Source organism: Vibrio qingdaonensis (assembly GCF_026191675.1).
Taxonomy (GTDB): Bacteria; Pseudomonadota; Gammaproteobacteria; order Enterobacterales; family Vibrionaceae; genus Vibrio; species Vibrio qingdaonensis.
In genome coordinates this window covers 1-57,671 of the sequence record NZ_JAKRRY010000001.1, presented here as the reverse complement: position 1 = coordinate 57,671, position 57,671 = coordinate 1, and the positions used below count along the sequence as shown (strand labels likewise).

Genomic DNA, 57,671 nt, shown 5'->3' with positions numbered 1-57,671 from the left:
CGCGTATGTTGCTGAATGTTTCCCTAAATGCTTTACTGTAGAAGGTGAAGCGAAACCGCTTAAAATTGGTATATTTCAAGATCTTGCTGAACGCTTGAAAGATGATGAGAAAGTAAGTAAAACTCAGCTACGTGCAGCGTTAAGACAATACACTTCTTCTTGGCGTTACCTGCACGGTGTTAAACCGGGCGCAGTACGAGTAGATTTAGATGGTAATGCTTGCGGAGAACTTGAAGCTGAACATGTAGAGCATGCTCAAGCGACACTAGCTGAAAGCAAAGCAAAAGTAGCGAATCGCCGCAAAGAGCAAGCTCAAAAAGCGCGTGAAGAAGCGAAAGCGAAACAGCCTAAAGCTAAAAAGCCGCAAGCTCGTAAACCACAAAGTAGTGCAAGCAAAAACGCAAAAGTAAGCAAGCCTGTTGAAACGCGTGCTTTGAACAACGATGAATTGATCGTAGGCAAAGACGTTAACGTAAACATGGGTAAAGGAAACATGGCTGCGACCATTGTTGAAATCAATAAGGAAGATGTGCGTGTTCAGCTAGTCAATGGCCTACAAATGGTTGTTAAAGCGGAGCATTTGCGCGCTTAAAGGAGAAACTCCTACGCATGAAGTGCCGTTCAAAAGTATCTTTGATTGCTGCTAGCCTTTGGCTAGCAGCATCTTCAGCTCACGCTTTAGAAGCTAAATATCAGAAAACTGATATTCCGACATTAGCTCCAGAAGCACAACATGAAACCGCGAGTAAACGAGTAACGTCTCGTTTTACACGATCTCACTATAAGCATTTCACTCTAGATGATGAGTTTTCCAAAGCGATGTTCAATCGTTATTTGGAAATGCTCGACTACAACCGTAATATTTTTACTCAGTCGGATATTGATGGCTTTAAGGCTTGGTCGACAGTGCTCGATGATCAATTGAAAGCGGGTAATAACCAGGTTGCGTTTGATGTCTATAACCTCTCAATGCAAAAGCGATATGATCGTTTTGTATACGCATTATCGTTACTCGATTCTGAGATGAAGTTTGATGTCGATGAAGGTATAGAGCTTGATCGTTCGGAAGCCAATTGGGCTAAAGACGAAGCTGAACTTAATGAGTTGTGGCGTAAACGCGTTAAATATGACGCGCTGAACCTGAAACTTGCAGGTAAAGACTGGGACGAGATAAAGGAAACGTTAGGCAAGCGTTACAACAACGCGATCAAGCGAATCACTCAATCTCATAACGAAGATGCTTTTCAGATTTACATGAACGCGTTTGCGCGTGAAGTTGATCCGCATACCAGTTATTTGTCGCCACGTTCTGCTGAGCAATTCCAGTCAGAGATGAATTTATCTCTTGAAGGGATTGGTGCGGTACTTCAAATGACCGATGATTACACCATTATTCGTTCTCTAGTTGCGGGTGGCCCTGCGTCAAAAAGTAAGCAATTAGGCGAAGGCGATAAAATCATTGGTGTTGGTCAAGACGGCAAAGAAATTGTTGATGTAATTGGATGGCGACTCGATGACGTCGTACAACTTATAAAAGGACCAAAAGGGACCAAAGTTAAGTTGCAAATTTTATCTGATAGTAAAGATGCCAAAGCGCAAGTGGTTGAAATTACAAGAGATAAAATTAGGTTAGAGGACCGGGCCGTTAAGTCTGAAATCTTTGAGAAGGATGGTAAGAAAATTGGTGTTCTCGAAGTTCCTAGCTATTACGTAGGACTTTCTAAAGATACCGACAAACTTATTACCGAACTTAAAGAGAAAGGCGTTGACGGTATTATTGTCGATTTGCGTAATAACGGTGGTGGTGCGTTAACAGAAGCAACCGCAATGACCGGATTGTTTATTGACAGTGGTCCAGCGGTACAAGTTCGTGACAGCTATGGTCGTGTTAACGTTAATAACGATACCGACGGAAAAGTGAGTTACGAAGGTCCGTTAACCATACTGGTAAATCGATATAGCGCCTCGGCATCTGAGATCTTTGCTGCTGCATTGCAAGATTATGGTCGTGCCATAGTTTTAGGTGAGAATTCATTTGGTAAGGGCACGGTACAACAGCACCGTTCACTAAATCACATCTATGACTTATTTGATAAAGAACTGGGTTACGTGCAATACACGATTCAGAAGTTTTATCGAATTAATGGCGGTAGTACGCAAAATAAAGGGGTAGTACCTGACATTGCGTTCCCAACACCAATCGATCCTGCGGAAACCGGGGAGAGCGTAGAAGACAACGCCCTACCTTGGGATAGCATTGACCCTGCAAAATATCAAGTGTTACAGCGTAACGATGAGATGATTGCAGCATTAACCAAGAAGCATGAAGCACGAATTGGCTCTGACATGGAGTTTGGATTTATCGCTGAAGACATTGCTAAGTACAACGCTGAAAAAGACGACAAAACATTGTCGTTAAATGAAGCAACAAGGCAAGCTGAAAGTGATAATCATGACGTGCGACGACTTGACCGTATCAATGCTCGTCAAAAAGCGGCGGGAGAAGATCTTTTTGCTACGCTAGATGACGTACCAAAAGATTACGAAGTGCCTGATGCGTATCTCGACGAATCTGTTGCCATTATGGTCGATATGATTAAGCAGTAGAAACAAAGTTGAATTTTAAAAGCGAGCGTGAGCTCGCTTTTTTTTGTCTAAAATTTGTGTTCTCAAAGCTGATACTAATAAAGGAAATTTGTGATTTAGATCAAAAAATTTAGCATTCTCGTAGTGAGCGCCTAAGCTTAAGTAAACAGCAAAGGGGAAGCATATGAGATGGATTACCGTGATTTTATGTGTGGTATCGTTTGGCGTATTATCTGATACACGTAAAGACAATAATGATTTGACCCAGTTTGATCAGCCTTTTTTACTGGGTGACTGGTATTTGATAAACCCGACTCCCGAAGAATCGCCTGATGCGTTTTTGGCGATTAAACTTTCCCTCGACTCGAACTACTCGTTCAATATCGATATTCAAAAACAAGACTACAGTATTGAACATTGGGAAGGTTTGTTTACCGCTAATGAAGATACCATAATTTTGGGACTCAACAGTGACGAACCGCAGGTCTATAATTACAGCGGTAATCACCATATGTTAAATCTAAATGGAGTGGTGTTTACTAAAGCGCTTCCCAATGCGCTTGCGGGAATTTGGTCATCGACTACAGTGACAGGTGATGACAAGCATGCCAATGACATCGCCAGAATGGATTTAGTGTTGCAACCCGATTTCGTTTTTACATTTCGCGTAAGTTCAAACGAAGGAAATGAAGCGATTCATAGTGGGGTGTATTACACAGAAGACGATCACATTGTTCTGCTTTATCCAGATGGTGAGCACGATGCCACTTACACTTTGAATCAAGATGAATTGACGCTAGAAGTCGAAGATGGGGATATGTTTGCGGTACTTAACCGGATCAGGTAATGCTAACTTATGCTCACAAAAAAAACGCCAATATTAATTGGCGTTTTTTGCGTTAAGGATCTGCAATCGGTTGATACATGGGGTTATAATTGTTTGGTATTTACAGCGACAATGCTAATTATAACAAATAAGGACTAAAGGATGACTGAGTCAGCACCTAAAGCCAAATACCGTAGCGATTATCAATCGCCTTCTCATTTTATCTCAGATGTAAACTTAACTTTCGATCTTCATGAACGTGACACTCACGTGACGGCCATCTCTACTGTTAAGCAAAATACCGACTCAACGACTTTACTTTTAGATGGTGAAGGTATTGAACTGGTTGCCGTGCATATCGACGGTCAAGTGTGGTCTGATTATAAGCAGTTAAAATCAGGTCTTGAGTTATCAAACTTACCTGCTGAGTTTGAGCTCAAAATTGAAAACAAGATTTCGCCAATTACCAATAGCGCACTTGAAGGCTTGTACTTATCTGACGGTGCGTACTGTACACAATGTGAAGCCGAAGGTTTTAGACGCATTACTTATTTTCTAGACCGGCCTGACGTACTCGCTACCTACACGACGAAAGTCATTGCCGATAAAGTGGCGTTCCCACACCTACTTAGTAATGGTAACAAAGTTGAAGAAGGTGAGGTGGATACGCAAAGACATTATGTCATTTGGCAAGATCCCCATCCTAAACCATGTTACCTATTTGCTTTAGTCGCTGGCGACTTTGATGTGCTGCGTGACCAGTATACAACACGATCTGGTCGTAAAGTGGCATTAGAAATTTTCGTTGATAAGGGCAATCTAGACCGAGCAAATCATGCCATGGTGTCATTGATTAATTCGATGAAGTGGGATGAAGAACGTTTTGGATTAGAATACGATCTCGATATTTATATGATTGTTGCCGTCGACTTTTTCAATATGGGGGCGATGGAGAATAAAGGCTTAAATGTTTTCAACTCCAAGTTCGTTCTAGCCAATGAAAAGACGGCGACAGACACTGACTATTTAGGGATTGAGGCGGTTATCGGTCATGAGTATTTTCATAACTGGACCGGTAACCGAGTCACTTGTCGAGACTGGTTCCAACTCAGTTTAAAAGAAGGGCTAACGGTATTTCGTGACCAGGAGTTTTCTTCAGACCTTGGCTCTCGTGCCGTCAACCGCATTAACAATGTTCGAATCATTCGTGGCCCTCAGTTTGCGGAAGACGCAAGCCCAATGTCTCATCCTATTCGCCCAGAAAAAGTTATTGAGATGAATAACTTTTATACTTTAACGGTATATGAGAAGGGTAGTGAAGTGATCCGAATGATGCATACTTTGCTAGGTGAGGGCAAATTCCAAGCGGGAATGAAGCTTTACTTTGATCGCCATGATGGAACTGCTGCTACGTGTGAAGATTTTGTCTGTGCCATGGAAGATGCATCTGGAATTGATCTTACGCAATTCCGTCGTTGGTATAGTCAATCAGGAACGCCAACGGTCAGTGTGAAAGCGAACTATGACGAAAACACGAAAACGTACGCGTTAACGCTTACTCAACGAACTAAACCGACACAAGATCAACAGGAAAAACAAGCACTACACATTCCATTTGACGTAGAACTGTATGATAGTGAAGGAAATGTTTTAGAGTTACAGTGTAACGGTGGTGCGGTCGGGAATGTCTTAAGTTTCACTCAACAAGAGCAAACATTCGTCTTTGAAAATGTTGATACCGAACCAACGCCATCAATGCTGAGAGAGTTTTCAGCACCAGTAAAACTGGAGTTTGACTACTCAGATGAACAGCTCGCATTTTTAATGATTCATGCTCGAAATGAATTTGCCAAATGGGATGCTGGGCAAATGTTGCTGGCAAAGTATGTTAAATCAAACGTTGAAGCAGTATTAAACCAACAAGCGATTACATTGCCCGAGCTTGTTATTGATGCGTTTAGAGGGGTGATCTTAAACGATCAGCTTGATCCTGCGTTTATTGCTGAAGTGCTTTCTTTGCCAAGCTTTAATGAGGTTGCAGGTTGGTATGATATTGTCTCAGTTGATGCGGTTTGTGATGTGCTTAAAGGCGTAAAACACATTATTGCCACTGAACTAAAAGATGAGTTATCAGCGACGTACCATTCTCTGGGTCAGCAAGATTATAGCGTTAACCATAGTGCGATAGCGAAACGAGCGCTACGGAACCTTTGCTTACAATACTTGGCGACAATGGAAGAATATGCATCTCTAGTGTCTAATCAGTTTGATGTTGCAAATAATATGACGGATACGATTGCCGCGATGGTTGCTGCTAATAGTAGTTCTTTGCCTATTCGACAAAACCTTATGGATCGCTATAGTGATGATTGGAGCCACGATGGCTTGGTTATGGATAAATGGTTTGCGTTACAGGGATCAAATCCAAGTGACAATGCACTTGAAAATGTTAAAGCGTGTATGTCACATACAGCGTTTAGCTTGAGTAACCCAAACCGAGTGAGAAGCTTGATAGGTTCATTTCTTAATATGAATCCGCGCCGTTTTCATGATAAGTCGGGCAGTGGTTACCAGTTTGCTGGTGAAATTCTGCGAAGTCTTAATGAATCGAACCCGCAAGTTGCATCACGATTGATCGATCCTCTACTCAAATTCAAGAAATACGATGCCAAGCGCCAAGCGCTGATCATTGTTGAGTTAGAAAAATTGAAAGCGATGGATAATCTCGCCAATGATCTGTATGAGAAAGTGACGAAGGCGTTAGACGCTTAGGTTGTAATACTTAAATCTTAATAAATAGGTCTTAAATATCTAAATCATTGAAATTTAAGACCTTGAATTATAGCCACTTGACCACAGCGGATACGCAAAAATTAGGTAAACCATCACTACTGTATATTTAAACAGTAGTGATGGTTTTTATCAGATAACAGCGTGTATTTGTCTAATGTTGGTGCATGTTTATACGGTTTACGTAGTAGAGAGTAGTGAAGGGTAGTCATTCACTTTTAATCGCGACAAATCGACGAATTAACAATGACTGTGTTTATATACAGTGTTTTTGGTAGGGCAAGTTTTCACATGACTCATTATCATTTTTCCGTGAATATTCGTTATCAGGCATTTATAGAGCATTACACTGGGCATGCTGCGAACATTTTGGTCGTTACAGAAAGTGGACTAAAGCTACAATTACCCGCGGCTCGTTTCCGGCCATATTTAACACAAATAGGTATAAAAGGTCGCTTCAGATTGACAACTGACCACAACAATAAATTTCTACGGTTAGATTCACTGTAATTTGTCGCTTTGCTAGCAAGATAAATAAGTACATTAGTCACACTATCAAACTTTTCTCTCCAACTTATTCCAAATTTCATTAACTCTTTATCAATAAAGCTTTTACAATAAAAGCAGCCTTATCCCCCAATAAAAATAGAAAGTGGAGCGTTACTATGACCACGCGCGAACCCGTTGTCCCGGTTCTTCTGGAGAAAGTTTACAAATTGATTGAGTCGAAGCTTGAGGGCTCGGCTCAGCCATTAGTAACCAAACTCGCCAAACATATCTTTAGCAATGTGTCCCCAGACGACTTGCTACAACGAAATGAATCTGATTTGTATGGTGCCGTTATCAGCCTATGGCACCATCTTAACGAAAAGAAACACGACGAAATCTCAGTCAGAGTCTTTAATCCTGCGGTGAGTAAGCATGGTTGGCAGTCGACACACACTATTGTAGAGATTGCGGTGCCAGATTCACCATTTCTTGTTGACTCCGTCAAGATGGCATTAAATCGACTAGATTTAACTTGTCATATTACGTTGCATGGTCCGACTCAGTTTGAACGAGATGAGAAAGGCCAAATCACTTCAGTTAATGAGAAGAAAGGGCATCTACAGTCTATTTTCCACATTGAAGTTGATCGCTTAAGCGATAAGCAAGAAATGACAGCATTAAAAGAAGAGTTAGTCACTATATTCGAAGATACGAGTTTAGTGGTTAACGGCTGGGAGCCAATGTCGAAGAAGCTTAAGGCGATCACTAAAGATCTTCTTAAAAATAAAGCGATGTTGCCTACAGAAGATGATCGTTTTGATGAAACTATGGCGTTTCTGCAGTGGCTTGGTGATCACAATTTCACCTTTATGGGCTATAAAGAGTTTGATTTAGTTCAGCTAGACGGTGATTCGATACTTAAACCGACCGAAGAAAAAGGTTTAGGACTGTTTTCAAGTGAACAACGTGTTCGTGCGGTTAAAATTTCTGACTTCTCAGATTCAGCCAGGTTAGAAGCGAAAAAGCCTTTCTTGTTGATTCTCACTAAAGGAAACAAAGCAAGCCGCATACACCGTCCAGCGTATACCGATTACATAGGTATTAAAAAGTTCGATAAACATGGCAAAGTCATTGGTGAGCATCGCTTCACTGGCCTATATACCTCAGCAGTCTATAACCAAAGCGTGTCAACGATTCCACTTATCCGTGAGAAGATGGAACGTATTCTGGCTTTAAGTGGCTATCGTAATGGATCGTACTCTTATAAGGCATTAAGAAATATTCTTGAAAACTACCCGCGAGACGAATTGCTTCAGGCGAAAGAAGAAGAATTGCTTGAAACAGGGATGGGTGTTGTACAAATGCAAGATCGTGATTTGATCCGTTTGTTTGTGCGTAGAGATCCATTTGGTCGCTTCTTTAGTTGCATGGTGTATGTGAGTAAAGATCGCTATAACACTCAACTTCGCAAGGATACGCAACGGATCTTAAAAAGCTACTTTGGCTGCGAGCAAGAAGTCGAATTCACCACCTATTTTTCTGAAAGTCCGTTAGCTCGAACGCACTATATAGTAAGGGTTGATAACAACAACATGGATGTCGATGTAAAAGCGATCGAACAAAACTTAATGGAAGTATCTGCCTCTTGGGATGATCGTTTATCAGAAGCGATTGTCGCTAACTTTGGTGAAAGTAAGGGACTACCGCTATCGAAAGTCTATTCACGTGCATTCCCTCGCTCGTATAAGGAAGACATGATGCCAACGTCTGCTGTTGCAGATATAGAGCGTCTAGAAGCGTTAAGTGAGAGTAATAAGTTAGGGATGTTGTTCTATCGCCCACAAGAAGCGGCGGCGGATTCTAAAGAAGTTAAATTGAAGCTTTATCATCGTGATGAGCCGATTCATCTTTCCGATGTTATGCCTATGCTAGAGAATCTTGGGCTTCGTGTTATTGGTGAATCACCTTATGAGGTGATTAAGAGCGATGGCGGCAGCTATTGGATTCTTGACTTTGCCATGCTTCATAAGAGTGAGACAGTAGTCGATCTTCGCGAAGCTCGTGACCGTTTCCAGCAAGCATTCGCTTCTATTTGGGCGGGTGACTTAGAAAGTGATGGCTTTAACCGTTTAGTCTTGGGTTCTGGACTAACAGGTCGAGAAGTTTCGATTCTGCGTGCCTATGCGCGTTATATGAGACAGGTAGGTTTTCCGTTTAGCCAACACTACATTGAAGATACGCTGAATCACTACCCAGAAATTGCAAGGGACTTAGTCGAGCTTTTCTCTCAACGATTTATGCCGTCGTTGAAAGGCAGTAAGAAAGGTCAACAGCGAATCATCGCTAAAATCGACGTGCAATTGGATAAGGTTGAAAGCCTGGATGATGACCGTATCATTCGTCGTTATGTAGAGATGATTTCTGCGACATTAAGAACCAACTATTATCAAAAAGATGAGCAAGGTCTTCATAAACCTTGGTTGTCTCTAAAACTACAGCCTTCAAAGATTCCAGATATTCCGGCACCAGTGCCCGCATTTGAAATATTCGTTTATGCCTCTGATATTGAAGGCGTGCACCTACGTGGCGGTAAAGTTGCCCGTGGTGGTTTACGCTGGTCAGACAGGCAGGAAGATTTTAGAACCGAGATCTTGGGCTTGGTTAAAGCGCAACAAGTTAAAAATACGGTGATTGTTCCAGTGGGCGCTAAAGGCGGTTTTGTTTGCAAGCGTCAACATCAACTCACATCTCGTGATGAAATCTTTGCTGAAGGGCAACGCTGTTATAAGCAGTTTATTCGCGCGTTGCTTGATGTTTCCGATAACATCATTGAAGGCGAGGTGGCTCCGCCTAAGAGTGTGGTACGTCACGATGAAGATGATCCATACTTGGTTGTTGCCGCGGATAAAGGCACGGCGACATTCTCTGATTTAGCGAATTCTGTCTCTGCCGAATATAACTTCTGGTTAGGCGATGCGTTTGCGTCGGGTGGCTCAAATGGCTACGACCACAAAGCGATGGGTATTACGGCAAAAGGTGGCTGGGAATCGGTTAAGCGTCATTTCCGTGAAATGGGCATCGATTGTCAAAGCGAAGACTTCACTGCTATCGGTGTAGGTGACATGGCTGGAGATGTATTTGGTAACGGTATGCTGTTATCGAAACATATTCGTATGCAAGCTGCGTTTAACCATATGCATATCTTCATTGATCCGAATCCAGATTCTGCAGCAAGTTGGATCGAGCGCAAGCGCCTGTTTGATCTGCCTCGTTCAAGTTGGGAAGATTACGATCCTAAATTGATCTCGGCGGGTGGTGGGATATTCCCTAGAAAAGCAAAATCGATCACGTTGACGCCAGAAATCCAAAAGATGATTGGCACCAAGAAGAGCTCTGTGACACCAAATGATCTCATTAAGATGCTGCTGTCTATGCAAGTGGATCTTTTGTGGAATGGTGGTATCGGCACGTACGTCAAGTCATCTTCAGAAACGCATACCGATGTTGGCGACCGTGCTAATGACGTATTACGTATTAATGGCAGTGATTTACGAGCAAAAGTGGTTGGCGAAGGCGGAAACCTTGGTATGACACAACTAGGTCGTGTGGAGTACGCATTAGCTGGTGGCCGTGTTAATACCGATTTTGTAGATAATGTCGGTGGAGTAGATTGTTCAGATAATGAAGTGAACATTAAAATCTTCCTGAATAGCTTAGTGTCAAGTGGCGATCTAACGATCAAACAGCGTAATGAAACACTTGAAGCGATGGAAGACGAAGTAGGTGAGATTGTTCTCGATGATGCTTATTGCCAAGCGGAATCTATCTCCGTGACAGAATACCAAGGTGTTCCATTGATGAAAGAGCAGATTCGCTTTATTCATACATTGGAGAAAGCCGGTTATCTAGATCGAGGGCTTGAATATATTCCTGCTGATGACGATTTACTGGAAAGAGAAAAGCAGGGTATCGGTATGACTCGCCCTGAACTTTCAGTATTAGTTGCGTACGGCAAGATGGTATTGAAAGAGCAGCTGGTGGTGGATGAAATTGCGAGTGATCCTTATCATAATCAACAGCTTACTCAGTATTTCCCATCACTGTTACGCCGTAACTACATCGATAGTATGCCGAATCATCCGCTCAAAGCAGAGATTATCGCTACTGGTCTAGCCAACCAAATGGTGAATGAAATGGGCTGCAATTTTGTGACTCGTTTGCAAGAAGAAACGGGAGCGACCGTTGTTGATATTGCGAATGCGTACGCCGCATCAAGAGAAATTTATGGTTTTGCGTTTACGTTTGAGCAAATACGTAAACTGGATAATGTTGCGACTTCTGAGGCGCAATACGAATTGCTCTTTATCGTGAGGCGTACGTTACGTCGCTTGGCGAGATGGATTTTACGTAATCGCCCTGGAAAACAGTCGGTTGAGCAATTAGTCGCACGTTATCGAGATAACGTCATTAAGATTGAACAGAAACTTGAATCATGTCTCGTCGATGAAGAAGTTGCAGAGCACAATGTTCAGGCTCAAGGTTGGATAGAAAGCGGAGTTGATAAAGATCTCGCGAACTATGTCTCAAGGTTATCGAGTCTATTATCTGCGGTGGATATCTCAGAGATAGCGGCAGAAGCCAACTATGATGTCGAACAAGCCTCGAAGTTGTATTTCCACCTCGGAGACCGTTTATCGTTGCATTGGTTCCTTAACCAAATTAATGGTCAGGCGGTAGACAATAACTGGCAAGCGCTCGCAAGAGCCGCATTTAGAGAAGACCTAGATTGGCAACAGCGTCAATTGACGGCGCAAGTTTTGAGATGTGGCTGTGGTGGGGAGGGTCAAGACGTGATCCTGTCACTTGATAACTGGATGGAGACAAACGAGGTTAGCTTGCAACGTTGGGACAATATTCTTAATGAGTTTAAAGTGGGTAGCGTTCATGAGTTTGCCAAGTTCTCTGTTGCGTTACGAGAGTTGAGTTTACTTAACCTTAATTGTGCCACAAGCCTCTAGATACAAATAGACGTGCTACTTTGTGTTTAAGCGCCCAAATAGGGCGCTTTTTTTATGCCGGCGTTCATTTCGTGACGTGGTCACCTAATAATTGCTTACTTATTCCGCTATACACTTGCTTTTGGTAAATAAAAGCGATTTCTCAATTGCAAGTTCAAACGTTTGCGTCAATAATACCTCCCCGTTTACACGGGTTATCTATCGGAGGCACAATGCTTTACCGTCTTGCCAGAACTGGCTTTTTTCAACTTGATGCCGAAAAGGCTCATGATCTCGCTATTCAAAATTTTAAGCGCTTTACCGGCACTCCTCTTGATTTAGCTTATCGTCAACATCTCCCAAATCGACCTGTCGAATGTATGGGCTTAACGTTTAAGAATCCAGTTGGCCTTGCTGCTGGCTTGGATAAGAACGGTGAGTGTATTGAAGCATTTGGTGCGATGGGGTTTGGTTTTGTCGAAGTAGGGACGGTAACACCTCGTCCACAATCTGGTAATGATAAACCGCGACTGTTCCGTCTTGTAGAAGCGGAAGGCATTATTAACCGAATGGGTTTCAACAATTTAGGTGTTGATAACTTAGTCGAGAACGTTAAGAAGGCAAAGTATGACGGCATTATCGGCATTAATATTGGTAAGAACAAAGACACGCCAATAGAAAAAGGTGCAGAAGACTACGTTATTTGTATGGAAAAAGTGTATGAGCACGCGGGTTACATCGCAGTGAACATCTCTTCGCCTAATACTCCAGGGCTACGTTCCCTACAATATGGCGAAGCACTTGATGATCTTCTTTGTGAATTAAAAGCGAAGCAAGCTGAGCTGGCTGAGAAGCACAGCAAGTACGTACCGCTGGCGTTAAAAATTGCCCCGGATCTTAGCGATGATGAATTGCAGCAAATCTGTGACTCATTGATTAAGAATAAGATTGATGGTGTTATTGCAACGAACACCACACTAGATCGCTCTATTGTTGAAGGTATGAAGCATGCGAATGAGGCTGGTGGCTTAAGTGGTCGTCCAGTTCAATCTCGTAGTACCGAAGTGGTTCGTTTGTTAGCTAAGTATCTTGACGGTCAATTGCCGATCATCGGTGTTGGTGGTATTGACTCTTATGTTTCCGCAAAAGAAAAGTTAATGGCTGGCGCTGAATTGGTTCAAGTATATTCTGGTTTTATTTACCATGGACCAAAGCTTGTCAAAGAGATCGTAAAAAACCTGTAGGGTAAATACTGACGATATCGTTTAGATATCCATCAATATGTTCATATATTGATAGTTCTGTCCAAGTTGCAACCATTGAGAGGGGAAATAGTTTTCCCCTTTTTTTTTGTTCAATCGTTTGTAGAATTAGAGTCAACTGACCAAAAAGGTAATTAAGCGTTTTACCTAACAGTCTGATTATTCTTTAATTATAAGAGACGGAACGATGCTTAAACCCAGCGATACATGGATCTGGTATATGGATGAGAATGAAAATTCTCTGATGCTGGATTTGGGAGATGAGATGGTTTTTAAAACCAATCTTTCCCGTAAACTCTTAGTTGAGTGCGCGATGGGTCAGAATAACTTCACAGTTGATGACGCGTCCGCGTTTCAAATCTATAAAGACCAAATTACGACCCTAGATCTCTCAGAGCCGCGACAAGCAGAGCTAGCGCTATACTGCGTTGCTGCTAAGCGCTTCCATAAGCCAGTACAGCCTAAGAGTTGGTTCTTTGACCATCAAGATGTTTCCTTTCAACCTGAAGAAGGTGAATTGGTCAGATTAACCAACCAATACTCTTCTGGTTTCTTTATTGTATTGGAAGTAGGGGAAAGCGCGAGTTTATGCGCCTTAGTTGATTTGGACCCCTTTAGTCTGACGTCAAATAAGGATGTTCAGTTCGGGCAAAGCATTAAGGTGATGCATGATAGAATGGCTTCGGCTCATTCCTACATGACGTCACTACAACCAATCGCACTGGTTGGTTAGACGGCGTAATAACGCCATAAGAGAAAGCAGTGGTGCTTGTCTCAAGAACATGACAGTGTTCAAGCGATAAAAGTCGGCCTACGGGTCGATTTTTTTTTGCCTACTTTTCCTCAGTATCAGCGTAATCTACATTATTCCCACTCGCTTTCTCCTATCTCTTAGAGCGTTGCTCTTACAAGATTTTGACTATCCACAAAAATTAACCAGAAATTTACGAGAAAAAATGAGCAAATATTGACCGAGGAAATGCCATTTTGCCACCATAAATTCCTCATTTTTGCACATATGTAAGTAACTTTCAGTCGTAAATTGTTCTTGGTATAGTCCAGATCCACGGTGAATAAGTAGTCACTATCGTTGGGTGGTATGTAATTAGGTTTAATTTAAGTTCCATGTATCACGTTCTGTTAAACGCATGGTGTTAGTTTTCAGTTGACTAAAGCTTGCGCAAATAAACGAGAATCCTAATGGAAGCGACTTGTTTGGTTAGTGGGATGGCACATTATCAGGTATAATTGGCACCATTTTTCCGCAGTCAGACATACACTATGAATCAATATCTTGCCGTTACTTCAAATGGGCTAGAAAACCTACTCGCTCGTGAACTTGAACAACTTGGGATTGAAAACGTTAATCCTGTTCAAGCTGGAGTGAAATTTAAAGCGACCAATGAGCAGATCTATCGTGTTTGCCTGTGGAGCCGATATGCTTCCCGCTTCGTCAAAGTCCTTGCAGAATTTACCTGCCAAGATGACATGGATTTGTACTTGTCTGCGTCTGCTGTGAATTGGGTTAATCATTTCCATAGTTCGAAGAAATTTATTGTCGACTTTAACGGTACTAACCAAGAAATTCGTAATAGCCAATATGGTGCGATGAAGGTGAAGGATGCGGTAGTGGACTGCTTTAATAAAAGAAGCCTTCCGCGCCCTAACATCAGCAAAGAAAGTCCTGATATTCGTGTCCACGTACGTCTGCATAAAGACAAAGCTATTCTCGGCCTTGATATGGTAGGGTCTGGATTACATCAGCGTGGTTACCGTACTGAAGCGGGTCGCGCACCTTTACGTGAAACCTTGGCCTCAGCAATCGTTGCTCGAAGTGGTTGGACCCAAGGTGATAACATGCTTGACCCTATGTGTGGTTCAGGTACGTTGCTTATTGAAGCGGCGATGTTAGCGGCGAATATGGCACCGAGTGTAAAGAGAAAAAGCTGGTGCTTTGAATCGCACGAAGACTTCGAACCAGAACTGTGGGCTGAGATAAAATCAGAAGCCAGTGTACAAGGTCGACGCGGTGTCAAAAAGACTGACAGCAGGTTTTGGGGCTTCGATAATGACCCTCGAGTACTACAGACAGCAAAAGATAACGCCCGTCGAGCCGGTGTCGATAGTTTGATTACGTTTGAGCTAGGCGACGCGAGCAAATTGACCAAGCCTGAGGGTTTCGGAGAAGGCGTTGTTATTTGTAACCCACCTTATGGTGAGCGTCTTGGTACTGAGCCTGGTCTGATCGCCCTTTACACTGAATTCGGTAACCAACTAAAAATCGAGTTTGGTGGAAGTAAAGCGTCTATCTTCTCTAGCTCGGATGACTTGTTAAGCTGCTTACGCATGCGTGCTGATAAGCAGTTTAAGCTAAATAACGGTGCGTTACCGTGTCACCAAAAGAACTACTCAATTTCGGGGCGTTCAGCGGAGCAGCTTGCAGAAAAGCGTACCGACCAAGTTGTCGCGCCTGACTTTACTAACCGATTGAAAAAGAACTTGGCCAAAATCGCCAAATGGGCCAAACGTGAAGAACTAGATTGCTATCGTATCTATGATGCGGATCTTCCGGAGTACAACGTGGCTATTGATGTCTATCAAGACCACCTTGTTATTCAAGAGTACGCCGCGCCAAAAGATATCCCTGAAGAAAAGACTAAGCGTCGTTTGACGGACATTATTCGTGCAAGCATTAATGTGACAGGTATTGAAACCAACAACGTTGTGATTAAAGTACGAGAGAAGAAGAAGGGTTCTTCACAATATAACAAGTTGGCGGCGAAATCTGATCGCATGGAAGTGAATGAATACGGTGTGAAATTAATCGTTAATCTTCATGACTATTTAGATACGGGTTTGTTCTTAGATCATAAAATCACTCGTCGTAAGCTTGGTCAAATGGCAGCGGGCAAGGATTTCCTAAACTTGTTTGCGTACACGGGCTCTGCTTCTGTTCACGCAGCAGTAGGTGGTGCGAAGTCCACAACGACAGTCGATATGTCTAATACCTACCTTGAGTGGGCAAAAGAGAACATGCAATTGAATAAACAGGTGGGGAATCAACATCAGTTTATCCAAGCCGATTGTCTACAGTGGCTAGAAAATGCCAATAGCGATTATGATTTAATTTTCATCGATCCACCGACATTCTCGAATTCAAAACGAATGGCGCAATCATTTGATGTACAGCGTGACCACGTTATGTTGATGGAAAACTTAAAGCGTTTGCTTAGAACGGATGGCACTATAGTCTTTTCCAACAACAAGCGTTTGTTCAAGATGGATCACGATGCATTGGCAGAAATCGGCTTAGAGGCGAAGAACATCTCAGATAAGACGTTGCCACTTGATTTCTCGCGTAACAAACACATTCATAACTGCTGGCTTATTACTCACCAGAATTAAGAGAAATAATGACAAAGGAATTGATCTTATACAGCACGGAAGGGTGCCATCTTTGTGAGATGGCATCCGAATTACTTCATCGCGTCGGGCTTTCTCAACAATTCGATATTATTGATATAGCATTTAACGATGAGCTCTTTAGCCGTTACGGGGTCACTATCCCAGTGATCTCAACGGGTTCTTCAGAACTCAATTGGCCCTTCGATATTCATCAATTAACACAATGGTTGAACCTTAATGGCATTACTTACCATTCATAATGGACAACTAGCATTCGGGGACCACCCGTTGCTAGACAAATCAGATTTTGCACTTCAAGAAAATGAACGTGTATGTTTAGTTGGCCGTAATGGTGCCGGTAAGTCGACGTTGATGAAAGTCATCGCTGGCGAAATCGTTATGGATGACGGAAAACTTCAAATCACTCAAGATGTCGTTGTTTCGCGTTTGGAGCAAGATCCACCGCGTAACCAAGAAGGAACAGTTGAAGATTATGTGGCTGAAGGGCTCGCAGAAGTGGGTCAGCAACTGAAAGCGTACCATGCATTATTGGATCTTGTCGCTCATGATCCAAGTGAAAAGAACATTAATAAGCTCGCGAAGATTCAAGACACGCTAGATGTATTAGGGGCGTGGCGTTTTGAAGACCGCATCAAAAATATTCTCGCGGCGCTAAAGCTCGATGGTGCAACATTGCTAACAGATTTATCTGGTGGGTGGCAGCGTAAAGCCGCACTTGCACGTGCATTGGTTTGTGACCCAGATGTATTACTTCTTGATGAACCGACCAACCACTTAGATGTTGCGACGATTGAGTGGCTTGAAACTTTTTTGAAAGATTTTCGTGGCTCTATCATCTTCATTTCTCACGACCGAGCGTTTATTAGCTCTATGGCGACGCGCATTGTCGATTTAGATCGCGGTCAGTTGGTCTCTTATCCTGGACGCTATGATCAGTACTTAATTGAGAAAGAAGAAGCACTGCGTGTAGAGGAAATGCAAAATGCTGAGTTTGACAAGAAGCTCGCGCAAGAAGAAGTGTGGATTCGTCAGGGGATAAAGGCGCGTCGTACACGTAATGAAGGTCGAGTCCGAGCTCTGAAGAAACTTCGCGAAGAAAGAAGCGACCGACGTGAAGTACAGGGCAAGGTGAACCTGAAAGTCGACGATGGTGTTCGTTCAGGTAAGATTGTCTTCGAAGCCGAAAATCTCAGCTATGATATCGAAGGTAAGACAATCGTTAAGGACTTCTCGTTTAATATCATGAGAGGTGACCGTATCGCGTTGATTGGCCCCAATGGCTGCGGTAAGAGTACATTAATTAAGTTGTTGCTTGATAAGCTGCAACCATCTTCAGGTAAATTGAAGTGTGGCACTAAACTGGAAGTGGCGTACTTCGACCAATACCGAGAATTGCTTGATCCAGAAAAAACAGTAATCGACAACTTAGCCGATGGTAAGCAAGAAGTAACGGTAGGTGGTCGTGAACGACATGCCCTGAGCTACTTGCAAGATTTCTTGTTTGCCCCTAAGCGTGCTCGCACTCCGGTAAAAGCCTTATCTGGTGGTGAGAAAAACCGTTTGTTATTAGCGCGTATTTTCTTAAAACCCAATAACCTGTTGATTCTGGATGAGCCAACTAACGATCTTGATATCGAAACGTTAGAGTTACTCGAAGATTTACTTGGTAACTACCAAGGTACGTTGCTTCTAGTGAGTCACGATCGTCAATTTGTTGATAATACTGTGACCACGAGCTGGATTTTTGAAGGTGAAGGGGTTATTGAAGAGTTTGTTGGCGGTTATCATGATGCGCAACAGCAGCGTTTACAGGTTAAAAATGCCAGACGTGAGTTAGAACCCGTAAAGACGGTCGAAAAAGCAGCGGTTGAACCTAAAAAGAGTACGAGTGCTGTGAACTCTAAACCGAAAAAGCTGTCGTATAAACTGCAAAGAGAGCTTGAAGCGCTGCCAGCGCTGCTCGAGCAGTTAGAAGAAGAGTTAGGTTCATTACAAGAAGTTGTGAATAGCGCCGAATTTTTCTCAAAACCCGTTGATGAGACTCAACCAATATTAGATAAACTCTCTGCTAAAGAGCAAGAGTTGGACGTTGCTTTCGAGCGATGGGAAGAGCTAGAAGCAATGCAACAGGAAAGTTAGCCTAAATGAGTTGTACAAAATTTAAAATTTCAATGGTGGCCGCAAGCGTTTTCGCTGCGACCACTGCTAATGCTGCTTTGTATCAGATTGTCGAGATAGACCCGACAGCGAGTGTTAGCAGTACGGGTATTTATGACGCGAAGTACACAGAGTTCTATGGCTCTGCGGTTCAAAAGACATCTCGAGATCTTACTGCGATGTCAATGGGGTGCTTTACCGAAAGTGACACATGCCCAGATTACATGCTTTACGGTGACTCTAGGAACGGTTCAGAAGGCTTCTCTTATCGTGATGAAGTACCGTTCAATATGGACGTCAGTTTTTATTACACAGATTGGGGACGAAATCGCGATTACTGTCGTTCTGAGTTAGGATATCAAACCTGTGATCCTGCGTGGACTGATAAAATGTGGCATAGCTTTAGTTCAATTGGCGGACTAAGGCGTGAGCGTGATGCATTTGTTGCTAGCGAATATAAATCAAATGCTCAACCGTTTAAAGGTGACACAGCAACCTCTGCTGCTATGTTAGATGTGAAACCAACATCTGCTGCATACACACCGGGCACTAATGCAACATTGGAAGATAACTCTGCAAATATTGTTGTTAACCAACCAGATGAAACAAAAGTAATTGGAACGACAAGCTCAGGTTACTACAAGCTTGACAGTGGTAATCTTGCTACCATTTATCGTCAGCGTGGTTATGTGTTTGATACGGTCTCTAAAGATACGACTATGCTTTTACCGTTAGCAAATAATTATGATAACTCTCAAGAAAAGCTGATCACAGAACAAATGGGTCGTACCATGGCATGGGACTCGTTTACTGATAGCTCTGGTACCTACTATGTGGGTAGCGCCGCAGTAGGTCCATTTGATTACAATGACGATAATAAAAATTGGGGTGGCGACCTAAATAATTGCTTGTCAGGTAATGACCCTGCGGCAAAGCGTGAATGTCAGAACTTTGCTTTCGCGTCAAAAGCGGCGGTTTGGAAAGTAGATGGTACGGCAATTACGGCTTCAGTTTGGACAGAGACAAACGGAAATCCATATAGTGCTCGTAACGTTGATAAAAAGGCGATGCAAGGTAGTGCCAGATCAGCAGTGATTAGTGCTGTTGATGGTAACTTAAAAGGTCTGCCAGTTCTGGTTGGATTGAATAGTTATAGAGATGGAAGTAATGTATTTAATCAAGCAACCGTCTTTAAACCGAATGGTACTGCGATTACTAGTGGTAACGCTTGGAGCCCAGTTGCAATTGAAAGAGCCAAAATAAAGGACGGCGATGATTATATCTACACCAACTCTGTAGCGACTGATATCAATGAACAACTCGTGTTGATTGGTGAAGCAAAACGACGTGGTGACAAACGTGAAAATGGCGCTGCAGCGAACCGAATGTTTTTGGCACAAGTTAATAGTAGTAGCGGTGGCGCATCAGCTCAATATTTTGATGAACTGAACGGTAACAGCGGTATTTTCTTCCGTGGTGTAGGTGGTAAGACGGGCGCAATTAACAATTTCAATGAAATTGTTGGTGCAGTTGATGCTGAGCAAGCTACCGAGTTCTATGGTAAAAAGCGTCGCCAGCGCGGGTTCATATACCCGTACACCGTTGTTGATGCTAATAACCCTGATATGGTTAAGAGAAGAGACGTGTTTCAAAATAAACCTTGGTTACTGGATGATTTAACCAATGGAGGCACATTTAGTGCCGAAAACAACAAATATCGTATTATCGATGCCGCTGATATTAACGATGATGGTGTCATCGCTGCCACCGCGATTAAGTGTCCAACGGCCCAAGGTTATGACACAACAGGCCACAACTCATACTGTGGCAATGGGCAGACTACTGAAAAAGTCGTCGCAGTTAAGTTGATCCCGATCTCAAATGCAAACGAACGTTCAATTACTCCGCGTACCATTGAAGCGCCACCGGTAGAACGTAAGGGCGGTAGCTTAGGTTGGATGGCTATGATTTTCTTAGGCTTCTTAGGGTTACGCCGTAACAAATAGTTCGCTATAAAGAAAAGCCCGAATTTATTAGCATGTATTCGGGCTTTTTTACGTCTTGAGTTCTGCTACAAATTGAGCAATTATTATTGAGGAGTCATAAAAACTCCATCAATCTTTAATATTAGAAGGCTGGCTAGCCGCCAGTTTTGTATAGCGAGGACCGCACTATGAAGAGACAAAAGCGTGACCGTTTAGATCGAGCTCAATCGCAAGGCTATAAAGCCGGATTGAACGGTAAATCTATGGAAACTTGCCCATACCAACAAATGGATGCTAAGTCCTATTGGCTTGGTGGTTGGCGTGATGCGAGAGATGACAGACAGTCAGGGCTTTTCAAGTAGTCGGGAGCAGTTAAGTAAGTTAAAAGAAGGATCTCACATGAGGTCCTTCTTTTAACTTACTTAACGCACTATAACTAATTAGTTTGATGAAAAATAAAACGGCAATGATGCCGTTTTAAATAAACTCTGACTTAAAAAGAAGAAGTGTCTTTAAACAATCCAACTTTAAGGTCTTTTGCTACGTAAATCTCTTTACCGTCCACAAGTACGCGGCCATCTGCGATACCCATGACGAGTTTACGGTTCACAACACGTTTTAGGTGCAGTTCGTACGTAACTTTTTTTGCAGTAGGAAGTACTTGGCCCTGAAATTTAAGTTCGCCAACACCTAAAGCACGGCCTTTGCCTTCGCCGCCGATCCAACCTAGGTAAAATCCAACTAGTTGCCACATTGCGTCTAAGCCTAGACAGCCAGGCATAACAGGGTCACCGATAAAGTGACAATCGAAAAACCAAAGATCTGGTGTGATATCTAGCTCAGCGACAACAAGACCTTTACCGAAATCACCTTCTGTTTCTGACATTCTGGTAACACGATCCATCATTAACATATTTGGAGCGGGTAGCTGAGGGTAGCCTTCACCAAATAGTTCACCACGGCTCGAAGCTAAAAGATCTTCACGAGTATACGAATCACGTCTGTTTTGCATTTTTAAAATCACTCCAATATTTGATATGAGCATATTAGTGAACACGTGTACGCCAAACAACTCCGACCACGACTAAACAAACCAGTTTCTTACCTTTTCTAACAAGGTTTCTGGTAGTTCAAGTTTTTCAAAGTTTTCAATGCGTTCTGCTATCTTACTTAACACGCTTTCTTCTGATTCACTTTTAAATGGTTTACCTAGCAGTAAAGGGATCACTTCCACGACATGAGACACTGCCCAGATGTGAAATTGGCCATTTTTAATGCTATTGACAACTTCTTTGCTCAACGCCAGGTGCTGAACATTTGTTTTTGGTAGAATAACGCCTTGCTTACCTGTAAAACCTTGATGTTTACAAACATTGTAAAATCCTTCGACCTTTTCATTCAGGCCGCCGACCGCCTGAACTCGGCCAAATTGATCGACCGCACCGGTGACGGCAATCTGTTGGTCAATTGGGTATCCAGAAAGGGCGCTGACTAAAGAACACAGCTCAGCTAATGAAGCACTGTCACCGTCTACTTCACAATATGATTGTTCAAAAACAATAGAAGCAGAATAGGGCAACGGAGCATCTAAATTTAGTTCTGTGCTGACGAACGCTTGCATGATCATCATACCTTTGGCGTGAATGTTACCCCCAAGTTCGACCTTTCGTTCGACATCAGAAATATCACCATCACCAAAGTGAACCACACAGGAGATACGCGCTGGCTCGCCATAAGAGAGTGGATGGCCTGGCATATCAATAACCGTTAAGCCGTTAACTTGTCCAATTTGCTTGCCTTGAGTCTCGATGACCACTTGGCCTTCTAAAATATCATCGACAGCTCGCGCCGGTAAATACGCCTCTCTGTAGCGTTTTGCCATTATCGCAGACTCGATATGGTCTTCGTTAATCACACCAGTATCACTATAAGAAGATGCTTCTCCTAGCAAAGCCAGGTGCCAATCTAATGATAATGGCACATACTGCTTATCTTCGGTTTCTCTCGCTCCAGCTTGTAGCAAGCGCAGGTAACCCGATGAGTCAAGTGTATGGTTTGGTAAGTTATCCACCATCAGTTGCTTAACAAAGCTTAGATACGGCGCAACTGATTCAATATTTAATTTATAGTCACTTTCTAGCTCAGTGTATTGCATGAATCCTGATCTAAACTCAGCCTCTAGATAATCAAACTCTGCGAGTTGCTCTCTATCACCGATAATAATCAGTTTGAATTCTGAGCTGTAGCTAGGTTGCTCAATATTGGCATTGACCTGACTCACTGGTGTCGCTTCTAATTGAGCTCCCTGTAGTAGGGCTTTGGTATTGGTCCAGCTCACTAACGTAGACAATACGGTGTTCGTTGATGTGATCAGAACACCAGAGTCAGCCTGATGAATGAGGCCCTTTTTGGACTCCACATTACCAGTGGTGACTTGATATTGGTCAAACAATGTTTCTGAGCGAACATCTGCACTAACCACAACATGCTTTCCAAGGCGGCGCAACTCGTTAGCGACAAGCTCGCGATAGGTAAGGCTGCCACCATCTTTGATCACTAGTACTTTAGAAAAACAAGCCGGAGAGACAAAGTACTGAAGCGTTTGTCGCAAACGAGGTTGTAAATCGAACAGGGATTTCCCTTCGCTGGTTGCAACGTTATCTAGAGTAGATTGAAAATCGGTGTAGAGCGGGCAGGCATCTTGCCAAAGGACTGGATTCATTATTTGAGAGCTTAGTTTAGATTTGCATGGAGTATACAACGATTTCACGACTAAAGTTAGTCAATAGCACGTAAATCAACGAGATTTGATTCTCACTTTGAATGGACAATTGTTGAGATTGTAAAGAAGGTGGGTTACGCTGTCACTCTGACCAATGTAGAGGCAATTTTTAATGAAATACCAACAACTTGAAAATCTAGAGTGTGGTTGGAAGTGGCAATACTTGTCAAAAAAACACCGAGATGGAGAAAACATCACTCGGTATGTCGATACGAGTGAGATAGAGCAGGCTATTTCACAACTAAAAGCCATTGAATACGAGCCTACATTGGTCTTAGATTGGATCAGTGAACATATGTCATTGGAAGTCGACAATAAACTCAAGCAAGCCATCCGCGCAAAAAGAAAACGTCATTATAACGCAGAACAGGTGCACACGAAGAAAAAGTCGATTGATTTGGACTATCGAGTCTGGGAGAAACTGTCATATCGAGCAAATGAATTGGGATGCACGCTATCAGAGGCGATTGAATATCTACTGAGTGAAGCGTCACGAAGTGAAAAAGCGACTAAAACGGTCAGTAGCTTAAAACAAGATTTGAGTAAACTGCTCGGTGATGATTAACAAGGAAGGAGACGTAAATGCTATATGTAATTTTGATCGGCGCTGTATTAGTATTTTGGTTAGTCGCGATTGATCGCCCAGTACTTACCGTGCAAGTTACTGATGGTAAAATAACGAATATTAAAGGGCATATTCCACCTTCATTTAGCCATAACCTTAAAGATATCGCTGAAAGGGATAATATTTCTGGTACTTTGAAGGTATATCAAACTCGTTCTGGAATGACGCTAAAATTCTCTAAAGAGATTAATAAGAAAAGCCAGCAAAAAATACGTAATGTATTCCCGTTCCAAAGTTTTAAATCTAAAGGGCGTAAGAAGTCTAGGTAGCAGCTAGGCTGCTACCATCTTTATTTCTGCATTAGCCTTGTGCTGCAATTTCTCTTTCATCCCATATCTTCATTAGGGTGCGGCGCGCATCTGAATCAAGCATTTGTATCCTTCTGCATGTCCAGTTTTCAGCTACATAGTCCGCCATTTCAAGCGAAATAGGGTTGTTTTCAGTTAGGTAGGTATCTAGCGCTGTCTCTGCTTCTAAGAGAGAAAGCCCCTCAGTATCCCATTTTTTAATACGGGTGTAACTTGTTTCAAACCACATTAAAGGCAGTGTCATAGAATGCTCCATTTCTATTTATTTAAATAGTGTTATTTCCTGTTAGTTAGAGTAATGAAATTTTAATTTGTGTAAAGGGGTAAGGTTAAAAATAGCGAATAAAAATTTATAAATAACAACCACCATTCTCACATTTAATTTATTTATTCTAAGGTATTGGTGTGGCCTATTGAATCATCATTGGTTCGCCAGTCTTACATTTATTTGATTTATATTAATCGCTTTGGCCTTATTTATGGGGCGTGAAAATAGTATTGATCTAGCTTCTTAATAGCACCTGTGTTTTAGTTGCATCTTATATTTACCTTGCAGATATATCTAGATGTCATTAATTAAATCGTTGGAATGTTGATTAGATAACGACCATCTGAGTAGATAAGTTAACACCCTAATGCACTATAACTATTTGTCTTTGGATAAAATAGTCCATCCGAATAAGGACTTTATATGAGAGCAATCACAACGTGGTAATCTTCAAACTCTTTCAATGAATAGCTGCTTGCCAAGATGTTGCCACACCATGTCGATTATGGACGTTGGTCGTTATTACTCAGAAAGTGATGTTCTTAAAGGGGGCCTACTGGTATGAGCAAACCTGGAACTCATTGAAACGAAAGTGAAGTTGGACAGCAAAGCAACAAAGTAGGATAGGGCGCGAGTCACTTAAACCTAGCTGTTAACGGTTTTCACACCAAGAATCACCGTCTAAGCTAATAGTATCCTTTGGCAACTTTTGCTTGCTACCTATGGGATAAAAACCGAACTCTTTGAGAGGGTTCGGCTTTTTTTGTAGTCGAGAAAAAAATGTATGTAAACTAGTGTATTATTGAAAATATTTGAACTTATATACCCGATTCAAGGTAATTCATTATGGATATTGATTGGCAAGCAATAGCTTCCGTTGCAGCTGTTTTAGCATTATTACTTTCTCAACTTCCCCCTATATCGAGCATGATTCGCAATGGCAATTTAATCATTGAAAGAGGCAGCTTTGTAAGTCTAACTACTGGTTTCGGTACACCAAATATGGCTATTTACGTAGTCCTTAAAAATGCTGGCGGTCGTCTTGTAAATATTCAAAAGCTGCGGATTAATGTAAAGACTGATCACAATAACAGCTTCTCTCTTGATGGGGCTGCATACTATTTAATGCCTACAGACACGACCAATGTTCACTTTAACCCTGTTGAAATTAAGTCTGGTGAAATTTGGAATTACAACGTGAATTTCTACGAATTATGGGGAAGAACTATGATGAGGGATGTCAGAAAGCTTAGTTCAACTATTCGTGAAGATATTCAATCTGATCTCATGAGAGCACATGCTGAAGAACGTCTTGGTTCGGCAAAGGCTAGTGATGTAGAACATTTACATCACATATTTGAAAAGAACTTTAAATGGCTTGCTGGTGAGTATGAAGCGACGATTGAAGCAATAGACCGAGATGATAACGTCTTAGCATTAACGACATTTGAATTTACTATTTTTGAATCTGAATCTGAAGAACTACTTAACCATAAGTCGGAATATAAGTATGGATATGGTGTCTGTCTACCTAACTCTTCAAAACAATCTCCATTAGTAATACAGTTAAAGAGTTAGACGCCTATAAGGCGTCATCATAATTACTATTTCAACTTTGTAGGCACCCAAGGTGCCGCACTCATGCGGCGTCCACCTCGAAACGGCAATACATTCTCTTTAGCCGGATAGAACGTCACATTGTCGATGTGACCGTGTAACTCAAACAATTGTTGATACTCATCACGCCAATGCCCAAAAGACTCTAGTTCCTTGGTACTGAATTCACGTCCGGTGGGCGTAATCAACACAGCGCGAGATTCATCAACCCGAAAACCACGCCAACGCATGTCATTAGGTAAATAGCCAAGCGATTTCACGATAAGCAGCTTTTCAGCCATAGGATTAATCGCAACAGTGCCATCAAGCCAGCGACGAACGGTAGCGACATTAACGTGAAAAAACTCAGCGCCTTGACGAACGGATGAAAACTCACGCCAGTAAAGCGTTTTGAATGACTCATAAAACATGATGTGCCTCACAAATTTGAAGGGAGACGAAATTATTTTTTTCGCCCAATTTGCGGCTGTTAGAAGTGTAATGTGCCGAACGCTGCATAATGCGCAGCAGTGATGTAAGCAAGCCATTGGGATTGTATGAGTCGCCAAGGGTGTGAAAAGATGAGTTTGGGGTTTTTTCGAGCGACATATCAACAACTTATAATCAGAGGTTGATAAGAATTCACGCTGGGATTGCAGATGTTAAATTTAGATACCGTAGTGCGTATTATCTATCTTATGTTAAATTGGGTCCCGAGATAGTAAGATTAACCTAGTGCTAAGTTGTTCCCTGCTACATTGGGTGCTGTGCTTTCTTTGTGTATTTAACAATAACGCTATTTACCATAAAATACCTAATAATCACATTAACTTAATCTACGTTTAAGTTAATGTGATTATTAGAAATCAAGAGATCCAAGCAATGGCTTAGTTCGAACTAAGCCATTGCTTTTGGATGACTAAACTAAATTGTCATCCACATCTGATTGTGTGCTTGTGCCTGAATTATCATCAGTGCCAAAGCTACCAGTATCATCGGTAAAGTCTACATCCACCTGTGTATTGTCACTCTGTGTCCAATCACCACCATTCGCTTGCTGTAATGATGACGTGTCTTGGTTTTGCTGACTTGAAGCTTGCATCGAATATTGTTCATCAATATCAAGGTCGAGCGTTGCTGTTGCACCTTCTACCGGAGCATCTAAATCATCAAACCCTTGGAACGAAAGATTCGCAGAGCCCTCATATTGATCGTCGAGTGCTAGTGTGACAGATTGACTTAAGTCACCTGATATTGTGTAACCACCTTCACCATCACTTAATGCGCCATTGATTTCTGCACCTTCGGGTAGATTTGTCACCGTGATGTAATCGACGCCATCGACGGATGTAACCTCGTCTGGAGCGCTAATTTCCACTTCATCACCAGGTGCTGCCGTTATATCAACAGAGCTTTCAATGCCTGAATCTACTTCGTCACTTACGCTCGCACTCTGTGTATCAACTGGCTGCACTTGCGCTTCCTCAGTCTCTACCGTCAAGCTTGTTGTATACGCTTGTTCCGCTCCAGCGCTATCTACAACTCCAGCACTAAGATCGATATTCCCTTCAAATCCGTCATCTGGCCAGAACGTCCACATATCGTTTCCATTTGAAATTAGGGCTCCTTGATCTCCAGTATAATCTAGATCAATTAATGTCGAGTCGTCTAAGCCTAAGTTAGCTAAAACGTTAGCTCCACTAATTTCAATTGATCCATCATCAGCTTGAGCAAGTGTTTGGCTCACGGCAACTTCATTATCAACACCAATATTAAAGTGACTTTGAACACTATTTTCTCCATCGCTAGCAACAAATCCAACCTGAGCTTGACCTGTGTAACCTTCTGCTGGAGTAAATTGATAATTACCCTGCCCGTTTGATTCAATCAGTCCTTCTCCCGCGAGTAAAGAAACGGATTCGATACTTAGATCGTGATTATCCTCAGAGCTAATCGTCGCTAGCATATCGTCGTCAGTAAACGTTAGGGGTTCACTTTCATTGATATCGGTATTAGCGATAGCGTCTATAGTTGGAGAGCTAGTAAGTGACTCACTAGAATCAAAGACACCGATATCACTTTGTTCATCGTATAGAATGCCCTCTTTTTCAATGACATAAGCCAAGTCAACGTTACCAGAAAAACCGGGTGCAGGGCTGAAGGTCCAAGTACCATCGTCATTGTCAATTAAGCTTCCTTGAGATGGGTCGACTAAGTGTACGAGTTGAACGTCATCACCCTGCTCTGCTTCGACATTTTGTGCCATGGCAATAAGGTCGTCATGACTAATAACCAGTTCTTCACCAGATACGACATTGAAGTCACCACCTACTGGCTGCTCAGGCTGGTCGTTAGATTCATCGCCATAATCGACGGTGGTTGCTGTCACGGTGACGAAGAAATTGCCATGAAAATCATCGGGAGGCGTCATTTGTAGATTATCAATATCCCAATTGGTAATATTGATTAATTGTCCTTCCTCAGTAATGTCAATGACGTTACTGCCGTCACTGAGCGTAAAGCCGACCGGATAACCCGTCATGACGAGGTTGCTCAGTTGCTCTGAATCATCAATAAGATTAACATCTAAGTTTAAGTAACCGGTTGTGTCTTCATCAAACACTAGTGGTCCATCATGTGCTGTTGTGATGACCGCGCCATCGGCAACCGGTCTTACATAAACAGGCACGTCTAAGGCGGTTTCAAACTCGCCGTCTGATGCGATCACTTGTAATTCCGATAATCCCGCAAAATCACTAGTAGGAGTAAATGTCCATGTCCCGTCGCCATTGTCAGTGACGCTACCGCCATCTTCATTATCCGCTACAATGACTCGAGAAATAACCAGCTCTGTTGTGTCGATATCTCCGAAGAGATCGAGCATATCAGAGGTGTCAAAGGTAAAGGCGTCGTCTTCATTGGTCGTCAAGAAGGCATTACCCACGGTAAATGGTTCATCATTTACTGGAATAACGTCCACATTCACCGAGCCTTGTGCACTCAGTTCTCCATCTGAAACAATGTAATCTAGCTCGACGAGTCCATTAAAATCTTGACTGGTCACTAAATGGTAAAGTCCGTCAGGCTGCTGTTGCAACGTTGCATTTTCCGGAGATCGCACAGTTAAGCTTTCTAGGGAAAGCGAGTCATTATCAATATCAGAAGCTTGAGAGAGGATAAATGCAGGATCGACCACCAATACTTGGTCTTCATCTGTCGAGTATGTGACCGTTGGAGCGTCAGGTGCATCATTTACCTCTGCTAGGTTAATGTTCCCCGAGACTTGAGTACCATCAACGCCATCGTTTACTTTAAAGGTAAATGGAACATCACCATTTAAGTTTTCTGCTGGCGTGAATGTCCACGTGCCGTTTTGATTATCAATTAAATCACCAAATGAAGGATCAATTTGAAGATCATTCGCAGTCAGGTCGTCATCCTCGATATCGACAGCGTGAACAAGCAAGTCCTCTTGCGATATTAGAATACTTTCGTCTTCAGTACCTACAAGCTCAACATTTTCTGATGTTGGTGCGTCATTGACGGCATTCACACTGAGGTTGAGGGTATTCTCCGTTGAAAATTCGCCATCACTGATGCTATAGGTCAGCGCGAGATCACCGTTAAAGTTGTCACTTGGAGTGATGGTATATGTGCCGTCATTATTATCAACAACTGAGGCATTAGGGTCGTTGCTTTGTACATTGCTCGCGGTCAATATATCGCCGTTAAGATCCGTGGCATTTTCTAACAGCATTTCTTGTGTTACTACCACACTTCCATCTTCATCAACCGATGAGAAAATTGGCGTAGACTCTGGAGCGTGCTCACGGGCATCAACATGGATTGATTGTGACGTTGTTTCTGCGTCGTTATTCGATAATTCTGTTGAGGTCGCGTCTATTTGGATATCAAATTCGCCGCTATAGTCAACCGGTAAGTCGATGGATATAGGTTCTAACAAAGCGACGGTGGGCAGAATAATAGCTTCGGATGTATCAACCGTCACTTCACCTTGATAGATGCTACTGTTTACTTCACCCAAATCAATGGTGAACAAGAAATCATCATAATCACGATCTCCCCCGTTATACATATCCTCGATACCATAAACCAATTCATCATTTTCGTTGAAGTAGGTTCTAGTATGATCAATACCATCTTGGTTAAGGTTAGGGCTCGTACCACCGTGGAACACGGCATCACCATTTTGGCTTTGAATCACGGTTTCATCGCCATTGGCGTTAACAAACACCAATTGAGGATCAGTTGAACTGGTGGTCGCTTGATTTCCGTCTGTATCCCTGAATTCAAACTGCCCCTCACCCAGTGCGTTAAAATCATTGTGGTTAAATCCATTTGGTATCACAAAGAGATTGAAGCTTTCGCCTTGTTCCAGGTCGAAACTAAACGATGACTGGCCTGGAATCAGCTCACCACCACCTCCAAGTTGTGAGGCATTTTCATACACGACTTCTACATCTTGTATCTGCCCATTTTCATCTACTTTATAGTAGCCGACCGTATTGAGGTATCCTGCTCCCTCTCCTTCAAATGTCACAGTTATTTCGCTATCTACATAACTTGTGAGACCATTACTTTGGTCGTTTAGAACCGTATCACTGTCATATCGAATCACTGATCCTTCAGGAATACCAGATGCCGATACGGATAGCATTTCAGAACCATCGAGATCAGTGACGGCCCCTGAAATATTGAGCTCTATCGTATCATCTGGGTCAATAACTATTCCGTCAGCTCCAATAGCTTGCCCATCGCCGTCGGTAATGGTCAACGTTGGTGCGTCCGCAACGGCATCAACGGTTAACGCTATATCTGAGGCTACAATAGTCTGCCCATCAGACACATTCATGTTGAACGTTATCTCACCGGAAAAATCGGCATCGGGCGTGAGCGTATATGAGCCATTTTCATTAGCGGTGACAGTAGCGTTGAGTGCAGAATCGACACTCGCAGTGAGTGCGTCTCCATCGACATCGGTGGAATTGGCTAACAATTGTGCTTGTGACAATGTGATTGCCCCATCTTCATCGACGCTGTAAGACAGCGGGCCACTTACAATTGGAGCATCATCGACCGCTGTCACTGCAATATCAATATTGCCAGTGGAGAGTTCGGTTCCATCTGTCACATCAAAGCTAAGATTGAGCGCACCATTAAAGTTTTCATTTGGCGTAAAGGTATGGGTCCCATCACCATGAGAGGTTAGCACGCCATCCGTGCCCTCATAATGAACACCGGCAACACTTAATATATCGCCATCGATATCAGTCGCGCCCACCAAGAGTTCGGCATCTGTAATGGTGAGCGTACCATCTTCATCCATGCTGTAACTTTGGTCATAAATTACGGCCGCATCATTAACGGCGGTGACGGTGACATCCAATTGTGCAGGCGATACCCCACCATTGCCATCATCAACGGTGTAGTTAATTTCAAATTCACCATTAAAGTTTTCATCCGGTGTGATGGTATACGTGCCATCGCCATTATCGGTGATGACACCATTTGGCATATTAATATCGCCAATGGTGACGTTGTCACCACTATCAGTGCCACCGCCTCCGTCTGTCCCTTCATCGACGTCAAACAGCGCAGCAATATCAACACCATTTTCAGCATTGGCCGCCTCTTCACTGGTCGGTAAGGTAAACGCGGTTTGCCCCCCAACCTCTTGACTTGGTACCACAATGCCATCTACGACGTCAAACACATGCCAGTGATCGCCACTGATGTTTTCTGGAAGCTCTGGAGCGAAGGTTTGAACCAATGTATCACCGACAAATACTTGTACTTGCACATCTTCTACACCATCCACATCCCAACTACGATTGGTGTAGTTGTGTACCGAGTAATGCATATTGGCATCTTGATAGTTCGGAATTGTGATGGTTTCAGGACCATGACCATTGGTGTCATCAACGTCTTGTTGAACCGTCCCCCCGCTCAAGTTATGGCTCATATCTTGATAGAAAATATGGTCTAGTTCGGCGCCTGTATCCGTATCATAAAGCCATAAGTGGTTGTCCATATCACGTGGCGACGCCCCCCATGTCACTACAATACGCATGTCTGTAGAATCGAGTACCTCCGACAGTGAAATCACGCCACTATCGGTGGTTTCACCGGCAGGCACCAGGAAGCTATTGGTGATAGCGCCTTCTTGTTCAATAGTAATGCTGCCTTGTTCAAAGACAGAGCCACTGACAGTATATTGACCTTGCGCGTCGGTTTGCACGGTTTGCGAATTACCCACAGCATCGCTTAACGTCACATCCGCCCCAACAACAGGCTGACCATCTTCTGCGTTAAGCACCGTACCAGATACGGTTGTCGCTTCACCTTGCTCACCAATGATGGCGGTCATGTCGTCATCTTCAATGTCAGTGGCAAATTGCAACAACTCTTGTTGAGTGACGGTATACGAGCCATCTTCTTCAATCGTAATCGGTACATCGGCTGAAATGATTGGCGCGTCGTTCACTGGGTCGACGGTGAGCGCCAAATTGCCCGCGACAGGTGTGCTGCCATCGCTGATGTCGTAAGACACATCAATTAGGCCGTTAAAGTTAGCATCCGGGGTGATGGTAAAGGTGCCATCGCCATTATCGGCAATGGTGGCGTTCATCGCGGATAAGTTGTCCGCGGTTAGTGCATCCCCTTCAATATCGGCCGCATTGGCGAGTAACTGTGCTTGGTTGACGATGATACTGTTGTCTTCATCGACGCTCGCAGTGACAGTGTCAGTGGTCGGTAAGTCATTAACAGGGTTAACGGTTAATCCACCCGTTGCTTGAACGGTGGCATCGCCATCAGAGATATCAAACGAGACATCAATATTGCCGTTAAAGTCGGCATCAGGGGTGATGGTAAACGAACCATCTTGGTTATCCAGTACCGTTGCATTGCCGGCAACCGTGACGTTGCTGGCGGTTAACTCATCCCCGTCTACATCACTGGCTTGAGACAAAAGTTGGTTTTGTGACAGGGTAATGTTGCCATCTTCGTCTAAGGTGTAAGCAATGTCACCGCTCACGGGCGCATCGTTGACCGCCAACACATTGACATCAAAAGTAGCGGCGACCTGAGCGCCGTCTTCATCCTCAATAACAATGTCCAGCGTCACTGTGCCATTGAAGTTTTCATTAGGAGCAAAGCTGCATGTGCCATCGTTATTAACGGTGAAAATCCCGTCGGTACCGTCATAGCTCACGCCAACCAATGATACATCGCCTTCAACATCTGAGGCGCTCGACAACAGTTGGTCTTCATTGAAGATCAGCGTGTTATCTTCGTCAACGGTATAGGACGCAGTCCCAAACACAGGCAGATCGTTGACGGATTCTACAGTTACGCCAATATTCGCTTGGCTCGATTCGGCGCCATCCGTGACAGAATAACTAAGGGTCAACTCTCCATGGAAGTTTTCATTGGGAATGAAGGTATAGTTGCCTTCCCCATTGTGAGTAAATACCCCTTCCGTACCTTCATAACCCACGCTCTCGACAGTCAGTTCATCACCATCAATATCAGATGTCGCTAACAGAATATCTGCGTTACTAAACAACAACGATCCATCTTCCTGAATAGTGAACGGTAAATCATTGGCGGTCGGTGCATCATTTACAGGTGTGACGTTAACAAAAACAGTGGCGGTATCGAATGAACCATTTCCATCAGTTACGGTATAGTCAAAAGACGTTTGCCCGTTAAAATCCGCTTCAGGAGTGAATTGAATTTGACCATTTTCATCTAAGGACACACTGCCATGAGTATCATCGCTGACCTCTACACTCACTAACGTGAGCTCGTCACCATCAATATCAGAGTCATTGACTAAAAGATCACTGGCTTGAAGTGTGAGCACGCCATCTTCTTCCACATCGATTGCTCTTGAGGTGATGGTGCCGTCAATTTCTACCAGTTGTTCAGTGACGTTTAAGGTATCGTTGGCAGTACTGTGGTTAAGATCAAGTTGCAGCGAATTTGTCACCTCACTGCCATCACCTTGGATGGTCGTCAGATGAATCTCTTCTGACATGGTTCTGGAAACCGTCATATTTTGGACCACATAGGTGCCATGACCACCAGTTGTCCCTAATTCAAACTGGTGAACCGGTACATCCGTGGTGAAGGAGTATGTGTCTTCATATTCGCCCGAATCCCGATAGCCTCCTTGTGTACTAATCAAGTTACCTTCAACGTCGAACGCGCGGATATTAACTTGGGTTGCCTGAGAGCTGCTTTCGTCAAAATACCCCCCTAATCCGTCGAGCTGGAAAGTAATTTGGTTAACGTCTTCACCTTCAACCGTTACCGTTAAAGTTTCATCTTCACTCAAACCACTGCTGGATTGGTTGCCAATTCCAGCCCCAATATGACTGTTAGGACCATTCCATGCTGCGAGAGAACCTTCGCTAACAACTGTGGTAATGACAACACCGTCTTCCGTGTAGATTGCAGTGTCACCTTGAACGTCACCCCAATCGCTCGTTGCTGCCGTACCATCAAAACCAGGGCTATTTTCATCACTATCAAAGCTACCGACACGAATATCCCTAGTGTCGGCTTGAATTTCTGTGGTATTTGGTACAAATTGAACTTCAGTGTCGGCTGGGTATTCCAAGCCAATCACCATATCAGCCCACTCCCCATTGTCATCTAGATATTGAACTGCGCCGTGTTCTGGCGCCACATCGAGGCGAATCATTGGGTCGGCACTGGATAAGTTAATATCATCTCGTGCGACAACCGGATCATTAACAGGATCAACAGTAAGGTTTATGGCCGTGGCGATCGTTTCGCTACCATCAGAGACATCAAAACTTAGTGATAGCGGTCCATTAAAGTTATCAGCAGGAGTGATGGTAAACGTACCATCTTCGTTGTCAGTGACACTGCCAAATGCTTCAATATACAAATTGTCCGCGATTAACTGATCGCCATCGATATCTGAAGCATGGATTAAGAGCTGCTGCTGTGACAGAGTGATTGAATTGTCTTCGTTAACTTGGTACGAGACAGGCCCTGTTACAACCGGTGTATCGTTAACAGCAATCACATCAATATTTGCAGTTGTCGTGGCAGTTGTACCAGATTCATCGATAACCACGACTTGCAGCTCTACCTCACCATCAAAGTTTTCATTTGGCGCAAAGTAATAAGTACCATTTTCGTGTACCGCAAAAATACCGTCACTGCCAGAGTATGTGACTGATTCTAGCGATACTTGCTCGCCATCGACATCACTTGAATTGGCAAGAAGCTGCTCAGCAGTAATATCAATAATGCCTTCTTCGTTAACAGAATAGGAGGTGGACCCAGCGATCGGTGCATCATTTACTGCGGCAACAGCAATCTCAATACTTGCACTAGAGAGTTCGGTTCCATCTGTCACATCAAAGCTAAGATTGAGCGCACCATTAAAGTTTTCATTTGGCGTAAAGGTATGGGTCCCATCACCATGAGAGGTTAGCACGCCATCCGTGCCCTCATAATGAACACCGGCAACACTTAATATATCGCCATCGATATCAGTCGCGCCCACCAAGAGTTCGGCATCTGTAATGGTGAGCGTACCATCTTCATCCATGCTGTAACTTTGGTCATAAATTACGGCCGCATCATTAACGGCGGTGACGGTGACATCCAATTGTGCAGGCGATACCCCACCATTGCCATCATCAACGGTGTAGTTAATTTCAAATTCACCATTAAAGTTTTCATCCGGTGTGATGGTATACGTGCCATCGCCATTATCGGTGATGACACCATTTGGCATATTAATATCGCCAATGGTGACGTTGTCACCACTATCAGTGCCACCGCCTCCGTCTGTCCCTTCATCGACGTCAAACAGCGCAGCAATATCAACACCATTTTCAGCATTGGCCGCCTCTTCACTGGTCGGTAAGGTAAACGCGGTTTGCCCCCCAACCTCTTGACTTGGTACCACAATGCCATCTACGACGTCAAACACATGCCAGTGATCGCCACTGATGTTTTCTGGAAGCTCTGGAGCGAAGGTTTGAACCAATGTATCACCGACAAATACTTGTACTTGCACATCTTCTACACCATCCACATCCCAACTACGATTGGTGTAGTTGTGTACCGAGTAATGCATATTGGCATCTTGATAGTTCGGAATTGTGATGGTTTCAGGACCATGACCATTGGTGTCATCAACGTCTTGTTGAACCGTCCCCCCGCTCAAGTTATGGCTCATATCTTGATAGAAAATATGGTCTAGTTCGGCGCCTGTATCCGTATCATAAAGCCATAAGTGGTTGTCCATATCACGTGGCGACGCCCCCCATGTCACTACAATACGCATGTCTGTAGAATCGAGTACCTCCGACAGTGAAATCACGCCACTATCGGTGGTTTCACCGGCAGGCACAAGGAAGCTATTGGTGATAGCGCCTTCTTGTTCAATAGTAATGCTGCCTTGTTCAAAGACAGAGCCACTGACAGTATATTGACCTTGCGCGTCGGTTTGCACGGTTTGCGAATTACCCACAGCATCGCTTAACGTCACATCCGCCCCAACAACAGGCTGACCATCTTCTGCGTTAAGCACCGTACCAGATACGGTTGTCGCTTCACCTTGCTCCCCAATGATGGCGGTCATGTCGTCATCTTCAATGTCAGTGGCAAATTGCAACAACTCTTGTTGAGTGACGGTATACGAGCCATCTTCTTCAATCGTAATCGGTACATCGGCTGAAATGATTGGCGCGTCGTTCACTGGGTCGACGGTGAGCGCCAAATTGCCCGCGACAGGTGTGCTGCCATCGCTGATGTCGTAAGACACATCAATTAGGCCGTTAAAGTTAGCCTCCGGGGTGATGGTAAAGGTGCCATCGCCATTATCGGCAATGGTGGCGTTCGTCGCGGATAAGTTGTCCGCGGTTAGTGCATCCCCTTCAATATCAGCCGCATTGGCGAGTAACTGTGCTTGGTTGACGATGATACTGTTGTCTTCATCGACGCTCGCAGTGACAGTGTCAGTGGTCGGTAAGTCATTAACAGGGTTAACGGTTAATCCACCCGTTGCTTGAACGGTGGCATCGCCATCAGAGATATCAAACGAGACATCAATATTGCCGTTAAAGTCGGCATCAGGGGTGATGGTAAACGAACCATCTTGGTTATCCAGTACCGTTGCATTGCCGGCAACCGTGACGTTGCTGGCGGTTAAATCATCCCCGTCTACATCACTGGCTTGAGACAAAAGTTGGTTTTGTGACAGGGTAATGTTGCCATCTTCGTCTAAGGTGTAAGCAATGTCCCCGCTCACGGGCGCATCGTTGACCGCCAACACATTGACATCAAAAGTAGCGGCGACCTGAGCACCGTCTTCATCTTCAATGACGATATCGAGTGTGACGGTGCCATTAAAGTTTTCATTAGGAGCAAAGCTGCATGTGCCATCGTTATTAACGGTGAAAATCCCGTCGGTACCGTCATAGCTCACGCCAACCAATGATACATCGCCTTCAACATCTGAGGCGCTCGACAACAGTTGGTCTTCATTGAAGATCAGCGTGTTATCTTCGTCAACGGTATAGGACGCAGTCCCAAACACAGGCAGATCGTTGACGGATTCAACAACGACGTCGATGGTACTATCAGTAACAACAGTACCATCTGAGACGCCGTAGCTTAATGAAATGCTGCCGTTAAAGTTTTCATTCGGGGCAAAGGTATAGGTACCACCACCTAAGTTGGTTAAGACACCGTCTGTTCCTCCGTAGCTAACATCAGATATTGAAAGTGAATCACCATCAATATCTGAAGCGCTCGCTAATAGATCGGCGGCTGTAAAACTTAATAGCCCGTCTTCTAATACGGTGTATTCCATACCTTCGACGACCGCTGCATCATTCACGTTGTCAATTTGAACCTCGAATGTGCTTTCTGTCGTTCTTGAATCAAAAGAGTCATCTTGCTGTGACTGTGCGAGAGACTGTTGATCTAAAACATTAACTTCAAATTCTTCACTGGACGTTTGAGTACTTGGTTCTGCTTGAGTGGAAGCGGATGGTGCTGCGCCATTAGTTTGGTTAAGAGGCTCCGTTTGGCCCTGAGCACTTTGACCACCAGCGGAGCCTGATTGCGTCGTATCTCCTCCGACTGACTGTGCACCGGCACCTACGGAATTAGACTCTGGAGCTTCTGTACCCGGGCTCGGTGTATTCGCTGCATCGCCTTCAATGACATTTGATGATTCCGGTTGTGTCGCGGTATTCGTGCTCTCAGTCCCTTCACCTTGTACAGCTTGCTGCTCTGATTCTTGTTCATTACCACCAGCGGCTGACGGATTCGCATTAAGCGCTTCATTTATTTCATCGGCGGCATCAGCGGTTTCAGCTCCGGTCGCGATGGTAGTAGCGATGGTACTTTGTTGGTTTTGTTGCCCTTGTTGTTGACCGACGTTTTCATCGCTAGTGTTAACTTGTTCTACCGCATCATTGAGTGGATTATTCTCGTTGCTATCTACCATCACAGCCTCCAAAGCATCACTATCTATTGCATATCAATTACTTCACTAAGACTAGTAAATGAAATTATGATTAGTAGAAAAGTTTACGAGTCATCCACTCTACGTTTGATATTTTTTTAAACAACAGCTTGTTTTTGTGACAAATGTAGGGAACCTCCCGAAATTATCTTTGAAAATTATCCAGTTATATCCTTAGCTAGTTATTAATAGTCGATGTGAAAACGGTACGTCACTTTGCGTATTTGCATAGCCTTTAGTTTATTGCTGATTCAAGGTAGATAATGTGAGCAAAAATAGCATAGAAAAACATATCCGCAGCGCTTTGATTCAAAACGCCTCCGTATCTGATAATGCCTACGTAGACGAAATTAAGATCAAAAGTGCCATGACGTCTGTTCATAAGACACTGCTGTTAACGTTCTTAATTGCTATCGTATTGTTGCTAATTGCATCTCAAGCGCGTATCGACATTGTTGTGTCATCTCGAGGGGAGCTACTTTTAGATTCTGATATTGAAAGAGTTCAACATCTAGAAGGAGGAATCCTTGACGAATTACTCGTTAAACCCGGGGATGTGGTTTATGAAGGTCAGCCTATCGCCAAATTGAAGTCGTTGGACAGAAACTCCCTGCTCTCAACAACCGATTCTGAAATTACTCAATTGGAAATGGATCGACTTCGCTATCAAGGTCTAATCACCAATATTCAACCTGACTTTTCAAGTTACTCCAGCTTTCCGAAGTTAGTCTCGTTAAATCAACAAGCTTGGCAGCAAGAAAGCAGTAAGAACCGCTCGAGTGAAACCTTGATCAAGCACGATATTGAGCATAAACAAAACCTAGTGCAGTCGATGAAGCGCCGTAAGCAAAGTTCTCTCAATCAACTTAAGCTCATTCGTAAGCAACTAACGATTAAACAAACGCTTTACAAAGAAGAGATGGGGTCATATGTCGACGTGCTAAATATGCAAGTGCAAGAGTCGAATATGGTCCGGGAAATAGAAAATCTCGACGAATCCATCATGACTGAAAGTTTTCAGTTAACGCGTTTAGACAAACAACTAAATGATTTAATCGTCAACCGAAATTCAGAATACCAAGCTCAGATTATTCAAGCCGAAAAAGAGCTAAGTATTAAACAGATCCAACGACCGCAACTTTCAGATAAGGTTGATCGATTGATCGTGTACGCCCCCGTTGATGGTGTGGTAGACAAAATTCACTTCAACTTTCGTTCTGCCGTGATTCCCCCAGGTGAAAGTATCGCTGATATATCGCCACTTGATAACCAATTGCACGGCGAAGCAAAAATTCCGAGAAAAGAAATGGGATTCGTCGAGGTTGGTCAGCAAGTGAAGCTAAAGTTTGATACCTACAACTTTTCTAAATATGGCTTCATTTCTGGAAAAATTGCCTCTATCAGTCGCTCTTCTTATGAAGAAGAAGATGCGGAGTATTATCTTGCCAAAATCATTATTGATGATGATTTCCTAGAAAAGTCAGGCACTAAATACAGCTTATCCCCTTACATGGAGTTCACAGCAGACATTAAAACGGGTGATCGTCGAGTCATTGAGTACGCAGCAAAACCGGTTATGTCTGCCATTGACGATGCATTTGATGAAAGATAATACGGATGATAAATAAACTATGAAGCCGAAATATCAAATTTATACTTTTCCCGTTATTAAGTTAGGGATCTTAGCTCTGATGATACTGACATCGGTCGGTATATGGCTAGGTGCCCGCTTCTATCTTTCCGCTCCCAACAAACAAGATTTTGAAACGCCACTTATTCAACAAAGTAAAGTATTAACACAGCAGTTAGAAGCAACCGTGATTTCACTCGATGTTTGTATTCAAGGGTCAAACTGCGATGAAGCTAAAAGCAGCCTTAATGGATTAATGAGTGCGCTAAATGAGTTTAAGTCACTTGCTTCCTCTGATAAATCTCAGCTGAGTTTAGTCGGCGCAGTCGAGTACAGTCAATTAGAACTGGCAGTGTTACGATTTTTGGCGAAAGAGGACCATTTGCCAAACGACTATCAACAACTACGAGAAGCCTTAAGCCGAGATTACGTCGAAATTCGTAATCGTTTTGATGATTTGTTTTATGTTGAACATGAACGTGTCGTCAATGAACTTCGCTCTAGTATTGATACGATGTTTCTCTTATCCCCTTTCATCGCTTTGATCGCCATTTTCGTTGTATTAGGTGGTTGGTATAGGCTCAAGAAAACGGCACGAAATAGACGTTCAATCAATGATAGCTTTCTGTCGTTATCAAACCGTCTTGATACACTAGACTCGAATCAAGTTGACAGCATTCTAAATAACGTGTCCCTAGACCCTATTGAGCGCAACATTTACTCCAAATTGCGCACGGTATTTGAAAAGGTTGATCGACAACAGCAAGATGCAGATTTAAATCAACAACTATATGGTTTAATCGGTTATGAAATACGCGGTATCACGAGCACGATAAAAGGCGGTATTCAATATCTTGTGCAAGATTCAGAAGACAGCCGTGCCGTATTAGCAAAAGACATTACTTCCGCGGCGGATACTCTCTCTGACCTTGCAGAGAACTATAATAGATTGTTATCGCAGGGACGTGATAAAAGCAGTAGTAGCTTTTCTTTTCTTGACGTTTTATCTGAATTGACCGTTCATCTTAAAAGTAAGCTGCACCGTGAAAGCCGATTGATCGAATGTGACTTTAACTCGAACCTACCGCTCCATGTAGTGGGTCATCAAACAAGCCTATTTTGGATATTGTTTCTAAAACTATCTAGTGCGATGCAAATTCAAAACGACAAGCACGTCTTGTTTCGAGTGACATCAGAAAGCGCTGAAAATGTAGATAAAACACGTATCACCTTATCCATTACCTTTTTAACTCATCTGAATGTAGATCAGAGAAAAATTGATTCTCTACATTGGTCTGAACGCAATGAAACCACCACGTCAAATGATGAGTGGACCCTCTCGATACTCAATAACATTAGTTATTTTGATTCTCATTGGTATGAATCAGGCCAACAGCGTCGGTATGAATTAGAGCTTGATATCGAGGCTCAAGATTTCCAAACATCCAAATCCCAGCAACTTAAACAGCGACATATCGTGGTTTGTAGCCAAGGGAAGCTGGCACTTGATCTATTGAGTACGCAGTTAACGAGCCATGGTGCCCAAGTAACCCTTTGCAACGACCCCAATGAGTTGTTTCGCATCACATCTGATTCATCGGATGTCGACGCGATCATTATCTCTGATCTAATAGAAGGCATTCAAATAGAATCCTTTAGTAAAACGTTAGGCGCTAGACTCAAGGCTGCTAAAACAAAGCTCTTTTTACTGGCAACGCATGCTGAAGATGTACATGGTGCGTTTGAATACGTAGATAAAGTATTCTTCACGCCGGCACTGCCTCATGAATTCATTCCTAACCTTACCGAAGCACTGGAAGCTGAATCTGTAGAAGAGACGCTTGAAAATAGCTCATTCTTAATTGTTGAGGACGATAAAGTTCAACAGTTCCTCTTAAAACGAATTCTAATGAAACAAGAGTATCAAGCCGATACGGTTGGCGATGGGTCTGACGCTGTAGATTGGGTTAGAAATCAACGGGCAGACATCATTTTCATGGACTGTATTATGCCGGGTATGGGCGGTATTGAAGCAACAAAACTTATTCGTAAGCATGAAAGTGACAGTAATTTAACGACCCCTTCTACTATTATTGGCGCGACAGCTTTAACCAGTGTGGCCGAGCATAAAGCGTGTATAGAGGCGGGTATGGATTACGTCATTAGCAAGCCCTATAAAAGCGATGAAATTATCAAGGTGATCAAGAAGTATGTGGCATTTCAAAAGCTTAATTAGCGTGATTTGTGGGTTGATATACTCATTCCCGGCGGCTTCTTCAACCGTGTTAGAAGCTGTGCAAGTGGGTTTGAACAATAATGTCTCGCTGATCGCCAGTCGCAAAGGGGTTGAAGAGAGCGCGTACAATATTGATGTGAGCCGCTCTAATTTTCTCCCCAAAATATCAGCGGACGTCAAGACAACATGGAACTCGTCGTCCACACGCTTGAGCGGCATTAGTGATAACGAGAGCGCTTATAATGATCATGGCTATGGTATTTCCTTGAGCCAAACCCTCTTCAATCTTTCTGATATTTATGCTTATGGTACAAGTAAGCTAGACCTCTCCATTGAAGAGGTAAAGAATGAAGCCAAAACCCAGGAGATAATCGAGCAAATCACGGCCCAGTACTTTGAATACTTAAAAAATGGTGCGAAAACGAGAGCAACAAAAGCAGAGCTGGAGTCTTCTATGAGCCGGTTAACACAAATGAATCGAAATGTGTCGTTGGGTAACGTTGCAGCAAGTGAATTGTATGAAGTGGTTGCTCAAAAAGAAGGTATCGCCAACCGATTAAGAAGCTTACACAAAGACAAAGAAGTCATTTTAAACCGCCTGTCTTTACTCACACAATACCCATTAATTCCATCTCAAGACCTGAAGAGCCAAGTCCTCTTAACCGAGATACCATTCGACAAACAAACCGACTTACTTGGTCAGGCAATGAAGTTCAACAACGACATTATCTTGTCTCAAAAAACGCTGGAGCGAAGCTTTCGTACATTAAAAGAAACGGGGTCAAACTTTACCCCTAACTTGTCAGCTAACGCTAGTTATCGACATGAAGACACAAATAACTTTGACCTTTCATCGAATCCAAATGCTACCGGCATCAGTGATGACCGCTCATTAGGGTTGGTGCTTACCGTGCCGATCACAACGGGCGGTTCAGACTATTACGCCTATCAAAAAAACAAGAAAACTATCGAACGTAACGATTTGCTGTTAACCGATAGCCAAAATACCGTTAAGAACGATGTTGAGACCTCCATTCTTAACATCAATGACTTTTCTCAATCTGTGTTTACCTACGAGACCATCATTAAAGCAAACTACTCTTCCTACAAAGGTATTAAGCGAGCACACAGCTTGGGAACACGGACTATCACTGACTTACTCTCCGCTGAGAGTAAGTTGTTTAACAGTATTCGCGATTATGAAAGTGCTAAGTATGACTATGTCATCGAATCCATCAAACTTGATCGGCTTGTTGGCAATCTATCACCACTTAGCGTGGAGAAAATCATGTTAATGATGGATAACGAGTCGACGATTCGTCACCAGGACATTATCCCTGAGCACCTTAAGAACTAAAGAAATCCCAGCCGGAAAATCGGCATGTTTTTAATGATGAGTAATTGAATCGTTCAAGATAGCAAAATGAACGAGGTGATTTGCTTTGGGGTATGAATGAATAGGAAAGAGCAATGAAGACAGAGTATTTTTCACAGCAAATTACATGGATAGATAAGCTTTATCTCGTGTTTTCTACGATTATGTCGACCTTGTTTGCACTTGTCCTTCCTTTTTCGATTCTTATTATTTTTGACCGAGTGCTGCCCAATCAAGCCAAGGACACATTATTTGTTTTGTTTGCGATTATCCTTATCGCTATCTATCTCGATTACTTATTAAAAAACCAAGAAGAAGTGATTACGACTTCTTTGATGAAAAACTTCGAGAGCCGGTTAACGAACAAAGTCTTTCAAGCCATTTGCCTCGCGCAGATCCCACAGTTTAACAAACTAGAACCAGGGCAATATTTGGAGCGTGTAGCGACTATTCCCGAGTTAAAAAGCTTTTTTGGCGGTGAAGTGGTTCGAGCATCGATAAATGCAATGGTCAGCGTTATTACTATCGTCATCATTAGCCTAATCAATGCGGGAGCTGGGTTAACACTTATTGCGGCGTCAATACTATTGTGGGGCGCATCATTGTCCATCTCTTCACGAAAAGTCACCGCGCTTAGAGAAAAGTCAGAAATTGAAGGGTTAACCAACTCTAAAATCATCGAAATTGTGTCTCGTCCATTAGACAATAAGAGCCGCACGATGGAGTACCGTTTAGAGAGTTTGATGACGGAGATGATTCGGACGCGTGAAAACAAAAATATTGCATACGAAAACTTAGAATCCCAATTCAACTTAACACTTACACTCATTCAGCAGTTATCTATCGCGGTTGTCGTTGTGCTCCTTGCTATTTCCGTCATTGAGCTCGAAGCAAGTCAGGGTGTGATGGCGGCGATTATTATGCTGACCAATCGATATTTTGGTCCTTATCAGCAGATGATGCGCACGCTAGGTCGCTGGAAGACCAATAAAATGCAGATTACCGACATTGCCGAAATTTTATCGCTTCAACATCATAGTAGTGATAATAGCAAGAACGTTGACGTATCCCCCCATACCGTTCAAAACAATGCACGTATGACGGATGGAGATAATCCTAATGAACTTAATAGTGAACAACACCAACCTGGTCACATTAGTCAGTCTCTTAACCTTCCCAATAACCCTGATCCTAAAAGCATTGAAGTTGAACTTGGCAGCAACCAGAGAATTATTTTCCAAAAAGGACAGCCAATCATCTTAAAAGGACGATCGGGTACTGGGAAAAGTCATCTAACGCGCTGTTTAACGCGCGATACTCAGTGCGAACATACGGTCATCCGAGTTGGGACGAAAGAGATAAACGCGTTACATTACCAATCTTGGCGAGATAGCGTACACCGAATAGATAAAAACAGCAGTTTTGTTGAAGGTTCTATTATTGACAATTTAACCTGCTTCCGTCCTATGCTAAATGGGGCAGCGTTTACCTTATGCAAAGGGCTTTCCGTCAAAAATGAAATCGATGCATTGGAGTCCGGGTTTTATACCCAGCTAAAAGGAAGTAATACCATCCCCCTATCAAGACAAGTGCAATATGCGCTACTTATCATTCGTGCCATGCTATGCCAGAAAAAAGTGTTAGTCCTTGATGATATTGATAGTGTTTACGACCAAGAGTTTGCCACTCGTGTTGTATCAATGCTCGTCCCTAAAGCAACATCACAGTTCCTCATTATTATCAGTAACAAAATCAATCATGAAGCCCATGGCGTGAAGTCCATTAAGTTGACAAAGGAGTTTGCAAGCTAATGACTATCCTTATCGATTTTAATAATGTCGGCCAACGCCTCAAAGACTTCGAATCTGAAGAGTTTGAGCATCGTTATGCAGAGTCTCCTCTGTTGCGTGGTCTTGCTTACACACTGATCTCTTTAGAGTGGGAGGGAACGCCAGAAATTTTATCCGATGCTTTTACACCTGGTGAAGTCGATCAAAACGGGTTCGAACTCACTCTTTCGAGGCTTGGGTATCAATGTCGGACAACTCATTATTCAAGTGCGTCAGATTTAGCCGATAAAGATATTCATTTTCCATGTTTTATTGAGTTAGAGAAATTCTCCGCTGTACTTATGTCTATAGACAATGGTGAAGGTGTACTCTTCGACTATCGAAACAATAATACCGTTACCGTATCACTTGTTGATGTACCGTTTGCGATCACCGTAGTATCGGAATACTCCAAGCTTTTTCGAGAGCCTCCGCCAGAGTCACAAGATAAATCCAACTGGATAAAATACGCATTTTATCGTTATAACAATGAGTTTAAGAGCTTAGTCTTCCTGTCTCTTGTGATTAATATACTGAGCGCATTACAGCCGTTCTTCATCATGGGGGTTTATAATTTCGCCCTATCTTCTAGCTCCATCCCCACCCTATACTGGCTCACATCGTTTGCGCTGTTTTTGGCATTTTCTGAGTATATCTTCCGAAGAGTGAGAATGAAGGTACTCGCAACTTCAGGTCAAGACCTCGCGGTTCATATATCACGTAATGTTATCGCTAAACTACTTTGGCTCCCTTATTCAATGACATCATCAGCCGGTGTATCCTCACAGATGGCACGACTCAAAGATATAGATCAATTTCGCAAGCTTGTAACCGCAGAATCCACACTTAGTTATTTTGACCTTCCGTTTGTCGTGCTATTTATTGTCGCAATTACCATTTTGTCTGGCTATGCCGCGTTGACGGTTTTAGTGGGCATTCTATTGATGATTGTATTTTGTCTCTACTCTCGATATCTCTATACTCAAGCGACATCGAAAAGCTCCAGAGCCAATGCCATGGTTTCTTATCAATGGAATGAGTTATTAAGGGGCATAACAACGCTACAAGGTTTGCCGTTACTTAGAATCATCCAATCTCGATTTAAAGCCGCCCACGAACAAAGCATCTTCTGATGCCGCCTTTGTTTCTACGACAAATAGCAAAATACAAGCGATGGGGGGTGGGCTCATTCAAGCTATCGGAACCGCCGCGATTGTGACAGCGGTTATCAGCGTAATGGATGGGACGACAAACGCAGGGGCGATGTTGGCGACCGTAATTCTAGTTTGGAAAGCGTTGGGGCCGATCATGGGGATCTATAACTCGTTAGCTAAATTTAAAACCATCCAATCTTCTACAGCTCAGATCAATGCACTCATGTCGCTAGACGATGATAAATCATCCATTGAGAAGAGCCCACCTATCCGGCAGTTTGATGGTCAGATATCAGTTAACGGGCTAGTACATCGCTACCCGGGTGCAGCGACTGGGTTGACTAATCTTAGTTTTAAGATAGCACCTGGGAGTAAAGTGGCTATATCTGGTCCGGCGGGAAGTGGTAAAACGACATTATTGATGTTGCTCACAGGGCTAGAACCTCGCTATCAAGGGTCCATCCTTCTTGATGGTCACAACATAAAGCAATTTAATAGCTTTAGATATCGCAAAGGGATCAACTACATCCCTTTTGATCTTCATCTTTATGAAGGGTCTATTGAATCGAACTACATTTTGCACAATGGTGTCATTTCAAGAGAGCAAATGTCTCAGTCCTTTGCACTTCTTGGCTTAGACAAGGTTTTTCCTGAAGGTTTGGGGACGATGATTGGCGCTGACTTTTTAGCCAACCTTCCCTCTGGTTTAATGCAACGGTTACGCCTTGCGATTGGGCTCGCTGATACCAGTCAAAACATCATCGTGATTGATGAGCCTTTAGTGGGCGTGGAGAGTGAACATGTGACATACATTAATCAACTGTTTGCTGGAACACTGCGCCATAAGACGGTCATTTTTACGACGGTCGATCCTGCTCTTATTTCTAGCTCTACGTTCTGCTTGCTACTGGAAAAAGACGGATCACAGAAGTATTTCGGTGCGCCTGACAAAGTGATGAATGCCATGGGACAGCATTGACATTAAAAATAGAGTTCCAATTATAAGAAAAAGGCAGTTGCAAGCTTAGCTAACATGAATAACACAGCGGAAGCTAGCAGCATAATTGGAGCGAATGACGTTAACTAGGGGTAAGTAAAAGTAAGATTCGGCTAGTCTAATACACCGTTATTTAGGCGATGTCGTTTGTTTTCCCGCTTGATATTGCGAGCTATTGTAGCTGTATTTTAACGGTATGTTCATCTTGGTCGGTGATAATAATATCCATTGGGATTTGTGTTTCGGCTATTTCACTTTTATCGGTTAGTAATACATCGTTTTTACCAACAATTGAGGCTTTAACTGTTAATTCTTCTGGTTTTGTGAGCATTAACGTATTTGTTGAATCTTGATACATAAAAACAACCAGTTTCTCTTGTAATTTCACCTCACATCCGGAAGAAAATTCGCAGACCTGCGTATTCGACACTTCGTACGTGACCGTTCTGTACGTAAATGCGGCAATTAACACCATCATCATGATGATAATTTGACCAAGCCTGCCTTTTGTTAATTTTTCAGCTGCCATTATGGGCGTTCTCCGTGTAACAAACTTCAAAGTTTTGAAATAAATGGACATAAACCAGACCAAGAGTAAGGTTACTGCCCTGTTCTTAAATTGTTAATTGCAGTATTATTGTCGCTTGAAAATGCTACTTTTTGTTAAAACCTACAAGGGAAGTAACGTTTTGAAAAAGCGTTAGTTCTATTGCGCGTTTGGGTAGCATTACGACATGAGTCGTGTTGGAAGTAAAGTATAGTTAATTATAAATTGGAAGCATGTTAATGAGCCAGGAAAAGCAGCTTGAACAAGTTTACAACTATACCGTAGTACGCCAGTTCACTTTAGTGACCATTCTCTGGGGTATTGTTGGTATGGCAGTAGGCGTTTTAATTGCCGCTCAATTAGTTTGGCCACAGCTCAACTTTGATACGCCGTGGTTGACGTATAGCCGTTTACGTCCGTTACATACTAATGCGGTAATTTTTGCATTTGGTACCAGTGCTCTGTTTGCAACGTCTTATTACGTTGTGCAGCGTACCTGTCAAACTAGATTATTTGGAGGACCTCTTGTCCCATTCACTTTTTGGGGATGGCAAGCAATCATTTTAGCTGCGGCTATTACTCTGCCTTTGGGTTACACCTCTGGTAAAGAATACGCAGAATTAGAGTGGCCTATCGATATCGCCATCGCTATTGTGTGGGTGTCTTACGCTATCGTCTTCTTTGGAACACTTATAAAGCGCAAAACTTCACATATTTACGTCGCTAACTGGTTCTTCGGTGCATTTATTATCACCGTTGCCGTCCTGCACATTGTGAATAGTTTGGCTGTACCCGTCTCATTAGGTAAGTCTTATTCCGCTTATTCCGGAGCCGTCGATGCCATGGTGCAATGGTGGTATGGACATAACGCAGTAGGTTTCCTTCTTACCGCTGGTTTCTTGGGAATGATGTACTACTTCGTCCCTAAGCAAGCAGAGCGTCCGGTTTACTCTTACCGTCTATCGATTGTTCACTTTTGGGCATTGGTTTCGTTGTATATCTGGGCTGGTCCTCACCACCTTCATTACACGGCGCTTCCAGACTGGACACAATCACTAGGTATGGTGATGTCATTGGTTCTATTCGCTCCATCTTGGGGTGGTATGATCAACGGTATTATGACGCTATCTGGTGCTTGGCATAAACTACGTTATGACCCAATTCTACGCTTCTTGGTTGTCTCACTATCATTTTATGGTATGTCGACATTCGAAGGCCCAATGATGGCAATCAAAACGGTTAACGCCCTATCGCATTACACAGACTGGACCATTGGTCACGTACACTCTGGCGCATTAGGTTGGGTTGCGATGGTTTCTATTGGTGCGGTATACCACTTGATTCCAAAGTTATTTGGTCAAGAACGTATGTACTCTGTAGGCCTTATTAACACTCACTTCTGGTTGGCCACAATCGGTACGGTTCTTTATATCGTTGCGATGTGGATTTCAGGTGTTATGCAAGGCCTAATGTGGCGTGCAGTTAACTCAGACGGCACATTGACGTACAGCTTCGTGGAATCTGTTCAAGCCTCTTACCCGTTCTACACAGTTCGTTTCATTGGCGGTTTGATTTTCCTTTCGGGTATGTTCTTGTTGGCTTACAACGCATACAAAACGATTACTGCAGAGAAAGGTAGCCTTAAAGCTATCCCTCAATCAGCATAAGGAGATTAGAGAATGAGCTCAAATTCGAAAAATCGCCATGAAATCGTTGAACGCAACGTAGGCTTACTGGCTATTTTGATTGTTTTCGCTATTAGTTTAGGGGCTCTCGTAGAGATTGTTCCGCTAATGTTCCAAAAGCAAACAACAGAACCTGTGAAGAACTTACGTGTTTACAGCGCATTAGAGATGGAAGGTCGCGATATTTACATCCGTGAAGGTTGTAATGTATGCCACAGTCAAATGATTCGCCCGTTCCGTTCAGAAACAGAGCGCTACGGTCACTACTCTGTTGCTGGTGAAAGCGTTTGGGAACACCCTTTCCTTTGGGGTTCAAAACGTACTGGACCTGATCTCGCTCGTGTTGGCGATCGTTATTCTGATGAATGGCATCGTGTTCACTTGATTGATCCACGTGAATTGGTTCCAGAATCCAATATGCCAGGCTTCCCTTGGTTGGCGGAAAACGAGTTGGACGGTAAATTGACACAGAAGAAACTTGAAATCTTCCGTAATCAATTTGGTGTTCCGTACACGGATGAGCAAATTGCGAGCGCTGAGAGCGATGTTAAAGGTAAGACAGAGATGGATGCCATCATTGCTTATCTTCAGTCTCTTGGCCACGCAATGAAATAAGGAGGAAATTATGGATATCGGTACTATTCACAGTATTTGGACCGTAGTTTTGTTTGGTTGTTTTATTGGTATTGTTTGGTGGGCTTACGGTAAAAATCGTAAAAGCCGGTTTGATGAAGCAGCAAACCTAGTATTTGCTGATGAACAACCAACTACCTCCGAAAAAGAAGGAGTGATTAAATAATGACTACATTTTGGAGTCTATTCATTATTGTCATCACTATCGGTACGTTGCTTGGTTGCGCCGCCCTACTCATTTGGTGTCTACGTGACAAAATGGGCGTAGAAGAAGGTGCAGACATGGGTCACGAATACGATGGTATTCGTGAGCTAAACAACCCGCTACCGAAATGGTGGACATACCTGTTCATTGGTACATTTGTTTTTTCTGCGATTTACTTGGCACTCTACCCAGGTCTAGGTAACTTCAAAGGTCTTTTAGGCTGGACAAGTTCAGACCAAACTGTGCAGTCAATTGAAGAATCGAGATCATCGGTTGCCGCATCAACAGCAAATAAGCAGTTGGATCAGTATGCGAAAGAGCTTGGTGATGCAGAAACCTACTTCGGTGAAGCATTTAACCGTTTAGCAAAAACATCTGATGGTGGTCTACGCCCTATTCCGGAGATTGCAGCAGATAGCGAAGCGATTAAGGTTGGTCAGCGTTTATACTTGCAAAACTGTTCTCAGTGTCATGGTTCTTCGGCTCGTGGTCAGAAAGGTTTCCCTAACCTAACCGACAACGCGTGGTTGTATGGCGGAGAGCCGCAGGCTATCGTTACCACCATAATGCATGGTCGTATTGGTCAGATGCCGGGCTGGAAAGACGCATTAGGCGAAGACGGTGTTCGCGAAGTAGTTAGCTATACTCTCAGCTTATCTGGGCGTAAAGTAAATGCTCGTGAAGCGGAAGCGGGTAAATCACGCTTTGTCGTCTGTGCAGCGTGTCATGGTACTGATGGTAAGGGTAACCCTGCTGTTGGTGCACCAGACTTAACCGACCAAGATTGGTTATTTGGTGACTCACGTGCAGACGTAACTGAAACTGTTATGAACGGTCGTTCAGGCGTAATGCCAGCGTGGAAAGACATTTTAGGTGAAGAAAAAGTTCAACTTGTTTCTGCCTATGTCTGGAGCCTAAGCAATTCTGAAAAATAAGTAACATTTCAATAACAGCCCCTTGTAAGGGGCTGTCTTTTCTAGATAATTTATAACCTCTTTCTTAGTCAGCTGTTGAGAACTTTTTTATGGTAAAGCCTTGGTATAAACAATTCTGGCCGTGGTTTCTAATCGCGCTGCCACTCTCTGTTGTTGTTGGTACGCTATACGTGGTACTGATTTTTTCCCAAAACTCTGTAGACCTAGTCGCTGAGGATTACTATAAGAAAGGCAAAGGGATAAATGTCGATATTACTAAAGTCAATGTCGCCCGCGACCTCAAACTAAACGCTTCAATCTCTTCTGATAAAAACGTCGTTATTATCGCTTTCGAAAAGGGGGAGTTGGACCACTTTCCTGCTTTAACCACCACGTTTACACATCGTACTTTACCCGACCAAGACTTTGAAAAACTATTAACGGCAGATGCTAAAGGTATCTACCGATTAACCTTAGATCATGATATGCAGGGCCCTTGGTTTGTTGAACTACAGCCACACGATAAAGCGTGGATGATTCAAGGCCGTGTTACCTTCCCTTCCTCTGAACCAGTATTAATAGACTAACTATGTGTAAATCGTGTTATCACTGCGGTGAAGAAGTACCAGTCAACACGAATTTTTGCGTACACATTCTCGAAGAAGACCGAGACATGTGCTGCCCCGGCTGTGAGAGTGTGGCGCAAACCATCGTTGATAGTGGCTTGGTGTCGTATTACCAATACCGTACCGCACCAGCGGAAAAAGCCGACTTGGTACCTGAACAATTAAAAGCGCTCATTCATTACGACAATGAAGACATACAGGGCGAGTTTGTTCGTAGCCAAGAAAATGAAAAAGAAGTCACCCTCTCTATCGAAGGTGTTTCATGTGCCGCGTGCGCGTGGCTTATAGAAAAACGAATGGCGACTGAACCTGGCATGATGTCCATTCGTGTCAACACCACCACCAATCGTGCACTTTTGAAATGGGATAGTACCCAATCCAAACTCAGTACGCTTTTATCTGCAATCCATGAATTAGGCTACAAAGCCGCGCCATTCGAGGCGGATAAACAAGAAGCCGCGTATCACCAAACAATGAAGCAGTACCTCTATCGTCTTGGCATCGCCGGATTAGCGACCATGCAAGTCATGATGTTGGCAGTGGCACTGTATTTAGAAGTATTCGGTAGTTTAGAGCCAGAGTTTAAAAGTTACTTCCGATGGGTGAGCTTAATATTTGCGACACCTGTTTTACTGTATTCAGCGTTACCTTTTTATTTGAATGCTTGGCGAAGCATAAAAGGAAGAACGCTGGGAATGGATGTTCCCGTTTCCATTGCGCTTATTTTTGCTTATGTCGCAAGTTTAGTCGCAACAGTAACCGAACAAGGCGAAGTGTTTTTTGAATCCATTTCAATGTTCACTTTCTTTTTGCTGGTTGGTCGCTACCTCGAGATGCGCGCACGACGCAAAGCCGCAGCAGCCAGTGGCAACCTTCTCAAACTCATTCCCGCTATTGCAATAAAGCTCGATGGCGAGCAAATCCCAGTTAAATCATTGCAAGTCGGTGACCAAGTCCGTGTTTTGCCAGGAGAGCATATTCCAGCCGATGGTCTTGTTTTGAAAGGTCGAATCCACGTCGATGAATCGATGCTTACAGGTGAATCTTTACCTGTTGTCAAACATCAGCACGATACGGTGTATGCAGGCACTTTAAACGGTGACGAAGCGTTTGATCTTGAAGTTCGCAGCAGCAAAGCAGATTCAATGATTTCAAGTATTGTGCGATTACAAGATGAAGCGCAGCTAAGCAAACCTAAAATTGCTGAAATAGCGGACATCGTCGCAAGATACTTTGTCGCGATTATTCTTGTTATTGCCGCGCTCACTTGGTTTTACTGGCATCAAAGTAAGCCTGACGATGCGTTCTGGATAATGTTGTCCGTTCTTGTCGCAACCTGCCCTTGTGCATTATCTCTTGCTACACCCACGGCAATTACGTGTTCAAGTTCTAGGATGGGCTCGCTAGGTATCTTGTCTCGCCGTGGCCATGTTTTTGAAACCTTGTGTAAAGTGAATCACCTAATTGTTGATAAAACAGGAACGCTTACGCATGGCGATATTGAAATTTCAAAGACCATCTTATTTGCAGACTATTCTGAAGCCGTTGTCCTTTCATTAGCGGCATCGTTGGAGAGCCATGCTAATCACCCCATTGCCCGCGCCTTTAAGGTTTATAACGACAAAGTACCTTCTTGTGGGACAGATACACAAGTAAGCCAAGTCGAAAATGTCATTGGATCAGGGCTGACGGGACAGTGGAATAACACGCAGATAAAAATCGGTAACGCTCAGTTTGTTTTAGGGCAAGCAGACGACGCCCAAAATACCGTTTACTTGTCGATAGATGGTCAACATATTGCCAGCTTTAATTACCGGGATCCGATCCGAAAAGAAGCCAAAGATTTCATTGAGAAAATGCATGTGGCGGGTATAAAAACCACGCTTCTTACCGGTGATACGTTAACTAATGCAGAGCCTGTTGCAGAAGAAATTGGTATCACTTCTATTGTGGCGAGTGCGTCCCCGAGTGACAAACTAGCGTTCTTAAATTCTGTGGATGCTAATGATGTTACCTTAATGATTGGTGATGGCATTAACGATGCCCCTACTCTTGCAGGCGCCCATCTCTCTGTTGCTATGGGTGGTGGTACCGATGTCGCTAAAGCGTCTGCTGATTTAGTGTTACTAAGCGATCGTTTAGACCGATTGTTAGCCGCGCGTAAGCTGGCGATTCAAACAAGAAAAATTATTAGAGAGAATTTGGCGTGGTCTTTGGGATATAATCTATTGATCCTTCCTCTTGCCGTAGCTGGACTGGTCGCGCCATATATTGCTGTTGTCGGTATGTCAGCAAGTTCGATTATCGTTGTCTCTAATTCGCTACGCTTACTAAAAGAAGACCAATAGTATGGAAAGTCTGTATATATTAATCCCTATCGCTATCGTACTTGTCTGTGTGGCGGTAGGCATTTTTCTTTGGGCAGTCAAAAGCGAACAGTTTGAAGACCTGGAGCGTCAAGGGCATAACATTCTGTTTGATGAAGACGTCACAACAGAAAAACAACCGAACAAAAAAGAAGAAGACCAGCGTGACACTTGATCTTTTAGGGGCTTTTACTATTGGGCTATTAGGTGCAGGCCACTGTATGGGAATGTGCGGTGGTATAGCGTCATTGTTATCTATTGGGCAACCGCATAAAACCCCTACCTTACTCATCATAAACTACAATCTTGGTCGATTGATTAGCTACGTAATGATAGGTAGTGTGGTAGGTGGAATGATTGCAGGGATTGCAACGTTATCTCAATTTAACCACGCGCTTTCATTTTTACGAATTCTCGCGGCACTATTCATGATCTTACTCGCGCTCTATGTTGGGCGTTGGTGGAATGGCTTGTTGAAAGTGGAAAAATTGGGACAACTATTATGGAAGAGTATTTCACCTCTAGCGAACAAGCTCCTTCCTCTTAAACATTCAAGCTACGCGATCCCGTTTGGTTTTCTTTGGGGATGGCTTCCATGTGGACTCGTTTATTCAACGCTTACCTGGGCTGCTGTCTCTGGAAGTGCCTTTGGGGGCGGTATGACTATGCTTGCATTTGGTTTGGGCACTCTGCCCGCCATGCTGCTAGTTGGCAGTAGCGCCGCTAAACTACAATCCCTGCAAAATTCAGTTAAATTTCGCAATATAGCCGCACTTTCTATACTGATATATGGTTTATATACAGGTTACGATGCGGTGACTATTTTTAACGCAAACTAATAGATGATTGTTTTATCATTGATTTTTTAGCTACCCTTTAGAGGTAAGGAATGATAAAATATTGATGTACATCAAATAGTGATAGGTTGTTATGATTTCTGAAAAACCTGCAGCAAAACGAATTCAGTCAGGTGGCTGTGCCATCCATTGTCAAGATTGTAGTATTAGTCAACTGTGCATCCCGTTCACTTTGAACGAAGCAGAGCTGGATCAACTTGATCAAATTATTGAACGTAAAAAACCCATCCAAAAGGGTCAAGAGCTGTTTAAAGCTGGCGATGAACTAAAGTCTCTTTACGCGATTCGCTCTGGAACCATTAAAAGTTACACCATTACAGAGCAAGGTGATGAACAGATTACTGCGTTTCATCTAGCAGGCGACCTCGTCGGATTTGATGCGATCACTGACGATGAGCATCCAAGTTTTGCTCAAGCACTAGAAACATCAATGGTATGTGAAATACCGTATGAAATCTTAGACGACCTTTCAGGCAAAATGCCGAAGTTGCGTCAACAAATCATGCGTTTGATGTCGAATGAAATTAAAGGTGACCAAGAGATGATTCTCTTGTTGTCAAAGAAAAATGCGGAAGAACGTCTAGCCGCGTTTCTTTATAATTTATCCACTCGCTTTTCTCAGCGCGGCTTCAGCCCACGAGAATTTCGCCTGACTATGACTCGTGGCGACATTGGTAATTATCTGGGATTAACAGTAGAAACGATCAGTCGTCTACTTGGTCGCTTTCAGAAATCAGAAGTCCTGAGTGTGAAAGGTAAGTACATCACCATTATCGACCATGATGCGTTGATGGAAATGGCCGGTGTATCTAAAGAGTAGTCTTTGGCTTACTTTATTGCTTACTTAGTGGCTCTTTGATGAGCCACTTCAAATTTCTCCCCCTAACCCCTTACTTTCTCTAAAAAGATTCTCCTAAGTGCGCTAAAGTTAAGTGAACGAAGTTACCATTTTGGTAAGGAGACTCTATGAGCATATACAATAACATTCTCGTCGTTGCTAATTTAAATAGCGAAGAGCAACCTGCTCTTGTTCGTGCTGTACAGCTTGCAAAGAAAAGCCGCTCAAGAAGTCGGATATCATTTTTTCTCTCCATTTATGATTTCTCTTATGACATGACATCAATGCTTTCTCATGATGAAAGAGACGCCATGCGCCGTGGTGTTATTCAACAGCGTGAAGAATGGATGAAAACACTTGCTGAACCGTTTACTGATGACAGTTTCGATTTGGAAATCAAAGTCGTTTGGCACAATCGCCCTTACGTCGCTATCATCGAAAAAGTATTTGAAGATAGCCACGACATTGTTATCAAGGCGACGCGTAAACATGACATATTAGAATCCGTCATTTTCACCCCTACCGATTGGCACCTTATTAGAAAATGCCCAGCCCCGGTGCTATTAGTGAAAAACTCAGATTGGCCAGCCAACGCTAATATTGTGGCTTCCGTTCATGTTGGTTCTGAAAATCCAACACACATTGATCTTAATGATTGCATGATTCAACAACTTGACAGCTTGACGGAGCGTTTAGGCGCAACAGGTTACCTTGTTAATTCCTATCCGGTAACACCCGCAAATATCACGATAGAATTGCCAGAGTTTGACCCTGCAACTTACACAGATGCAGTAAGAGGTCACCACCTCACTGCGATGAAAGCGCTGCGTCAGAAACATGGATATGCCGAAGAGCAAACCATTGTGGAGCAAGGGTTACCTGAAGATATCATTCCTGAAGTGGCAAAAAAACTCGACGCGGCAATGGTTATCTTGGGTACAACGGGGCGTACAGGGCTGTCTGCTGTTTTTATCGGCAATACTGCGGAACATGTCATCGATAAAATTAATAGTGACGTGCTCGCACTTAAACCTGATGGCTATATCAGTCCATTAGCACCAAATGAAGAGTAAGTACGCTATTGGGTTAAGAACCATAAATCCAGTAGGCCGTTAGCAAAAAGCCCCACGAGTGG

General features: G+C 43.2%; 35 protein-coding genes and 2 pseudogenes (1 of these 37 running past the window's edge). 31 read left to right on the top strand and 6 right to left on the bottom strand.

All coding sequences use genetic code 11. The annotated features are described in order from the left end of the window. The 13 genes from proQ to rmf form a co-directional block, all read left to right on the top strand. Nucleotides 1-592: the 3' portion of an RNA chaperone ProQ gene (gene proQ / locus MD535_RS00190; RefSeq protein WP_250619024.1), read on the top strand. 41 nt of this gene lie to the left of the window's left edge; 592 of the gene's 633 nt are visible here — the last part of the coding sequence; the start codon falls outside the window, past its left edge; the stop codon is at nucleotides 590-592. 17 nt (nucleotides 593-609) lie between these two features. Then, nucleotides 610-2,607 carry a carboxy terminal-processing peptidase gene (gene prc, locus MD535_RS00185; RefSeq protein WP_265672873.1) on the top strand — a complete coding sequence of 666 codons (1,998 nt, stop codon included), beginning with the start codon at nucleotides 610-612 and terminating at the stop codon, nucleotides 2,605-2,607. Between the two features lie 163 nt (nucleotides 2,608-2,770). Further along, nucleotides 2,771-3,433, top strand: coding sequence for a hypothetical protein (locus MD535_RS00180; protein ID WP_265672872.1), 663 nt, complete (start codon nucleotides 2,771-2,773; stop codon nucleotides 3,431-3,433). A 141-nt stretch (nucleotides 3,434-3,574) separates the two neighbouring features. Beyond that, on the top strand, nucleotides 3,575-6,184 hold the full coding sequence (gene pepN, locus MD535_RS00175) for an aminopeptidase N (protein WP_265672871.1): 2,610 nt from the start codon (nucleotides 3,575-3,577) through the stop codon (nucleotides 6,182-6,184). A gap of 309 nt (nucleotides 6,185-6,493) precedes the next feature. After that, nucleotides 6,494-6,712, top strand: a complete 219-nt coding sequence (locus tag MD535_RS00170; RefSeq protein WP_265672870.1) for a DUF2835 domain-containing protein — start codon at nucleotides 6,494-6,496, stop codon at nucleotides 6,710-6,712. Nucleotides 6,713-6,867: 155 nt separating this feature from the next. Beyond that, entirely contained in the window at nucleotides 6,868-11,709 is a 4,842-nt protein-coding gene (locus MD535_RS00165; RefSeq protein ID WP_265672869.1) for an NAD-glutamate dehydrogenase, read from the top strand. A gap of 212 nt (nucleotides 11,710-11,921) precedes the next feature. Further along, entirely contained in the window at nucleotides 11,922-12,932 is a 1,011-nt protein-coding gene (gene pyrD / locus MD535_RS00160; protein ID WP_265672868.1) for a quinone-dependent dihydroorotate dehydrogenase, read from the top strand. 205 nt (nucleotides 12,933-13,137) lie between these two features. Further along, nucleotides 13,138-13,683 (top strand): cell division protein ZapC, encoded by a 546-nt coding sequence (locus MD535_RS00155; protein ID WP_265672867.1) that lies wholly within the window; start codon nucleotides 13,138-13,140, stop codon nucleotides 13,681-13,683. Between the two features lie 548 nt (nucleotides 13,684-14,231). Next, a complete protein-coding gene (rlmKL, locus tag MD535_RS00150) occupies nucleotides 14,232-16,355 on the top strand; it encodes a bifunctional 23S rRNA (guanine(2069)-N(7))-methyltransferase RlmK/23S rRNA (guanine(2445)-N(2))-methyltransferase RlmL (protein ID WP_265672866.1) in 2,124 nt (707 codons plus the stop codon). A gap of 8 nt (nucleotides 16,356-16,363) precedes the next feature. Further along, nucleotides 16,364-16,615 carry a glutaredoxin family protein gene (locus tag MD535_RS00145; protein WP_265672865.1) on the top strand — a complete coding sequence of 84 codons (252 nt, stop codon included), beginning with the start codon at nucleotides 16,364-16,366 and terminating at the stop codon, nucleotides 16,613-16,615. Further along, entirely contained in the window at nucleotides 16,593-18,515 is a 1,923-nt protein-coding gene (locus MD535_RS00140; RefSeq protein ID WP_265672864.1) for an ABC transporter ATP-binding protein, read from the top strand. The genes MD535_RS00145 and MD535_RS00140 overlap by 23 nt, the downstream gene beginning before the upstream one ends. 5 nt (nucleotides 18,516-18,520) lie before the next feature. Beyond that, the gene (locus tag MD535_RS00135; RefSeq protein WP_265672863.1) at nucleotides 18,521-20,539 is read left to right on the top strand and encodes a DUF3466 family protein; all 2,019 of its coding nucleotides are present in this window, start codon (nucleotides 18,521-18,523) and stop codon (nucleotides 20,537-20,539) included. A 167-nt stretch (nucleotides 20,540-20,706) separates the two neighbouring features. Beyond that, the gene (gene rmf / locus MD535_RS00130) at nucleotides 20,707-20,880 is read left to right on the top strand and encodes a ribosome modulation factor (RefSeq protein WP_250619036.1); all 174 of its coding nucleotides are present in this window, start codon (nucleotides 20,707-20,709) and stop codon (nucleotides 20,878-20,880) included. A 131-nt stretch (nucleotides 20,881-21,011) separates the two neighbouring features. On the opposite strand, the gene fabA is transcribed toward rmf, so the two are convergent. Together fabA and MD535_RS00120 are read right to left on the bottom strand one after the other, a co-directional pair. After that, nucleotides 21,012-21,530: a bifunctional 3-hydroxydecanoyl-ACP dehydratase/trans-2-decenoyl-ACP isomerase gene (gene fabA / locus MD535_RS00125; protein WP_265672862.1), complete on the bottom strand. Its 519-nt coding sequence runs from the start codon at nucleotides 21,528-21,530 to the stop codon at nucleotides 21,012-21,014. A 72-nt stretch (nucleotides 21,531-21,602) separates the two neighbouring features. Next, on the bottom strand, nucleotides 21,603-23,240 hold the full coding sequence (locus tag MD535_RS00120; RefSeq protein WP_265672861.1) for a Lon protease family protein: 1,638 nt from the start codon (nucleotides 23,238-23,240) through the stop codon (nucleotides 21,603-21,605). 172 nt (nucleotides 23,241-23,412) lie between these two features. Between MD535_RS00120 and matP the strand changes: the two genes are divergently transcribed. Continuing rightward, the gene (gene matP, locus MD535_RS00115; protein ID WP_265672860.1) at nucleotides 23,413-23,865 is read left to right on the top strand and encodes a macrodomain Ter protein MatP; all 453 of its coding nucleotides are present in this window, start codon (nucleotides 23,413-23,415) and stop codon (nucleotides 23,863-23,865) included. 17 nt (nucleotides 23,866-23,882) lie between these two features. Next, nucleotides 23,883-24,194 (top strand): DUF3634 family protein, encoded by a 312-nt coding sequence (locus MD535_RS00110; RefSeq protein WP_265672859.1) that lies wholly within the window; start codon nucleotides 23,883-23,885, stop codon nucleotides 24,192-24,194. A gap of 31 nt (nucleotides 24,195-24,225) precedes the next feature. Here the strand turns inward: MD535_RS00110 and MD535_RS00105 are convergent, their stop codons facing one another. Beyond that, nucleotides 24,226-24,477, bottom strand: coding sequence for a hypothetical protein (locus MD535_RS00105; protein ID WP_265672858.1), 252 nt, complete (start codon nucleotides 24,475-24,477; stop codon nucleotides 24,226-24,228). Nucleotides 24,478-25,347: 870 nt separating this feature from the next. Here MD535_RS00105 and MD535_RS00100 point away from each other — a divergent pair. Then, nucleotides 25,348-26,079 carry a hypothetical protein gene (locus MD535_RS00100; protein ID WP_265672857.1) on the top strand — a complete coding sequence of 244 codons (732 nt, stop codon included), beginning with the start codon at nucleotides 25,348-25,350 and terminating at the stop codon, nucleotides 26,077-26,079. 26 nt (nucleotides 26,080-26,105) lie between these two features. On the opposite strand, the gene MD535_RS00095 is transcribed toward MD535_RS00100, so the two are convergent. Continuing rightward, on the bottom strand, nucleotides 26,106-26,528 hold the full coding sequence (locus MD535_RS00095) for a phage protein (RefSeq protein WP_265672856.1): 423 nt from the start codon (nucleotides 26,526-26,528) through the stop codon (nucleotides 26,106-26,108). Between the two features lie 488 nt (nucleotides 26,529-27,016). Next, nucleotides 27,017-38,056, bottom strand: a pseudogene (locus MD535_RS00090) (tandem-95 repeat protein); the annotation flags it as partial. 853 nt (nucleotides 38,057-38,909) lie between these two features. Between MD535_RS00090 and MD535_RS00085 the strand changes: the two are divergent. The 5 genes and pseudogenes from MD535_RS00085 (at nucleotide 38,910) to MD535_RS00060 (ending at nucleotide 47,847) form a co-directional block, all read left to right on the top strand. Beyond that, nucleotides 38,910-40,256 (top strand): HlyD family type I secretion periplasmic adaptor subunit, encoded by a 1,347-nt coding sequence (locus MD535_RS00085; protein ID WP_265672854.1) that lies wholly within the window; start codon nucleotides 38,910-38,912, stop codon nucleotides 40,254-40,256. A gap of 19 nt (nucleotides 40,257-40,275) precedes the next feature. Next, complete coding sequence (locus MD535_RS00080; RefSeq protein WP_265672853.1) at nucleotides 40,276-42,510, top strand: response regulator; 2,235 nt, start codon at nucleotides 40,276-40,278, stop codon at nucleotides 42,508-42,510. Next, nucleotides 42,485-43,867: a TolC family protein gene (locus MD535_RS00075; RefSeq protein ID WP_265672852.1), complete on the top strand. Its 1,383-nt coding sequence runs from the start codon at nucleotides 42,485-42,487 to the stop codon at nucleotides 43,865-43,867. The genes MD535_RS00080 and MD535_RS00075 overlap by 26 nt, the downstream gene beginning before the upstream one ends. 113 nt (nucleotides 43,868-43,980) lie before the next feature. After that, a complete protein-coding gene (locus tag MD535_RS26175) occupies nucleotides 43,981-45,696 on the top strand; it encodes an ATP-binding cassette domain-containing protein (protein ID WP_313897269.1) in 1,716 nt (571 codons plus the stop codon). Beyond that, nucleotides 45,696-47,847 (top strand): annotated as a pseudogene (locus MD535_RS00060) (ATP-binding cassette domain-containing protein). The gene MD535_RS26175 and the pseudogene MD535_RS00060 overlap by 1 nt, the downstream one beginning before the upstream one ends. Nucleotides 47,848-48,037: 190 nt before the next feature. Here MD535_RS00060 and MD535_RS00055 read toward each other — a convergent pair. Beyond that, a complete protein-coding gene (locus MD535_RS00055; protein ID WP_265673258.1) occupies nucleotides 48,038-48,394 on the bottom strand; it encodes a hypothetical protein in 357 nt (118 codons plus the stop codon). A gap of 257 nt (nucleotides 48,395-48,651) precedes the next feature. On the opposite strand from MD535_RS00055, the gene ccoN reads away from it, so the two are divergent. The 10 genes from ccoN to uspE all read left to right on the top strand — a co-directional run bounded on the left by ccoN (nucleotide 48,652) and on the right by uspE (nucleotide 57,609). After that, nucleotides 48,652-50,079, top strand: a complete 1,428-nt coding sequence (gene ccoN / locus MD535_RS00050; RefSeq protein ID WP_250619107.1) for a cytochrome-c oxidase, cbb3-type subunit I — start codon at nucleotides 48,652-48,654, stop codon at nucleotides 50,077-50,079. Nucleotides 50,080-50,091: 12 nt separating this feature from the next. Then, complete coding sequence (gene ccoO, locus MD535_RS00045) at nucleotides 50,092-50,712, top strand: cytochrome-c oxidase, cbb3-type subunit II (protein WP_250619106.1); 621 nt, start codon at nucleotides 50,092-50,094, stop codon at nucleotides 50,710-50,712. A 10-nt stretch (nucleotides 50,713-50,722) separates the two neighbouring features. Continuing rightward, nucleotides 50,723-50,896 (top strand): cbb3-type cytochrome oxidase subunit 3, encoded by a 174-nt coding sequence (locus MD535_RS00040; RefSeq protein ID WP_265672851.1) that lies wholly within the window; start codon nucleotides 50,723-50,725, stop codon nucleotides 50,894-50,896. Further along, entirely contained in the window at nucleotides 50,896-51,870 is a 975-nt protein-coding gene (gene ccoP, locus MD535_RS00035; RefSeq protein WP_265672850.1) for a cytochrome-c oxidase, cbb3-type subunit III, read from the top strand. Before MD535_RS00040 ends, ccoP begins: the two co-directional genes overlap by 1 nt. An 89-nt stretch (nucleotides 51,871-51,959) precedes the next feature. Then, complete coding sequence (locus MD535_RS00030) at nucleotides 51,960-52,436, top strand: FixH family protein (RefSeq protein WP_265672849.1); 477 nt, start codon at nucleotides 51,960-51,962, stop codon at nucleotides 52,434-52,436. A 2-nt stretch (nucleotides 52,437-52,438) separates the two neighbouring features. After that, the gene (locus MD535_RS00025) at nucleotides 52,439-54,823 is read left to right on the top strand and encodes a heavy metal translocating P-type ATPase (protein ID WP_265672848.1); all 2,385 of its coding nucleotides are present in this window, start codon (nucleotides 52,439-52,441) and stop codon (nucleotides 54,821-54,823) included. A gap of 1 nt (nucleotide 54,824) precedes the next feature. Then, a complete protein-coding gene (gene ccoS, locus MD535_RS00020) occupies nucleotides 54,825-55,016 on the top strand; it encodes a cbb3-type cytochrome oxidase assembly protein CcoS (protein ID WP_265672847.1) in 192 nt (63 codons plus the stop codon). Next, nucleotides 55,006-55,680 carry a sulfite exporter TauE/SafE family protein gene (locus tag MD535_RS00015; RefSeq protein WP_265672846.1) on the top strand — a complete coding sequence of 225 codons (675 nt, stop codon included), beginning with the start codon at nucleotides 55,006-55,008 and terminating at the stop codon, nucleotides 55,678-55,680. The genes ccoS and MD535_RS00015 overlap by 11 nt, the downstream gene beginning before the upstream one ends. Nucleotides 55,681-55,771: 91 nt before the next feature. Then, nucleotides 55,772-56,518: an FNR family transcription factor gene (locus MD535_RS00010; RefSeq protein ID WP_102470720.1), complete on the top strand. Its 747-nt coding sequence runs from the start codon at nucleotides 55,772-55,774 to the stop codon at nucleotides 56,516-56,518. A gap of 146 nt (nucleotides 56,519-56,664) precedes the next feature. Next, entirely contained in the window at nucleotides 56,665-57,609 is a 945-nt protein-coding gene (gene uspE / locus MD535_RS00005; RefSeq protein WP_265672845.1) for a universal stress protein UspE, read from the top strand. Nucleotides 57,610-57,671: the final 62 nt, after the last annotated feature.

What these genes read in the sequence shown, in the direction of transcription:
- prc (WP_265672873.1), top strand. Translation starts at nt 610, where the DNA reads ATGAAGTGCCGTTCAAAAGTATCTTTGATTGCTGCTAGCCTTTGGCTA.
- MD535_RS00180 (WP_265672872.1), top strand. Translation starts at nt 2,771, where the DNA reads ATGAGATGGATTACCGTGATTTTATGTGTGGTATCGTTTGGCGTATTA.
- pepN (WP_265672871.1), top strand. Translation starts at nt 3,575, where the DNA reads ATGACTGAGTCAGCACCTAAAGCCAAATACCGTAGCGATTATCAATCG.
- MD535_RS00170 (WP_265672870.1), top strand. Translation starts at nt 6,494, where the DNA reads ATGACTCATTATCATTTTTCCGTGAATATTCGTTATCAGGCATTTATA.
- MD535_RS00165 (WP_265672869.1), top strand. Translation starts at nt 6,868, where the DNA reads ATGACCACGCGCGAACCCGTTGTCCCGGTTCTTCTGGAGAAAGTTTAC.
- pyrD (WP_265672868.1), top strand. Translation starts at nt 11,922, where the DNA reads ATGCTTTACCGTCTTGCCAGAACTGGCTTTTTTCAACTTGATGCCGAA.
- MD535_RS00155 (WP_265672867.1), top strand. Translation starts at nt 13,138, where the DNA reads ATGCTTAAACCCAGCGATACATGGATCTGGTATATGGATGAGAATGAA.
- rlmKL (WP_265672866.1), top strand. Translation starts at nt 14,232, where the DNA reads ATGAATCAATATCTTGCCGTTACTTCAAATGGGCTAGAAAACCTACTC.
- MD535_RS00145 (WP_265672865.1), top strand. Translation starts at nt 16,364, where the DNA reads ATGACAAAGGAATTGATCTTATACAGCACGGAAGGGTGCCATCTTTGT.
- MD535_RS00140 (WP_265672864.1), top strand. Translation starts at nt 16,593, where the DNA reads ATGGCATTACTTACCATTCATAATGGACAACTAGCATTCGGGGACCAC.
- MD535_RS00135 (WP_265672863.1), top strand. Translation starts at nt 18,521, where the DNA reads ATGAGTTGTACAAAATTTAAAATTTCAATGGTGGCCGCAAGCGTTTTC.
- rmf (WP_250619036.1), top strand. Translation starts at nt 20,707, where the DNA reads ATGAAGAGACAAAAGCGTGACCGTTTAGATCGAGCTCAATCGCAAGGC.
- fabA (WP_265672862.1), bottom strand. Translation starts at nt 21,530, where the DNA reads ATGCAAAACAGACGTGATTCGTATACTCGTGAAGATCTTTTAGCTTCG.
- MD535_RS00120 (WP_265672861.1), bottom strand. Translation starts at nt 23,240, where the DNA reads ATGAATCCAGTCCTTTGGCAAGATGCCTGCCCGCTCTACACCGATTTT.
- matP (WP_265672860.1), top strand. Translation starts at nt 23,413, where the DNA reads ATGAAATACCAACAACTTGAAAATCTAGAGTGTGGTTGGAAGTGGCAA.
- MD535_RS00110 (WP_265672859.1), top strand. Translation starts at nt 23,883, where the DNA reads ATGCTATATGTAATTTTGATCGGCGCTGTATTAGTATTTTGGTTAGTC.
- MD535_RS00105 (WP_265672858.1), bottom strand. Translation starts at nt 24,477, where the DNA reads ATGACACTGCCTTTAATGTGGTTTGAAACAAGTTACACCCGTATTAAA.
- MD535_RS00100 (WP_265672857.1), top strand. Translation starts at nt 25,348, where the DNA reads ATGGATATTGATTGGCAAGCAATAGCTTCCGTTGCAGCTGTTTTAGCA.
- MD535_RS00095 (WP_265672856.1), bottom strand. Translation starts at nt 26,528, where the DNA reads ATGTTTTATGAGTCATTCAAAACGCTTTACTGGCGTGAGTTTTCATCC.
- MD535_RS00080 (WP_265672853.1), top strand. Translation starts at nt 40,276, where the DNA reads ATGAAGCCGAAATATCAAATTTATACTTTTCCCGTTATTAAGTTAGGG.
- MD535_RS00075 (WP_265672852.1), top strand. Translation starts at nt 42,485, where the DNA reads ATGTGGCATTTCAAAAGCTTAATTAGCGTGATTTGTGGGTTGATATAC.
- MD535_RS26175 (WP_313897269.1), top strand. Translation starts at nt 43,981, where the DNA reads ATGAAGACAGAGTATTTTTCACAGCAAATTACATGGATAGATAAGCTT.
- MD535_RS00055 (WP_265673258.1), bottom strand. Translation starts at nt 48,394, where the DNA reads ATGGCAGCTGAAAAATTAACAAAAGGCAGGCTTGGTCAAATTATCATC.
- ccoN (WP_250619107.1), top strand. Translation starts at nt 48,652, where the DNA reads ATGAGCCAGGAAAAGCAGCTTGAACAAGTTTACAACTATACCGTAGTA.
- ccoO (WP_250619106.1), top strand. Translation starts at nt 50,092, where the DNA reads ATGAGCTCAAATTCGAAAAATCGCCATGAAATCGTTGAACGCAACGTA.
- MD535_RS00040 (WP_265672851.1), top strand. Translation starts at nt 50,723, where the DNA reads ATGGATATCGGTACTATTCACAGTATTTGGACCGTAGTTTTGTTTGGT.
- ccoP (WP_265672850.1), top strand. Translation starts at nt 50,896, where the DNA reads ATGACTACATTTTGGAGTCTATTCATTATTGTCATCACTATCGGTACG.
- MD535_RS00030 (WP_265672849.1), top strand. Translation starts at nt 51,960, where the DNA reads ATGGTAAAGCCTTGGTATAAACAATTCTGGCCGTGGTTTCTAATCGCG.
- MD535_RS00025 (WP_265672848.1), top strand. Translation starts at nt 52,439, where the DNA reads ATGTGTAAATCGTGTTATCACTGCGGTGAAGAAGTACCAGTCAACACG.
- ccoS (WP_265672847.1), top strand. Translation starts at nt 54,825, where the DNA reads ATGGAAAGTCTGTATATATTAATCCCTATCGCTATCGTACTTGTCTGT.
- MD535_RS00010 (WP_102470720.1), top strand. Translation starts at nt 55,772, where the DNA reads ATGATTTCTGAAAAACCTGCAGCAAAACGAATTCAGTCAGGTGGCTGT.
- uspE (WP_265672845.1), top strand. Translation starts at nt 56,665, where the DNA reads ATGAGCATATACAATAACATTCTCGTCGTTGCTAATTTAAATAGCGAA.